50 protein-coding genes and 2 tRNA genes (2 of these 52 running past the window's edge) are annotated in these 56,444 nt (G+C 72.6%); 17 read left to right on the top strand and 35 right to left on the bottom strand.

Going from position 1 to position 56,444, the window contains the following annotated elements:
* Window positions 1-1,955, top strand: the 3' portion of a protein-coding gene (locus ACFOSY_RS03895) for a ribonucleoside-diphosphate reductase subunit alpha (protein WP_394305278.1). 403 nt of this gene lie to the left of the window's left edge; the window shows 1,955 of its 2,358 coding nt (coding positions 404-2,358); its start codon lies off the left edge, out of view; its stop codon occupies window positions 1,953-1,955.
* A gap of 56 nt (window positions 1,956-2,011) precedes the next feature.
* Window positions 2,012-2,968 carry a ribonucleotide-diphosphate reductase subunit beta gene (locus ACFOSY_RS03890; protein WP_231627894.1) on the top strand — a complete coding sequence of 319 codons (957 nt, stop codon included), beginning with the start codon at window positions 2,012-2,014 and terminating at the stop codon, window positions 2,966-2,968.
* Window positions 2,969-2,989: 21 nt separating this feature from the next.
* Here ACFOSY_RS03890 and ACFOSY_RS03885 read toward each other — a convergent pair whose 3' ends face one another.
* Window positions 2,990-3,211 (bottom strand): hypothetical protein, encoded by a 222-nt coding sequence (locus ACFOSY_RS03885; protein WP_394305277.1) that lies wholly within the window; start codon window positions 3,209-3,211, stop codon window positions 2,990-2,992.
* Between the two features lie 93 nt (window positions 3,212-3,304).
* On the opposite strand from ACFOSY_RS03885, the gene ACFOSY_RS03880 reads away from it, so the two are divergent.
* Window positions 3,305-4,267 (top strand): GlxA family transcriptional regulator, encoded by a 963-nt coding sequence (locus ACFOSY_RS03880; RefSeq protein WP_394305276.1) that lies wholly within the window; start codon window positions 3,305-3,307, stop codon window positions 4,265-4,267.
* A 22-nt stretch (window positions 4,268-4,289) separates the two neighbouring features.
* On the opposite strand, the gene ACFOSY_RS03875 is transcribed toward ACFOSY_RS03880, so the two are convergent.
* From ACFOSY_RS03875 to ACFOSY_RS03830, 10 genes are all read right to left on the bottom strand, one after another.
* Entirely contained in the window at window positions 4,290-5,657 is a 1,368-nt protein-coding gene (locus tag ACFOSY_RS03875; RefSeq protein WP_394305275.1) for a bifunctional albaflavenone monooxygenase/terpene synthase, read from the bottom strand.
* Complete coding sequence (gene cyc1 / locus ACFOSY_RS03870) at window positions 5,654-6,739, bottom strand: epi-isozizaene synthase (protein WP_394305274.1); 1,086 nt, start codon at window positions 6,737-6,739, stop codon at window positions 5,654-5,656. The genes ACFOSY_RS03875 and cyc1 overlap by 4 nt, the downstream gene beginning before the upstream one ends.
* A gap of 216 nt (window positions 6,740-6,955) precedes the next feature.
* A complete protein-coding gene (gene def, locus ACFOSY_RS03865) occupies window positions 6,956-7,606 on the bottom strand; it encodes a peptide deformylase (RefSeq protein WP_394305273.1) in 651 nt (216 codons plus the stop codon).
* Between the two features lie 96 nt (window positions 7,607-7,702).
* Window positions 7,703-8,683, bottom strand: a complete 981-nt coding sequence (locus tag ACFOSY_RS03860; RefSeq protein WP_394305272.1) for a tetratricopeptide repeat protein — start codon at window positions 8,681-8,683, stop codon at window positions 7,703-7,705.
* Between the two features lie 156 nt (window positions 8,684-8,839).
* Window positions 8,840-10,087 (bottom strand): HD-GYP domain-containing protein, encoded by a 1,248-nt coding sequence (locus ACFOSY_RS03855; RefSeq protein WP_394305271.1) that lies wholly within the window; start codon window positions 10,085-10,087, stop codon window positions 8,840-8,842.
* A complete protein-coding gene (locus tag ACFOSY_RS03850; RefSeq protein WP_394305270.1) occupies window positions 10,084-11,463 on the bottom strand; it encodes an HD-GYP domain-containing protein in 1,380 nt (459 codons plus the stop codon). The genes ACFOSY_RS03855 and ACFOSY_RS03850 overlap by 4 nt, the downstream gene beginning before the upstream one ends.
* Window positions 11,464-11,601: 138 nt before the next feature.
* Window positions 11,602-11,904 carry a mycothiol system anti-sigma-R factor gene (gene rsrA / locus ACFOSY_RS03845; protein WP_394305269.1) on the bottom strand — a complete coding sequence of 101 codons (303 nt, stop codon included), beginning with the start codon at window positions 11,902-11,904 and terminating at the stop codon, window positions 11,602-11,604.
* The gene (sigR, locus tag ACFOSY_RS03840) at window positions 11,901-12,587 is read right to left on the bottom strand and encodes an RNA polymerase sigma factor SigR (protein WP_394305441.1); all 687 of its coding nucleotides are present in this window, start codon (window positions 12,585-12,587) and stop codon (window positions 11,901-11,903) included. Before sigR ends, rsrA begins: the two co-directional genes overlap by 4 nt.
* 254 nt (window positions 12,588-12,841) lie before the next feature.
* Window positions 12,842-13,471, bottom strand: a complete 630-nt coding sequence (locus ACFOSY_RS03835) for an alpha/beta hydrolase family protein (protein WP_394305268.1) — start codon at window positions 13,469-13,471, stop codon at window positions 12,842-12,844.
* Window position 13,472: 1 nt separating this feature from the next.
* Window positions 13,473-14,288 (bottom strand): SOS response-associated peptidase, encoded by an 816-nt coding sequence (locus tag ACFOSY_RS03830; RefSeq protein WP_394305267.1) that lies wholly within the window; start codon window positions 14,286-14,288, stop codon window positions 13,473-13,475.
* A 60-nt stretch (window positions 14,289-14,348) separates the two neighbouring features.
* On the opposite strand from ACFOSY_RS03830, the gene ACFOSY_RS03825 reads away from it, so the two are divergent.
* The 4 genes from ACFOSY_RS03825 to ACFOSY_RS03810 all read left to right on the top strand — a co-directional run bounded on the left by ACFOSY_RS03825 (window position 14,349) and on the right by ACFOSY_RS03810 (window position 17,959).
* On the top strand, window positions 14,349-15,080 hold the full coding sequence (locus ACFOSY_RS03825; RefSeq protein ID WP_394305440.1) for a M50 family metallopeptidase: 732 nt from the start codon (window positions 14,349-14,351) through the stop codon (window positions 15,078-15,080).
* A 109-nt stretch (window positions 15,081-15,189) separates the two neighbouring features.
* Window positions 15,190-16,506 (top strand): 3-phosphoshikimate 1-carboxyvinyltransferase, encoded by a 1,317-nt coding sequence (gene aroA, locus ACFOSY_RS03820; RefSeq protein WP_394305266.1) that lies wholly within the window; start codon window positions 15,190-15,192, stop codon window positions 16,504-16,506.
* 9 nt (window positions 16,507-16,515) lie between these two features.
* A complete protein-coding gene (gene rsgA / locus ACFOSY_RS03815) occupies window positions 16,516-17,526 on the top strand; it encodes a ribosome small subunit-dependent GTPase A (protein ID WP_394305265.1) in 1,011 nt (336 codons plus the stop codon).
* 109 nt (window positions 17,527-17,635) lie between these two features.
* Window positions 17,636-17,959, top strand: coding sequence for a DMT family transporter (locus ACFOSY_RS03810; RefSeq protein ID WP_394305264.1), 324 nt, complete (start codon window positions 17,636-17,638; stop codon window positions 17,957-17,959).
* 31 nt (window positions 17,960-17,990) lie between these two features.
* On the opposite strand, the gene ACFOSY_RS03805 is transcribed toward ACFOSY_RS03810, so the two are convergent.
* Window positions 17,991-18,602 (bottom strand): TetR/AcrR family transcriptional regulator, encoded by a 612-nt coding sequence (locus ACFOSY_RS03805; RefSeq protein WP_394305263.1) that lies wholly within the window; start codon window positions 18,600-18,602, stop codon window positions 17,991-17,993.
* A 125-nt stretch (window positions 18,603-18,727) separates the two neighbouring features.
* Between ACFOSY_RS03805 and hisN the strand changes: the two genes are divergently transcribed.
* Window positions 18,728-19,531 (top strand): histidinol-phosphatase, encoded by an 804-nt coding sequence (gene hisN / locus ACFOSY_RS03800; RefSeq protein ID WP_006134727.1) that lies wholly within the window; start codon window positions 18,728-18,730, stop codon window positions 19,529-19,531.
* 170 nt (window positions 19,532-19,701) lie between these two features.
* Window positions 19,702-20,103, top strand: coding sequence for a CBS domain-containing protein (locus ACFOSY_RS03795; RefSeq protein ID WP_394305262.1), 402 nt, complete (start codon window positions 19,702-19,704; stop codon window positions 20,101-20,103).
* A 71-nt stretch (window positions 20,104-20,174) separates the two neighbouring features.
* Here the strand turns inward: ACFOSY_RS03795 and ACFOSY_RS03790 are convergent, their stop codons facing one another.
* Window positions 20,175-21,626, bottom strand: a complete 1,452-nt coding sequence (locus ACFOSY_RS03790) for a catalase (protein ID WP_394305261.1) — start codon at window positions 21,624-21,626, stop codon at window positions 20,175-20,177.
* Between the two features lie 142 nt (window positions 21,627-21,768).
* Here ACFOSY_RS03790 and ACFOSY_RS03785 point away from each other — a divergent pair, with 142 nt between their 5' ends.
* Entirely contained in the window at window positions 21,769-22,185 is a 417-nt protein-coding gene (locus tag ACFOSY_RS03785; protein WP_260830635.1) for a Fur family transcriptional regulator, read from the top strand.
* 139 nt (window positions 22,186-22,324) lie between these two features.
* Here ACFOSY_RS03785 and ACFOSY_RS03780 read toward each other — a convergent pair.
* From ACFOSY_RS03780 to ACFOSY_RS03765, 4 genes are all read right to left on the bottom strand, one after another.
* Window positions 22,325-22,398, bottom strand: a tRNA-Met gene (locus ACFOSY_RS03780).
* A 193-nt stretch (window positions 22,399-22,591) separates the two neighbouring features.
* Window positions 22,592-24,409, bottom strand: coding sequence for a tetratricopeptide repeat protein (locus ACFOSY_RS03775; RefSeq protein ID WP_394305260.1), 1,818 nt, complete (start codon window positions 24,407-24,409; stop codon window positions 22,592-22,594).
* Between the two features lie 222 nt (window positions 24,410-24,631).
* Window positions 24,632-24,705, bottom strand: a tRNA-Met gene (locus ACFOSY_RS03770).
* Between the two features lie 56 nt (window positions 24,706-24,761).
* Window positions 24,762-27,743, bottom strand: a complete 2,982-nt coding sequence (locus ACFOSY_RS03765; RefSeq protein WP_394305259.1) for a UPF0182 family membrane protein — start codon at window positions 27,741-27,743, stop codon at window positions 24,762-24,764.
* Window positions 27,744-27,886: 143 nt separating this feature from the next.
* Here ACFOSY_RS03765 and ACFOSY_RS03760 point away from each other — a divergent pair, with 143 nt between their 5' ends.
* Window positions 27,887-28,429, top strand: a complete 543-nt coding sequence (locus ACFOSY_RS03760) for a PPA1309 family protein (RefSeq protein WP_394305258.1) — start codon at window positions 27,887-27,889, stop codon at window positions 28,427-28,429.
* A 9-nt stretch (window positions 28,430-28,438) separates the two neighbouring features.
* Here ACFOSY_RS03760 and ACFOSY_RS03755 read toward each other — a convergent pair whose 3' ends face one another.
* The 4 genes from ACFOSY_RS03755 to ACFOSY_RS03740 form a co-directional block, all read right to left on the bottom strand.
* Window positions 28,439-29,533: a YlbL family protein gene (locus tag ACFOSY_RS03755; RefSeq protein ID WP_394305257.1), complete on the bottom strand. Its 1,095-nt coding sequence runs from the start codon at window positions 29,531-29,533 to the stop codon at window positions 28,439-28,441.
* Window positions 29,534-29,632: 99 nt separating this feature from the next.
* Entirely contained in the window at window positions 29,633-29,797 is a 165-nt protein-coding gene (locus ACFOSY_RS03750; protein ID WP_006134719.1) for a hypothetical protein, read from the bottom strand.
* 132 nt (window positions 29,798-29,929) lie between these two features.
* Window positions 29,930-30,388, bottom strand: a complete 459-nt coding sequence (locus ACFOSY_RS03745; protein WP_394305256.1) for a molybdenum cofactor biosynthesis protein MoaE — start codon at window positions 30,386-30,388, stop codon at window positions 29,930-29,932.
* A gap of 100 nt (window positions 30,389-30,488) precedes the next feature.
* Entirely contained in the window at window positions 30,489-31,601 is a 1,113-nt protein-coding gene (locus ACFOSY_RS03740; RefSeq protein WP_031020471.1) for an SDR family oxidoreductase, read from the bottom strand.
* Window positions 31,602-31,793: 192 nt separating this feature from the next.
* Here ACFOSY_RS03740 and ACFOSY_RS03735 point away from each other — a divergent pair, with 192 nt between their 5' ends.
* Window positions 31,794-33,287: a zinc-dependent metalloprotease gene (locus tag ACFOSY_RS03735; protein ID WP_394305255.1), complete on the top strand. Its 1,494-nt coding sequence runs from the start codon at window positions 31,794-31,796 to the stop codon at window positions 33,285-33,287.
* On the top strand, window positions 33,284-33,811 hold the full coding sequence (locus ACFOSY_RS03730; protein ID WP_394305254.1) for an NUDIX hydrolase: 528 nt from the start codon (window positions 33,284-33,286) through the stop codon (window positions 33,809-33,811). Before ACFOSY_RS03735 ends, ACFOSY_RS03730 begins: the two co-directional genes overlap by 4 nt.
* Before the next feature lie 75 nt (window positions 33,812-33,886).
* Here the strand turns inward: ACFOSY_RS03730 and ACFOSY_RS03725 are convergent, their stop codons facing one another.
* The 4 genes from ACFOSY_RS03725 to ACFOSY_RS03710 form a co-directional block, all read right to left on the bottom strand.
* Entirely contained in the window at window positions 33,887-34,642 is a 756-nt protein-coding gene (locus tag ACFOSY_RS03725; protein ID WP_394305253.1) for an AIM24 family protein, read from the bottom strand.
* A 17-nt stretch (window positions 34,643-34,659) separates the two neighbouring features.
* Entirely contained in the window at window positions 34,660-35,340 is a 681-nt protein-coding gene (locus ACFOSY_RS03720; RefSeq protein ID WP_093766947.1) for an AIM24 family protein, read from the bottom strand.
* A gap of 11 nt (window positions 35,341-35,351) precedes the next feature.
* Window positions 35,352-37,112 carry a TerD family protein gene (locus tag ACFOSY_RS03715; protein ID WP_394305252.1) on the bottom strand — a complete coding sequence of 587 codons (1,761 nt, stop codon included), beginning with the start codon at window positions 37,110-37,112 and terminating at the stop codon, window positions 35,352-35,354.
* Between the two features lie 147 nt (window positions 37,113-37,259).
* Window positions 37,260-37,856 carry a M48 metallopeptidase family protein gene (locus ACFOSY_RS03710; protein ID WP_394305251.1) on the bottom strand — a complete coding sequence of 199 codons (597 nt, stop codon included), beginning with the start codon at window positions 37,854-37,856 and terminating at the stop codon, window positions 37,260-37,262.
* Between the two features lie 241 nt (window positions 37,857-38,097).
* On the opposite strand from ACFOSY_RS03710, the gene ACFOSY_RS03705 reads away from it, so the two are divergent.
* Together ACFOSY_RS03705 and ACFOSY_RS03700 are read left to right on the top strand one after the other, a co-directional pair.
* Window positions 38,098-39,345 carry a ThiF family adenylyltransferase gene (locus tag ACFOSY_RS03705; protein WP_394305250.1) on the top strand — a complete coding sequence of 416 codons (1,248 nt, stop codon included), beginning with the start codon at window positions 38,098-38,100 and terminating at the stop codon, window positions 39,343-39,345.
* The gene (locus ACFOSY_RS03700; RefSeq protein ID WP_394305249.1) at window positions 39,338-40,705 is read left to right on the top strand and encodes an ABC1 kinase family protein; all 1,368 of its coding nucleotides are present in this window, start codon (window positions 39,338-39,340) and stop codon (window positions 40,703-40,705) included. The genes ACFOSY_RS03705 and ACFOSY_RS03700 overlap by 8 nt, the downstream gene beginning before the upstream one ends.
* A 42-nt stretch (window positions 40,706-40,747) precedes the next feature.
* Here the strand turns inward: ACFOSY_RS03700 and ACFOSY_RS03695 are convergent, their stop codons facing one another.
* From ACFOSY_RS03695 to ACFOSY_RS03675, 5 genes are all read right to left on the bottom strand, one after another.
* Entirely contained in the window at window positions 40,748-40,957 is a 210-nt protein-coding gene (locus ACFOSY_RS03695; RefSeq protein ID WP_394305248.1) for a hypothetical protein, read from the bottom strand.
* A 134-nt stretch (window positions 40,958-41,091) separates the two neighbouring features.
* On the bottom strand, window positions 41,092-41,415 hold the full coding sequence (locus ACFOSY_RS03690; protein ID WP_006134967.1) for a hypothetical protein: 324 nt from the start codon (window positions 41,413-41,415) through the stop codon (window positions 41,092-41,094).
* Window positions 41,412-41,780 (bottom strand): WhiB family transcriptional regulator, encoded by a 369-nt coding sequence (locus ACFOSY_RS03685; RefSeq protein ID WP_006134966.1) that lies wholly within the window; start codon window positions 41,778-41,780, stop codon window positions 41,412-41,414. The genes ACFOSY_RS03690 and ACFOSY_RS03685 overlap by 4 nt, the downstream gene beginning before the upstream one ends.
* Before the next feature lie 171 nt (window positions 41,781-41,951).
* A complete protein-coding gene (locus ACFOSY_RS03680; protein ID WP_225657013.1) occupies window positions 41,952-42,266 on the bottom strand; it encodes a hypothetical protein in 315 nt (104 codons plus the stop codon).
* 162 nt (window positions 42,267-42,428) lie between these two features.
* Window positions 42,429-44,639, bottom strand: a complete 2,211-nt coding sequence (locus tag ACFOSY_RS03675; RefSeq protein WP_394305247.1) for an ATP-dependent DNA helicase UvrD2 — start codon at window positions 44,637-44,639, stop codon at window positions 42,429-42,431.
* A 193-nt stretch (window positions 44,640-44,832) separates the two neighbouring features.
* Here ACFOSY_RS03675 and ACFOSY_RS03670 point away from each other — a divergent pair, with 193 nt between their 5' ends.
* A complete protein-coding gene (locus ACFOSY_RS03670; protein ID WP_006134964.1) occupies window positions 44,833-45,075 on the top strand; it encodes a mycoredoxin in 243 nt (80 codons plus the stop codon).
* An 83-nt stretch (window positions 45,076-45,158) separates the two neighbouring features.
* Here the strand turns inward: ACFOSY_RS03670 and nudC are convergent, their stop codons facing one another.
* The 5 genes from nudC to ACFOSY_RS03645 form a co-directional block, all read right to left on the bottom strand.
* Window positions 45,159-46,103: an NAD(+) diphosphatase gene (nudC, locus tag ACFOSY_RS03665; protein ID WP_394305246.1), complete on the bottom strand. Its 945-nt coding sequence runs from the start codon at window positions 46,101-46,103 to the stop codon at window positions 45,159-45,161.
* Window positions 46,104-46,251: 148 nt separating this feature from the next.
* The gene (locus ACFOSY_RS03660) at window positions 46,252-47,664 is read right to left on the bottom strand and encodes a dipeptidase (RefSeq protein WP_394305245.1); all 1,413 of its coding nucleotides are present in this window, start codon (window positions 47,662-47,664) and stop codon (window positions 46,252-46,254) included.
* A gap of 47 nt (window positions 47,665-47,711) precedes the next feature.
* Complete coding sequence (locus tag ACFOSY_RS03655; protein ID WP_394305244.1) at window positions 47,712-51,362, bottom strand: UvrD-helicase domain-containing protein; 3,651 nt, start codon at window positions 51,360-51,362, stop codon at window positions 47,712-47,714.
* 148 nt (window positions 51,363-51,510) lie between these two features.
* Window positions 51,511-54,972 carry an ATP-dependent helicase gene (locus tag ACFOSY_RS03650; protein WP_394305243.1) on the bottom strand — a complete coding sequence of 1,154 codons (3,462 nt, stop codon included), beginning with the start codon at window positions 54,970-54,972 and terminating at the stop codon, window positions 51,511-51,513.
* Between the two features lie 257 nt (window positions 54,973-55,229).
* Window positions 55,230-55,616, bottom strand: coding sequence for an MGMT family protein (locus ACFOSY_RS03645; protein WP_394305242.1), 387 nt, complete (start codon window positions 55,614-55,616; stop codon window positions 55,230-55,232).
* Window positions 55,617-55,804: 188 nt separating this feature from the next.
* Between ACFOSY_RS03645 and ACFOSY_RS03640 the strand changes: the two genes are divergently transcribed.
* Window positions 55,805-56,444, top strand: partial view of a lysylphosphatidylglycerol synthase transmembrane domain-containing protein gene (locus ACFOSY_RS03640; protein WP_394305241.1) — the 5' portion only. The gene runs 2,141 nt beyond the window's last position; 640 of the gene's 2,781 nt are visible here — the first part of the coding sequence; its start codon is at window positions 55,805-55,807; its stop codon lies beyond the right edge, outside the window.

Raw genomic sequence — 56,444 nt, 5'->3', positions numbered from 1 at the left:
TCGACACCGGCGCCGACGACCGCTTCGGCTACTTCGGGCTGCGCACCCTGCACAGCCGCTACCTGCTGCGTCACCCGGTCACCCGCAAGGTCGTCGAGACGCCCCAGCACTTCCTGCTGCGGGTCGCCTGCGGGCTCGCCGAGGACGACAGCGAGCGGGCGCTGGAGGAGGTCGCCGCGCTGTACGGGCTGATGAGCCGGCTGGACTACCTGCCCTCCTCCCCCACGCTGTTCAACTCGGGCACCCGCCACCCGCAGATGTCGTCCTGCTACCTCCTGGACTCCCCCGCGGACGAGCTGGACTCCCTCTACCAGCGCTACCACCAGGTCGCCCGCCTGTCGAAGCACGCCGGCGGCATCGGCCTGTCCTTCTCCCGCGTCCGCGCCCGGGGTTCGCTGATCCGCGGCACCAACGGGCACTCCAACGGCATCGTGCCGTTCCTGAAGACGCTGGACGCCTCGGTCGCCGCCGTGAACCAGGGCGGCCGGCGCAAGGGCGCGGCGGCGGTCTACCTGGAGACCTGGCACGCGGACATCGAGGAGTTCCTCGAACTGCGCGACAACACCGGTGAGGACGCCCGCCGTACGCACAACCTGAACCTGGCGCACTGGGTGCCGGACGAGTTCATGCGCCGCGTCGACGCCGACGGGCAGTGGTCGCTGTTCTCCCCGGTGGACGTGCCCGAGCTGGTCGACCTGTGGGGCGAGGAGTTCGACGCGGCCTACCGCGCCGCCGAGGCGAAGGGCCTGGCCCGCAGGACGATCCCGGCGCGCGAGCTGTACGGCCGGATGATGCGCACCCTCGCGCAGACCGGCAACGGCTGGATGACGTTCAAGGACACCGCCAACCGCACCGCCAACCAGACCGCCGAGCCGGGACACGTCGTCCACTCCTCGAACCTGTGCACGGAGATCCTGGAGGTCACCGACGACGGGGAGACGGCGGTCTGCAACCTCGGCTCGGTCAACCTCGCGGCCTTCGCCGGCGGGGACGGCATGGACTGGGAGCGTCTGGACGCGGCGGTCCGCACCGCCGTGACGTTCCTGGACCGGGTGGTCGACATCAACTTCTACCCGACCGAGGAGGCGTCCCGGTCCAACAGCCGCTGGCGTCCGGTGGGTCTGGGCGTGATGGGGCTCCAGGACGTGCTGTTCCGGATGCGGCTGCCCTTCGACTCCCCCGAGGCGAAGGAGCTGTCCACCCGGATCGCCGAGCGGATCATGCTCGCCGCGTACGAGACGTCGGCCGCCCTCGCCGAGCGGCACGGCCCGCTGCCCGCCTGGGAGAAGACCCGCACCGCGCGGGGCGTGCTGCACCCCGACCACTACGGCGTCGAGCTCGCCTGGCCGGAGCGCTGGGCGGCGCTGCGGACCCGGATCGCCGCCACGGGCCTGCGCAACGCGCTGCTGCTGGCGATCGCGCCCACCGCGACCATCGCGTCCATCGCCGGCGTGTACGAGTGCATCGAGCCGCAGGTGTCCAACCTGTTCAAGCGCGAGACGCTGTCCGGGGAGTTCCTCCAGGTCAACTCCTACCTGGTGGAGGACCTCAAGCGGCTCGGCGTGTGGGACGCGCGCACCCGGGAGGCGCTGCGCGAGGCGGGCGGCTCGGTGCAGGACTTCGCCTGGATCCCCGAGGACGTACGGCGGCTGTACCGCACGGCGTGGGAGATCCCGCAGCGCGGTCTGATCGACATGGCCGCCGCCCGCACCCCGTTCCTGGACCAGGCGCAGTCGCTGAACCTGTTCCTGGAGACGCCGACCATCGGCAAGCTCTCCTCGATGTACGCCTACGCCTGGAAGCAGGGGCTGAAGACCACCTACTACCTGCGCTCCCGCCCGGCGACCCGGATCGCCCGCGCGGCCCGCGCCGCCGTCCCCGTCCAGCAGCCGGCCGACCCCGAGGCCGTCGCCTGCTCCCTCGAGAACCCCGAATCCTGCGAGGCCTGCCAGTGACCACCAGCACGACCAAGAACCTGCTCGACCCCGGCTTCGAGCTGACCCTGCGCCCCATGCGCTACCCGGACTTCTACGAGCGCTACCGGGACGCGATCAAGAACACCTGGCACGTCGAGGAGGTGGACCTGCACTCGGACGTCGCCGACCTGGCGAAGCTGACGCCCGAGGAGCAGCATCTGATCGGCCGGCTGGTGGCGTTCTTCGCCACCGGCGACTCGATCGTGGCGAACAACCTGGTGCTGACGCTGTACAAGCACATCAACTCGCCCGAGGCCAGGCTGTACCTGTCGCGGCAGCTGTTCGAGGAGGCCGTGCACGTCCAGTTCTACCTGACCCTGCTGGACACCTATCTGCCCGACCCGGACGACCGGGCGGCGGCCTTCGCGGCCGTGGAGAACATCCCGTCCATCCGGGAGAAGGCCGAGTTCTGCTTCCGGTGGATGGACTCGGTGGAGAAGATCGACCGGCTGGAGTCGAAGGCCGACCGGCGCCGCTTCCTGCTGAACCTGATCTGCTTCGCCGCCTGCATCGAGGGCCTGTTCTTCTACGGCGCGTTCGCCTACGTGTACTGGTTCCGCAGCCGGGGTCTGCTGCACGGCCTGGCGACCGGCACCAACTGGGTGTTCCGCGACGAGACGATGCACATGTCGTTCGCGTTCGACGTGGTGGACACCGTGCGCAAGGAGGAGCCGGAGCTGTTCGACGAGGAGCTCGGGCGGCAGGTCACCGACATGCTGCGCGAGGCGGTCGAGGCGGAGCTGCAGTTCGCGCGTGACCTGTGCGGCGACGGGCTGCCCGGCATGAACACCGCGTCGATGCGGCAGTACCTGGAGTGCGTCGCCGACCAGCGGCTGGTGCGGCTGGGCTTCGCCCCGGTGTACGGCTCGGAGAACCCGTTCTCCTTCATGGAGCTCCAGGGCGTCCAGGAGCTGACCAACTTCTTCGAGCGGCGTCCGTCCGCGTACCAGGTCGCCGTGGAGGGCACGGTCGACCTGGACGAGGACTTCTGAGGCCCGGGCGCCGGGGCCGTCTCACGCCGCCCGTGCGGAATGGCGTGGGGCGGTCCCGTGCGCCGGGCGGGCCGTGGCCGGCGGGTCGGGCGGTTCCGTGACGGGGACCGCCCGGGCCCGCCGGATCTGCTTCTCGATGCGGCGGTCGCGCAGGATGCCGATCACGGCGGGCGCGACCATGAGGACGAACAGGCCGAGAACGGCCACCAGGGAGATCAGGGCTTCTGTCTGCGTCGTGTTCATGGACACCACTGTCGCGCCGGACACTCCTGACCGGGAGTGGCAGGACTGCCGTAGACCCTCGATTTACTGCCAACGGCGAGGCACACTGGTGGCATGCTCCGGAATGTGGCGGCCGTCCTCCTCGACGGCGTGAATCCCTTCGAACTCGGCGTGGTCTGCGAGGTCTTCGGCATCGACCGCAGCGACGACGGGCTGCCGGTCTACGACTTCGCCGTCGCCTCGGCGGAGGGGGCCTCGGTGCGCGCGAGCACCGGCTTTACGCTCCAGGTGGAGCACGGTCTGGAGCGGCTGGAGACGGCCGACCTGATCACCGTGCCCGCCGGCGCCTCCTACGCCTCCCGCGAGTTCCCGCCCGAGCTGCTGGACGCCCTGCGCCGGGCGGTGGACCGGGGCGCGCGGGTGCTGAGCGTGTGCTCGGGGGTGTTCGTGCTGGCCGCGGCCGGGCTGCTGGAGGGGCGGCGGGCCGCGGTGCACTGGAAGCACGCGGAGGAGCTGAGCCGCCGCCATCCGCATCTGACGGTCGAGCCGGACGTGCTGTACGTCGACGAGGACCCGGTGATCACCTCGGCGGGCACCGCCGCGGGCATCGACGCCTGTCTGCACCTGGTGCGCAAGGAGCAGGGCCCGGAGGTGGCCAACCGGATCGCCCGGCGGATGGTGGTGCCGCCGCACCGGGACGGCGGGCAGGCCCAGTACATCGAGCGTCCGCTGCCCGAGCCCGGGGGCGACTCGGTCGCCGGGGTGCTGGTGTGGATGGAGCGGCATCTCGACGAGGAGGTCACCGTCGAGCAGCTCGCGGCCCGCGCCCTGATGTCCCCGCGCACCTTCGCCCGCCGCTTCCAGCAGGAGACCGGCACCACGCCCTACCGCTGGATCCTGAGCCAGCGGGTGCTGCTGGCGCAGCATCTGCTGGAGCGGACGGACGAGACGGTGGACGCGATCGCCGGCCGTACCGGCTTCGGCAACGCGGCCGCGCTGCGCCACCACTTCGTGCGCGCGGTGGGGACCACCCCGCAGTCCTACCGGCGCGCGTTCAGGGGCCCCGAGGCCGCCTGACCGCGCGCCGGGCGGCAGGGCGTCAGTGGGCCAGCGCCCGCAGCATCAGCCGACGGGGCCGCAGCGTGATGCCGATGCGGGGCCGGGCGTCGGAGTGCGGGGCGTGCTCGAAGCGGTACGCGTGCGCGACCACGGCGGTGATGAGCGTGAGCTCCGCCATGGAGAAGTGGTCGCTGGGGCACTTGCGGTTGCCCACGCTGAACGGGCTCATCGCGTACTTGGGCACGTCCTTGGACCGCTCCGGGAGCCAGCGGTCCGGGTCGAAGTCCTCGTTCCGCTCGTAGGACCGCCGGTCGCGCTGGATCGCGTACGGGCTGTAGATGAGGTCCGCGCCCTTCGGAATGCGGTATCCGCCGAGTTCCGTGTCGGCGACCGCGCGGCGGGTCAATATCCATACGGCCGGATACAGCCGCAGGGTCTCCGTGACGACATTCGCGGTGTACGTCAGCTTCCGTACGTCCTCGAATGCGACCGGGCGGTCACCGACCACGGATTCCACCTCGTCGCGGATCTTGTCGCCGAGTTCCGGGTGCTCCGTGAGAACCAGGAGCAGCGACATGATCGTGGATCCGACCGTTTCGGCGCCGGGGGTCAGGATGGCGATGACCTGGTCGTGGATCTCCTGTTCCCCGATGGGGTCGCCATTGTCGTCCTTCGCCTCCAGCAAAGCCGTCAGCAAATCGTCCGGTTTTTGACCGCCTGCCCGTCGGTCGGCGACGATCTCGTCGACCAGGACATGCAAATCGGCCAGTGCGCGGTTGAATTCCCGATTGGCCGGAAGCGGAACCTTGTAGAGCGGTCCGAGCGGCACCACCATGCGCTGGTACATCCCCGCGAACAGGGTGGTGAGGTCCGCGCAGATGCGATCGGCGCGGGCGTCCATGTAGCTGCCGCGCATCAGGCAGCGGGCGGCGACCCGCACGGCCACGCGGAACGACTCGTACGTGATGTCCAGCACCCCGCCCGCGGCGCGCCAGCGCTCCACCAGCGCGTAGGCCTCCTCGGCCATGACCGGGCCGTAGGCGGGGATCGCGTCCAGCCGGAACGCCGGCTGGATGGTGCGCCGCTGGCGGCGGTGCAGCTTGCCGTTGGCGGTGGCCACGCCCTCCTTGCCGAGGAGGCTCTCCAGCGACTCCCACAGGGGCCCGGCGATGATGTAGTCCGGGCTGAGCGCCACCGCGCCGGTGAGGGCGGGGGTGGTGACGGCGTAGACGGTCTTGGGGCCCAGCTTCAGGCGTACCACGTCGCCGTGGTCGCGCAGCTGGGACAGGAAGGCCAGCGGATCGCGCACCAGGCGCCAGCCGTGGCCGAGGAGCGGGACGGCGCCGCCCGCCACGGGCGGATCGGCGGACGCGGTGGTGTCCTTCGGGCGTACGGACTCGACGGTCATTGCTCACCTTCCGTTGCGTTGTTGACGTACGGGGGAGTGGACCGGTCGTCCCAGCTGTCGACCCGGTACCGGCCGGACTCGTGGTGGAACCAGTAGACGGAACTGAACCAGTTCCGCATGTTGCCGACGCAGGCGCGCACGGCTGTGCTCGTCTCCTTTCCGCCCACCGTTCCGTCGTCGAGCCGGTCGGCGAACCGTAAGGCCTCCTGTTCCGCGTCCAGGAATTCACTGATGCATTCCTCCACGCGGCGCCGCACCTCGGTTATCGCCTCTTCGAGGGTCATGTTCTCGTGGGTGACGAGACTGATGCCGAGATTGTGCACCTCGTTCCCCGCGATTTCCTTGGGCAGCGAGCAGAGGTCGTTGTACCAGGCGGCGAATTCCTGGCTGAGCAGCGCCGGTTTCCGATAGGCCGGGTTCTTCCGTACCGCGTCCGGGAGTTCGTGTCCCGCGCTCGGTTCCAGAAGGTCGGTCCAGATCCAGTGCGCGAACGTCAGGCGGCGCAGTTCGAGGTATTCCTCGACGGTCGGGACGATGCCTTCGGTGCGGTTGCGGAACTCCCGGTCGTACGCCTCGATCACGGTGTGGAAATGGCGCGCGAACCGCGCGTTCCAGGTGTCCGGAAGGAACGCGTAGAGCCGCCGGACGCTGTCGGCGAGGCCCGCGACCACGGGGTCCTGGTGACCGAGGTGGTCACCGGGGCGGTCGAGGGCGCTGTGCAGCAGGTCCTTCAGCCGCCGCCAGGCGGCGGGACGGCCGTGGACGATGTCGCGGTCGTGACGGTCGTCCCAGACGAAGAACCAGGCGCTGTAGTCCGCTATCGCCTGGAGGACCTCGTCGGGGGCGCCTATGTAGTAGCCCGCCATGAGGTCCGTGTAGCACAGGCCGTCGGCATATGACTCCACCTTCTCCGGCGTCATGAGCCGCTTTTCGAGCAGCCATGCCCGGGTCTGACTCTGGAGCTGCGGCCAATACGGGTGGAGTTGCCGGGGAAACGCCGCCTCGATCACCGGGAGAGACAGCGCCGGTGGAACTGCGATGGTGGTCGGTGTCGATGTGGAGCCGTGTGACAAAGCATGCACGAACATTCCCCTCTCAGCCGCCAGTTGAGCGCCCGTCCCCCGAGCCGGGCGTACGCCGTGCGTATCCCCGCACCTCCATTCAGCACCACAAGTGACCGTTCTGGGAACGGATTTGCTCCTTTCACTACCTCTGGATGCGCACAGACGAACGGCGCCCGTCCGGGATGTGCCGGATCGGGCGCCGTGTGCGCGATGTGAAGGAAGCCGTGCAGGCGGTCAGTCGTTGGCGACGACGGGGTACCGCGGCTCGTTCTCGGCCATCTGCTGGAGCGCGGCCTTACGCTCCCGCTTCGACAGACGGTCGATGTACAGGTAGCCGTACAGGTGGTCCGTCTCGTGCTGGAGGCAGCGCGCGAAGTAGCCCGTTCCGCGTACCCGGACCGGGTTGCCCTTCTCGTCCTGACCGGTCACCTCGGCGTAGTCGGGCCGGGCCAGCGACGCGTACGCCGTGGGCACGGACAGGCAGCCCTCGCTGCTGTCGTCCAGCCGGCGCAGCTCGGCGGGCAGTTCGACCAGCTTGGGGTTGCAGACCACGCCGACGTGACGCACGCCCTCGTCGTCCGGGCAGTCGTACACGAAGACCTTGAGGTCGACACCGATCTGGTTGGCGGCCAGGCCCACGCCCTCGGCGGTGCGCTGGCTGGCGAACATGTCGGCGACCAGCTGCTGGAACTCCTCGCCGAAGTCCGTGACGTCCTTGCACTCCTTGTGCAGCACCGGGTTGCCGACCACGGTGATCGGGCGCGAGGTGCCGCGCTCCCGCCACGCCGCCTCGCGCTCCTCGCAGTCCTCCGTGTCGATGACGTAGCCCTCGTCGTCGACGGGGAGCACGCCCGCGTTCTGCTGATCGGTGTCCTGCTGAGCCATGACCGACGTGTGCCTTCCTGAGAAAACCGGAGGTGGTGTGACAAGGGTAAGCCGCAGCGCCCCGTAAGGGGCGCGGGACAGTTTCGATGTGCGGCCCTAACAGACCTCTTCGAGATCCCGCCAGTCCCGAGACTCGGGACTGTCCGCGACCCACCCGTCCAACAACCCCCGAACCAGGGAGGCCGGGGCAGCGATGCCACACTCCCGCTCCGGCACCCACAACTGCCCGTCCGTCCGGTGCCCCAACGGCCCGGGATGCCCCGGCTCACTGTGATCGTGAGGATCGAGATGCTCACCGTCACCCTCGTCGGACGGCATCCGCGACTCCGAGCACATGCGGCACAGCAGCCGCACCGACGACGACCAGTCCTCGGCCGCGAACCCGGCGTCGGAGGCGAGCTGTTCCAGCGCGTCCCGGTCGGCCTCGGACGCGGCCTCGAGCAGCACCACCCAGGTCGGCACCGGCGAAGGCGCCCACAACTCGATCTCGTCGAACACCGGGTAGGTGTGCCCGGCGGCGGTGCTCCGCTCGCCGTGCGGCACCCCGTCGTGCAGGACGACCTCGCCCCAGCGGCGCCCGGAGGACGGCAGGGGGATGGACAGCACCTCGATGCGGGCGGGGTCGAGCCGCCGCCCCCACACCACTTCGGCCTCCCCTTCCGGGGACAGCCGTACGGCCGCGCTGCCCAGGTCCATGCCGAGGGGCTCGCCCGAGTCGGTCGCGGAGCCGGGCACCTTGAGCCCGTACGCCTGCCAGGCGCGGCGGGCCAGCGGCCAGTCCTGGAGGGCGGTCGCGGCGATGCCCACGTTCCACCAGTCCGGCGCCCCGGTGTCGCGGTCGAGCAGGGCGACGGCGCGCAGCCCGGCCGCGCGCGCCTGCTCCCAGTCGTGCCGGAACTTGTGCAGCAGCGCGAGGTTGAACCAGGACTCCGACAGCCAGGGCTCCAGGTCGGCGGCCCGGGTCAGCAGCGCGCCCGCGTCCTCGTACCGGCCGTCGCCGATGAGCGTGAACGCGCGGTCCGTGGCCTGCCGCCAGGAGGCGGAGGGCCGGTGACGTCCCTTGCCGAAGATCCTCACGATTCCCGCCTGCCAGTTCCGTTCGGTGGGCCGGCCGCAGCGATCGGCGCCCCCGGACACCCTCTCCTTCGCATCCAACCACGTACGGCCGCGAGGGCGCTCATTACCCATGGGTTACCCAGCACGGCCGGGAACCAGACCGCCGGGTCCGTCCTCTCACCACGACCGGTCCACCTGCTCACGTGTCCCCTCCGTGTCCCGGGACAGAACCCTGGCCAGGGCCTCGACGACCTCCGGCGCGTACTCCCCGGCGGCCTCGAGCCGCAGTTCCTCCAGCGCGGTCAGCGGCCCCCCGGGCCCTCCTTCCCTGCACTTCTCGTCGTACGCGTTCACCACCCGGACGATCCGGGCGGCCGGCGGCTGCTCCGCGTGCGGGTCGGCCTGGCGTTCGACGATCCCCGCGACCCGGGGGTCCACCCCGGTCTGCCGCACCACCGCGCCGCCCAGGAGCGCGATCCGGCGCTGCTCGGCGGGCGGCAGCCCGGCGGTGGCGCCCTCGGGCACCGGGTCGACGAGGCTGAGCTGCCCGATGTCGTGCATCAGCGCCGCGTACTCCAGCACGGTCAGCTCCGGCTCGGTCAGCCCGAGGTCCCGGCCCACCCCCTGGCTGAGCGCGGCGACCCGGCGCGAGTGCCCGTGCGGGGTGTACCCGGCGATCTCGGTGGCCCGCGCCAGGGACGCGATGGTCTGCCGGTAGGTCGCGCGCACCGCCGTGTACCTGCGGTGGGACAGCTGCGCGAGCAGCAGCGGCACGGAGAACACGGGCAGCGCCCACAGCCCCACGACGGCCGCGCCCAGCGCCATCACCGCACCGGTGGCCACGACGGCGGCGCCGATGCCGGGCACCGCCCGCAGTTCGTCGCGCAGCAGCGGCGGGAAGGGCCAGCCGGTGCGGGAGTGGGCCAGCGCGGCGGCGAGCACGGCGTCGCACAGCGCGGTCAGGGTCAGCAGGACGAGCAGCAGCAGCGCGTGTCCGGGCCCGTCGAGGCCGTCGAACGCGCCCCGGGCGTGCAGCGGGTGGAAGCACACGGCGACGAAGCCGACGGTCAGCACCCGGCGGGTCACCGGGTCCAGGGCGGGCCCGTCACCGCGTCCGACGTGCGGGACGCTGCCCAGCAGCGACGCGGCGAGCACCACGGTGACGACCTGGGCGGCGCCGTGCTGGGCGGGGCGCCCCGCGACCTCGCCGAGCAGCGCGTACGCCAGCGCGCCGGCCGCGGCGAGCGGCGCGGGCTCCCGGATCCCCCGGCCGCCGCGCCGGGTCAGCTCGCCGACCGCGACGAGCGTGCCGAAGGCCAGGGCGGTGGAGCGGTCCTCGACGCCGTGGTACAGCGTGGTGCCCAGCGACCCGGCGGCGAGGGCGGCGGCGCACAGGTGCACGACGGTGTGCAGCCGGGGCCTCACCGGCGCGCCCCGGGACGGCCGGTGACGGGCTCGGCGGGACCGGGGACGGGCGTCCGCGGGGGCTCGTCGGCGGTCACCGCCGGGTGCCAGCCGGTGCGGCCGATCGCGCGGACCAGCGCCTTCACCATCCGCGGGTCGAAGTGCGTCCCCGCGCACCGCTCCAGCTCCTCCAGCGCCACGGGCACCGGGCGCGCCCTGCTGTAGCTGCGGGTGGACGTCATCGCGTCGAAGGCGTCGGCGACCGCGACCACCCGTGCGGACTCCGGGATCTGACCGCCCGCCAGCCCGTAGGGGTAGCCCTTGCCGTCGAGCCGCTCGTGGTGGTGCAGCACGGCCGCGCGGGCCTCGCCGAGGAAGGAGATGCCGCGCACCATCTCGTGCCCGTACTCGGGATGCAGTTCGATGACGCGCCGCTCCTCGGGGGTGAGCGGGCCGTTCTTGGTGAGCAGCCGGGTGGGCACGCCGAGCTTGCCGACGTCGTGCAGGATGCCCGCGAACCGCAGCATCTCGACCCGCTCGTCGTCCATGCCGAGTTCGCGCGCGATCAGCATGGACGCCCGGCCGACGCGCTCGCTGTGCCCGCGCGTGTAGCCGTCCTTGATGTCGACGGCCTGCACCAGCGCGCGGATCGTGGCCTGGTGGGCGGCGCGCTCGCGGTGGTACTGGGCGAACGCCCACCACGAGACGCCCATCGGCAGCAGCACCAGCAGCGCCGCGACCGGGCCGTACGGACTGCGCCAGAGCAGGGCCATCATCAGTCCGGCCAGGCCGTGCACGGTGAGCGGCGCCAGGGAGCCGAGGAACAGCCGCCACCAGGCGGCCACGGGACGGCCGCGCGGCAGCCCGCCGGGCGAGGGCGCGAGGACGCCGCCGTCGAGCAGGGTGAGGACGAGGCAGAACGCGAGCACCGCGGCGCCCGCCGTGGCGAGGGCGCCGGGCATGTCGCAGCGCGCCACCGCGTCCCGGCCCCCGGTCTTCAGGTGGATCAGGCTCGCGGCCCACACGGCGACGACGAGCCGCCCGGTGCGCCACAGCCTGCGCGCCAGACGGGGGCCGTGTTCGACGGGGAGCAGCAGCGCCCCGGGCAGCGCGACGAGGGCGGCGGCGGTGGGCGGGAGCAGGAAGGCCCCGGCGAGCAGCACGGGGTGGAAGGTGCCGCCGGGGTGCGGGCCGGCGGCGAGGCGGGAGCGGGCGAGGCGCTCGCAGCCCGCGTACACGGCGGCGAGCAGGACCACCGGCCACCAGGGGACGCGCGGGTCCGGCAGGGACGCGAGCACCCCCGGCCGGGGAACGCCCGGCAGGGGGAGCAGACAGCACAGTCCGAGCAGGGTGACGCCGACGAGATACACCCGGGCCCGCGCCGGTAACGCCTCCATGAGCCCCTCCCCCGACCGTGCCGCGCGCTGTCCGTCGCCCGCCGGCTTCTGGAGCCTAGGACGGGCGAGGGCGCCGCCGGGGGCGGACCGCCCGCCGATTAGCACAATCGGGTGACGCGGCCCCTGGGGAGGGGGAGGTCAGGACTCCTGCGGGGCGGCCGTGACGTCCTGCTCGGGCACGGCCTCGCCGGAGCGGATCAGCTCGATCCGGCCCATGACCTTCGAGCGCAGGTCGCCCGGCACGTCGTCCTGGCCGCAGCACCGCTTGACGAGCTTCTTCACCGCCTGTTCCAACCCGTACTTCTCCAGGCAGGGCGAGCACTCCTCGAAGTGGTGCTCGAACTTCTGGCAGTCGGCATCCGGCATCTCACGGTCGAGGAACTCGTAGAGATGATCGAGGATTTCGCTGCAATCCGTCTCGTGCGGCTCTCCGCAGCTCATGACCCCGAGCCTTTCGCTTCGTTCGACTCTCCGGCACCGGCCGGGACCAGTCCGCGCTCGCGCGCGTAGTCCTCGAGCATGCCGCGCAGCTGACGACGTCCCCGGTGAAGCCGGGACATCACCGTTCCGATGGGTGTCCCCATGATGTCGGCGATCTCCTTGTAGGCAAAGCCCTCGACATCGGCGAGATAGACCGCGATGCGGAACTCCTCCGGGATCGCCTGCAGGGCTTCCTTCACGTCCGAGTCCGGCAGGTGGTCCAGCGCCTGCGACTCGGCGGAGCGCAGACCCGTGGACATGTGCGACTCGGCGCGCGCGAGCTGCCAGTCCTCGATCTCCTCGGCCGCGGAGCGCTGGGGTTCGCGCTGCTTCTTGCGGTACGAGTTGATGAAGGTGTTGGTGAGGATCCGGTACAGCCACGCCTTGAGGTTGGTGCCCTCGCGGAACTGGTGGAAGGACCCGTACGCCTTGGCGTAGGTCTCCTGCACCAGGTCCTCGGCGTCGGCCGGGTTGCGCGTCATGCGCAGCGCGGCCGAGTACATCTGGTCCAGGAACTCGAGTGCGTCCCGTTCGAAGCGCGCGCTGCGCTCCGCGGTCGACTCCGCGCCCCTGCTGCCCTGGCCCTCGGGCTGCTCCGCCTGGCCGTGTTCGGTCCCTGCGTCGGTACCGGGAACCGGACCCACCTCCTCCAGAGTTGTCGTGAGGCCGAGACCGGCCTCACCCGAATCGGAGGATAGACGACGATCCGGTCCGCCCGCCGCCCGAATCGGGGCGGTCTTGGCCGCGTGCAGCACCGTCCAGTCGAGGTCGGCGCGGGCACTGCGGCTCGGGCAGAACGTGGAACCCATGCGGTGGACTTCCTCTCCTACGGCGGCGGTGCCGTTCGACCGGCACGTACGCACCCCACAACAGCGGGGCCCGCCGTCGCATTCCCGCCTCAGTGAAGGGCGGCCGTCCACCGCACGACGGCGTCCGTCACGACCCGCAGCGCCTCCTCCTGTGTGAGGTCCGCGCGCTTCGGCACGGCGAAACCGTGGTCGGCCTGCGCCACCTCGACGAGTTCGTGGCCGCCCTCGGGGAACTCGGCGGGCCTGCCGAAGGGGTCGTTGCCGCCCTGGACGACGAGCGTGGGGACGCCCGCGTCCAGCAGTTCACGCGCGCGGGACTTCTCGGGCCTGCCCGGCGGGTGGAGCGGGAAGCTCAGCGCGAGCACGGCACGGGCGCCGAGTTCCTTCGCGGTGCGGCAGGCGACGCGGGCGCCGGCGCTGCGTCCGCCGGAGATCACCGGCAGGCCCGGCGCGGTCAGCGCGGGCCAGACGCCGCGCCAGCCGGTGTCCAGGGTCTTCGGCGCCGGGGCGACCTTCTTGCCGGCCACCCGCCAGGGCTGCTCGACGAGGGCGACGGTCACGCCGTGCGCGGGGAGGACGGCGGCGAGCGCGGCGAGGTCGCGGGCCTCGATGCCGCCGCCGGCGCCGTGGCTCGCGGCGAGGACGAGGCGCGGTTTCGCGGCGGGGTGCCAGGTGACGCGGGCGTCGCCCGCGTCGGTGGTGATCGTCTCGGTGGTCACGTCAGAAGAGTGTGCCCTCTTCCGGGGCGGCCAGCTCCTTCAGCAGCTCCGGGCCGTTGTTGCGTACGTTGCTGACGGCGGTGGTGACCGGGTAGGCACGCATCAGGCCGGCCGGCGGCGGGGCGAGCAGCCCGCGCAGGTCCTCCGGGTCGGTGCGGGAGGGGTCGAGCCAGGCGTCCCAGCGGTCCGGGGTGAGCATCAGCGGCATCCGCGGGTGGATCTCGGCGAGGGAGTGCGGGCCCTCCTCCGGGGCGACGGCCAGCGGAGTCGTCTCGGCCTCGGTGGTGATCACGGAGCAGGTCACCCACCAGGCCAGGGGGTGGTCGTCGGGCAGCGTGCGGTCGCGCCAGAACTCGTACAGTCCGGCCATCGCGAAGACCGAGCCGTCGGCCGGCGTCACGAAGTAGGGCTGCTTGCGGGGCCGCTTCTTCTTCCCCTCGACCTCCAGGTCGCGCTCCTGCTTGCCGGTGACCCACTCGTAGTAGCCGTCGGCGGGGAGGATGCAGCGGCGGGCGGCGAAGGCGCGGCGGTACGACGGCTTCTCGTGGACGGTCTCCGCGCGCGCGTTGATCATCCGAGCGCCGCCCTCGGGGGTCTTGGACCAGGAGGGCACCAGTCCCCACTTCAGCGTGCGCAGCTGCCGAACCGGGCGGGGGTCGTCCGCGTCCTTCAGTGGACGGGAGAGGACGGCGTGGACCTCCTTGGTCGGCGCCACGTTGTAGTCGGCCTCCAGGGTCTCCTCGGGCTCCCACTTCTCGATCTCGAAGATCCCGGCGAGGTCCTCGGGCCTGCGACTCGCTGCATACCGTCCGCACATACGTGCAACACTGCCAGACTCCGCACGCGTACAGGGAGCGATCCGAAACACATGACGAGCATGGTCAGCACCGCGTCCGTGTCCCTGATGTCCCTCGGCTCCCTCTGGGACGAGGTCTCGGGCACCCAGCCCGACCCGGACCTGTGGGTGGTCGTCGCGACGCTGGTGGCGGCCGCCGCCGTGGTGGTGCCGCAGGCGCCGTGGCGGATCGCGCGCAACGCCGTCACCATCGCCCACGAGGGCGGGCACGGCCTGGTGGCGCTGCTCACCGGCCGCACGCTGACGGGGATACGCCTGCACTCGGACACCAGCGGCCTGACCGTCAGCCGGGGCAAGCCGACCGGCATCGGCATGATCCTCACGGCCGCCGCCGGCTACACCGCTCCCCCGCTGCTGGGCCTGGGCGGGGCCGCGCTGCTCGGCGCGGGACGCGTCACGCTGCTGCTGTGGCTGGCCACTGCGCTGCTGCTGGCGGTGCTCGTGATGATCCGCAACGCCTACGGGGCGGTGTCGGTGCTGGTCACCGGGGGCACGTTCGTGCTGGTGTCGTGGCTGGCGGGGCCGCAGGTGCAGGCGGCGTTCGCGTACGCCGTGGTGTGGTTCCTGCTGCTGGGCGGGGTGCGCCCGGCGTTCGAGCTCCAGGCCAAGCGGGCGCGCGGGGGCGCCGGGGACTCGGACGCGGACCAGCTGTCCCGGCTGACGCACGTGCCGGCGGGGATGTGGCTGTTCCTGTTCCACGCGGTGTCGGTGTGCTCGCTGCTGGGCGGGGGGCGCTGGCTGCTGGGTCTGTGACCGGGCGGGCGGCGGCGACCGGGCGGTCGGGGCGCGGCCCGCGCCGGGCGGTGTTCCGCCTGGCGGGCACGGAACGGCCGGCCTCCTCGCCTCCTTATAAAGTGGCCCCATGGCCCCGAATCCCACGCACACCGCCCTCTGGCCCGCCCCGCACGCGAGCGGAGCCGTCGACGCGACGGTCCACGTGCCCGGGTCCAAGTCGGTCACCAACCGCGCCCTCGTGCTGGCCGCCCTCGCCTCCGAGCCGGGCTGGCTGCGCCGCCCGCTGCGTTCGCGGGACACGCTGCTGATGGCGGGCGGGCTGCGCGCCCTGGGCGTGGAGATCGAGGAGGGGGTCGGTCCCGACGGGACGGGCGAGGCCTGGCGTGTGGTGCCGGCCGGTCTGCACGGCCGGGCCACGGTGGACGTGGGCAACGCGGGCACGGTGATGCGCTTCCTGCCGCCGGTGGCCACCCTGGCGGACGGCCCGGTGCGCTTCGACGGCGACCCGCGGTCGTACGAGCGTCCCCTGAACGGCGTCATCGACGCGCTGCGCCGGCTGGGCGCCCGGATCGACGACGACGACCGGGGCGCGCTGCCGATGACGGTGCACGGCGGGGGCGCGCTGGAGGGCGGCCCGGTCGAGGTGGACGCGTCCTCCTCGTCGCAGTTCGTCAGCGCGCTGCTGCTGTCGGCGCCGCGCTTCAACCAGGGCGTGGAGGTGCGGCACACCGGCGCGACGCTGCCGTCGATGCCGCACATCCGGATGACGGTCGACATGCTGCGCGCGGTCGGGGCCCAGGTCGACACCCCCGAGTCGGGCGGCCGGCCGAACGTCTGGCGGGTCACCCCGGGCGCGCTGCTCGGCCGGGACCTGACGATCGAGCCGGACCTGTCGAACGCTCAGCCGTTCCTGGCGGCGGCGCTGGTCACCGGCGGCAAGGTGGTGATCCCCGACTGGCCCGCGCGGACCACCCAGCCCGGCGACCGGCTGCGGGAGATCTTCACCGAGATGGGCGGCTCCTGCGAGCTGACCGAGTACGGGCTGGTGTTCACCGGCTCCGGCGCGGTGCACGGCATCGACGTGGACCTCGGCGAGGTGGGCGAGCTGACGCCGGGCATCGCGGCCGTCGCGGCCCTCGCGGACTCCCCGTCGACCCTGCGGGGCGTGGCGCATCTGCGGCTGCACGAGACGGACCGGCTGGCCGCGCTGACCAAGGAGATCAACGAGCTGGGCGGCGACGTCACCGAGACGGCCGACGGTCTGCACATCCGCCCGCGCCGGCTGCACGGCGGGGTGTTCCACACCTACGAGGACCACCGCATGGCCACCGCCGGTGCGATCATCGGCCTGGCGGTCGAGGGCGTGCAGATCGAGAACGTGGCGACCACGGCGAAGACCCTGCCGGACTTCCCCGAGCTGTGGACCGGGATGCTCGGGGCGTAGGGGTTCACGATGCGCCGCTACGGCAAGCACACCGACGAGGACGACATCCGCTCCCGCCCCAACCGCAGGGGCAACCGGCCGCGCACCCACATCAGGCCCAAGCACGAGGACGCCGCCGAGGGCATGGTGCTCACGGTCGACCGGGGCCGGCTGACCTGCCTCGTCGAGGACCGCGTCGTGACCGCGATGAAGGCCCGCGAACTGGGCCGCAAGGCCGCCGTGGTGGGCGACCGGGTGGCCCTCGTCGGCGATCTGTCCGGCAGGAAGGACACCCTCGCCCGGATCGTGCGGATCGCGGAACGCACGTCGGTGCTGCGCCGCACCGCCGACGACGACGATCCCTACGAGCGCGTGGTCGTCGCCAACGCCGACCGGCTGGCCGTGGTCACCGCCCTCGCCGACCCCGAGCCCCGGCCGCGCCTGATCGACCGCTGCCTGGTCGCCGCCTACGACGGCGGCCTGGAGCCGCTGCTGGTGCTCACCAAGTCCGACCTGGCCCCGCCCGACAAGCTGCTGGAGCTGTACGGCGACCTGGACATCCCCTACGTCGTCACCAGCCGGGCGGAGCTGGAGAGCGGCGAGGCGGTGGAGCGGGTGCGCGAGCAGCTCGACGGCCGGATCACGGCGTTCGTGGGCCACTCCGGGGTCGGCAAGACGACGCTCGTCAACGCGCTGGTGCCGGAGGAGCGGCGCCGCACCACCGGTCATGTCAACGCGGTGACCGGGCGGGGGCGGCACACCACGACGTCCGCGCTGGCGCTGCCGCTCGCGGGCGCCGAGGGCTGGGTGGTCGACACCCCGGGCGTGCGGTCGTTCGGGCTGGCCCACGTCGATCCGTCGCGGGTCATCCACGCCTTCCCCGACCTGGAGCCGGGCACGGAGGGGTGTCCGCGCGCGTGCAGTCACGACGAGCCGGACTGCGCGCTGGACGACTGGGTGGCTCAGGGCCACGCGGACCCGGCGCGGCTGTACTCGCTGCGGCGGCTGCTCGCCTCGCGGGAGCGCACCGACGGCGACTGACCCTCGTCGTGTTTGCCCTGCGGTGTCACCGGTAAGTGCATAATCGCACCGAGCCGGACACGAACCAGACGAAGCGGTCACTGTACGCGGGGAAAGCGGGAGGACACACATGGCGTGGCTGCTGGTCATCGTCGCCGGGTTGCTCGAGACCGGTTTCGCCGTGTGTCTGAAGCTGTCGCACGGGTTCACCCGGCTGTGGCCGACGGTCGCCTTCTGCGCGTTCGCACTGGGCAGTTTCGGGCTGCTCACGCTGGCGCTGCGGAAGCTGGACGTGGGACCGGCGTACGCGGTGTGGACGGGCATCGGGGCGGCGGGGACGGCCATCTACGGGATGGTGTTCCTCGACGACCTGGTGTCCACCCTGAAGATCGTCTCGATCACCCTGGTGATCGTCGGGGTGATCGGGCTCCAGCTGTCGGGCTCGGCGCACTGAGCTTTCACGGGGGCTGTGCGACGGTGCCGTCCTACGGCACCGGCTGCCGGTGCAGGGCGCCGCGGACCAGCTCGGCCACACCGTCGTCGGGCGGCGGCGCGACCACGCAGGACAGGGCGAGTCTGATCACCAGCTCGCAGGACCGGGCGAGGTCGGCGGTGTCCGCGCGTGCGTGTCCGGGTCCGGCGAGCACGGCGACGGCCCGGTCACGGACCAGGTGCACGAAGTCGGAGGGCGAGGGCAGCGGCCCGTCGGCGCGGCGCTGCGCGGGCACCGGGGAGCCGGACGGCACGGCCGCGAGGGCGGGGGCGGGCAGGCGCTCGCTCCAGCAGCCGGTGAGCATGGCCCGCACCAGGGCGTTCTCGCGGGCGCTCAGTGTGGTCCACTCGGCGGTGGCGGTGAGGCGGTCGCGGGGATCGGCGTGCGCGGTGAGGGCCCGCTCGACGCCGGCCAGATAGCCGTCGGCCTCCCGGCGGACCAGGGCGCGGGCGAGACCGTCCTTGCTGCCGAACTCGTTGTAGAGCGTCTGGCGGGAGACCCCGGCCGCGGCGGCGACGTCCACCATCCGCACGGCGGACCACGGCCGGCGGGCGAGTGCGGTGTAAGCGGCGTCCAGCAGTGACTCCCGCGCTGCAGGCATCATCGCCTCCCTCGGGGCGAGCGGCCGACCCTGCGGTTCAGATTTGACGGGGTGCCGGGGACTGTCAAGGGGTCGCGGAACCGGCCCCCGGTGGCCTGGAACCGATCTCGGCCGATACCGTTCGGTGCATGCCCGACTACCTCGACGACCTGCGTCTCGCCCATGTCCTCGCGGACGCCGCCGACGCCGCGACCATGGACCGGTTCAAGGCTCTCGACCTGAAGGTGGAGACCAAACCCGACATGACGCCGGTGAGCGAGGCGGACAAGGCCGCCGAGGAGCTCATCCGCGGCCACCTCCGGCGCGCCCGCCCGCGCGACGCCGTGCTGGGCGAGGAGTACGGCGTGGAGGGCACCGGCCCGCGCCGCTGGGTGATCGATCCGATCGACGGCACCAAGAACTACGTGCGCGGCGTGCCCGTGTGGGCCACGCTGATCGCGCTCATGGAGGCGGGCGGCGAGGGAGGCTTCCAGCCGGTCGTCGGCGTGGTGTCCGCGCCCGCCCTGGGCCGCCGCTGGTGGGCGGCGAAGGGCCACGGCGCCTACGCCGGACGCAGCCTGTCGTCGGCCACCACGCTCCAGGTCTCCCGCGTCTCGCGGATCTCCGACGCCTCCTTCGCGTACTCCTCGCTCACCGGCTGGGAGGAGCAGGGGCGGCTCGACGGCTTCCTCGACCTCACCCGCGAGGTGTGGCGCACGCGCGCGTACGGCGACTTCTGGCCGTACATGATGGTCGCCGAGGGCTCGGTGGACGTCTGCGCGGAGCCGGAGCTGTCGCTGTGGGACATGGCGGCCACGGCGATCGTGGTGACGGAGGCCGGCGGCACCTTCACCGGCCTCGACGGCCGCCCGGGCCCGCACAGCGGCAACGCCGCCGCGTCGAACGGCCTGCTCCACGACGAACTGCTGGGGTATCTCAACCAGCGGTACTGAACCGGCCGCGCTCGCGCCGCGCGCCCCCGGACGGCCGCGCGCGCCCTCTTGTTGACCTCCGCTTTGCCTGCCACTCTGGGAGTTCCCCCACTTGTGAACTTGTGAAAGCGCGAACGAACGGGCCCTCGGGCCCGTGACGTGGCGTTTTCCGGTAGGAGGTGGCTCCATCCATGCTCGTCCGTGACGCCATGAGCACCGTGGTCCTCACCATCGGCCCCGCCCACACGCTCCGCCAGGCCGCCGCCCTGATGTCCGCGCGCCGGGTGGGCGCGGCCGTGGTCCTCGACCCCGACGGCACCGGGATCGGCATCCTCACCGAACGGGACGTCCTCAACTCCGTGGGTCTGGGCCAGGACCCGGACGCGGAGCGCGCCCACGCCCACACCACCACCGACGTCGTCTTCGCCGCCCCCTCCTGGACGCTGGAGGAGGCGGCGGCCGCCATGGCCCACGGGGGCTTCCGGCATCTGATCGTCCTCGACCGGGGCGGGCCCGCGGGCATCGTCTCGGTCCGCGACATCATCCGCTGCTGGGCACCCGCCCGGCAGCCGGCCCCGCAGGTGCCCGCCTGACGGCACAGGAACGGGCCGGACCCCCGGGAGGGGATCCGGCCCGTCGATCGGCAAGCGGTCCAGCGCTGGGATCAGCCGCGCAGGGCCTGCACCGCGGCCTCCAGCCGCTTGCCGAAGTCCCCGTCGGCCTGGCGGAAGTTGTTGATCGCGCGCTCGGCGATGTCGTCGCGCGTGACACCCGAGAGGGCGTTCGCCAGGTTGTTCACCAGGCGCTCCTTCTCGTCCTCCGACATCAGCCGGTAGAGGTTGCCCGCCTGGACGAAGTCGTTGTCCTCGGCGTGGACGGGCGTGACCGACTCGCCGGTGACCCCGGTGACCGCGACGGGCTGCCACAGCGGGCGGTCCGTCTGGAAGGGGCCGCCGAAGCTGTTCGGCTCGTAGTTCTTCGCGCCCTTGTGGCGGCCGTCGTACAGATGGCCGTCACGGGAGTTGGTGCGCGCCTCGGTGGCGTGCGGGCGGTTCACCGGCAGGTGGTCGGCGTTGATGCCGACGCGGTAGCGGTGGGCGTCGCCGTACGCGAAGAGGCGGCCCTGGAGCATCTTGTCCGGGGAGGGACCGATGCCCGGCACGAAGTGGGCGGGGCTGAAGATCGACTGCTCGACCTCGGCGAAGATGTTCTCCGGGTTGCGGTTGAGCTCCAGCTTGCCGAACTCGACCAGCGGGTAGTCCGCGTGCGGCCAGACCTTGGTCAGGTCGAACGGGTTGAAGCGGTAGGTGGCCGCCTCGGCCGCCGGCATGATCTGGACGTACACGGTCCAGGACGGGTACTCGCCGCGCTCGATGGCCTCGCGCAGGTCGCGCTGGTGCGAGTCGGGGTCCTTGCCCGCGAGGATCTCGGCCTCCTCGGCGGTCAGGTTCTTGATGCCCTGGTCCGTCTTGAAGTGGTACTTGACCCAGAAGGCCTCGCCGGCCTCGTTGTTCCACTGGTAGGTGTGGGAGCCGAAGCCGTCCATGTGGCGGTAGGACGCCGGGATGCCGCGGTCACCGAACAGCCAGGTCACCTGGTGGGTCGACTCGGGCGACAGGCCCCAGAAGTCGAAGACGTTGTCCGCCTCCTGCGAGCCGGTGTACGGGTCGCGCTTCTGGGTGTGGATGAAGTCGGGGAACTTGATGGCGTCGCGGATGAAGAACACCGGGGTGTTGTTGCCGACGAGGTCGTAGTTGCCCTCCTCGGTGTAGAACTTCACCGCGAAACCGCGCGGGTCGCGCACCGCGTCGGCGGCGCCCAGATTGCCCGCGACCGTGGAGAAACGCAGGAAGACCTCGGTCTCCTTGCCCACCTCGGACAGGAACTTCGCCCGGGTGTACGGCGTGACGTCACCGGTCACCGTGAAGGTGCCGTAGGCGCCGGCGCCGCGGGCGTGCACCACGCGCTCCGGGATGCGCTCGCGGTTGAAGTGGGCCAGCTTCTCGAGCAGGAGCTGGTCCTGGACGAGGACCGGGCCGCCGACGCCCGCGGTCTCGCTGTTCTGGTTGTCGGCGACCGGGGCTCCAGCCTCCGTCGTAAGCGGTCCCTGCGTCACGTGCGCCTCCTGCGTCATCACTGCACCTTGCATCTTGGCCAAAGCCGAGCTCGATCCTACAATAGACATTGTCTAAGTCAAGTTAGACTCCAAAGTCACACCCGTTCGGAGCACGACTCCCCCTGCTGTTAGGCTGGTGCCTATGAGTGACCTTCTGGAACGACTTCGCGGACGCGGTTGGCGGATGACCGCGCAGCGCCGTGTGGTGGCCGAGGTCCTCGACGGCGAACACGTCCACCTGACGGCCGACGAGGTGCACGCCAGAGCTGTCGCCAAGCTGCCCGAGATCTCCCGGGCGACCGTCTACAACACCCTGGGCGAGCTGGTCTCGCTCGGTGAGGTGCTGGAGGTCGCGACGGACAAGCGGGCCAAGCGCTACGACCCGAACGCGCACCGGCCGCACCACCACCTGGTGTGCGCGCAGTGCGGGGCGATCCGCGACGTCCACCCGACCGGCAACCCGCTGGCCGACCTGCCCGACACGGAGCGGTTCGGTTTCACGGTGTCCGACGTCGAGGTGACGTACCGCGGCCTCTGCCCCAACTGCGCGGCGGCCTAGCCGGCACACAGGGCTTCCACGGAGCCCCGGCCACTTCCGAGTGCCCGGGGCTCTTCGCGATGCCTGGACGCGGGCCGCATTCCCCTTGGGGAACGACCGAGGGCCGGAACCCTTTCGAATTCCGGCCCTCGGCCATCAGTAGCGGGGACAGGATTTGAACCTGCGACCTCTGGGTTATGAGCCCAGCGAGCTACCGAGCTGCTCCACCCCGCGGCGATGTCTTCAACCTACGTCAAGGTGCCCGACAGAAGCAAATCCATTGTCCGAAGGCGCGGAACCTGGGCAGAGAGCCCCGGGAACGGACGCCTATAGGGGCGCGGGGAACCGCGCGAACGGGGGTCCGGGGGCGAAGCCCCCGAAAGGGCCGAGGGAACCCCCTCACCTACTCAGCCGCGCCCCGCACGCCCTACGCCGACAACTCCTCACGCAGAGCGTCACGCAACCGCACCGCCCGCTCCGTGACCGCCGGAGGCCCCAGCTCGGCCGCCCGGTCGGCCCACCGCTGCCCCTCCGCCAGCTCCCCCCGCCGGGCGTGAACGAGCGCGAGCCGCAGGGCCGCGCGCCCATGGCCGGCGTCGGCCGCGCGGGTCCACCACACCGCCGCCTCCGGCTCGCTGCCCTCCCGTGCCAGCAGCAGCCCCAGGTTGAAGGCGCCGTTGCGCGAGCCCGCCTCCGCGGCCTCCCGGTACCACCGGGCCGCCTCGACGACGTCACCCCGCGCCGCGGCCAGCATGCCGACCCGCACCTGGGCGCGCCGGTGCCCCTGGGTGGCCGCCCGCTCGTACCACTCCTCGCACTCGCTGCGCCGGTGCACCGGCTCCCCCAGCTCGTGCGCGGGCTCCGGCGGCCGGCGGGCGTCCAGCACGGTCGCCAGCCGGTACGCGGCCTCCGCGCTGCCGCCGCCCGCCGCGCACCGCAGGAACCGCTCGGCCTCGCCCTCCTCGCCGTCGCGCAGCCGCGCCATACCGACCTGGAGCGCCGCCTCGGTGTGCCCGGCGGCCGCCGCGCGCTCGTACCAGCGCAGCGCGGCCCGCTCCTCGCCGCGTCCGGCGTGCAGGATGCCGAGGTTGAACGCGGCGTCCACGCTGCCCGCCTCCGCGGCCTTGGAGAACCAGGGCTCCGCGCCGGTCTCGTCCCCCGCCCGCAGCAGCAGGATCGCCAGCGCGTTCGCCGCCTCGCGGTGCCCGGCGTAGGCGGCGCGGCGGTACCACTGCTCGGCCTGCGTGACGCGCCCCTGGTCGGCGCAGAGCAGACCGAGGTTGTACGCGCCGTTGACGTCGCCGGCGTCCATCGCGGCCCGGTACCACCGCTCGGCGGTCTGCGTCTCGCCCCGCTCGGCGTGCAGGGCGCCCAGCGCGTTGGCGGCGTTGCCGTCGCCGTCCTGGGCGGCCCGCAGCCACCACACGGCGGCGTTCTCGGTGTCCCCGGCGTCGCGCAGCAGGAAGCCGAGCGCGCACGCGGCACGCGGCTCGCCGTCCTTGGCGGAGGTCAGGTACCAGCGCCCGGCCTCCTTCAGCTCGCCGCGCTTCTCCAGGATCGTGCCCAGGTGCAGGGCGGCCCGGCGGTGTCCGCGCGCGGCGGCCTGCCGGTACCACTGCTCGGCCTCCTCGACCAGCGCCGCGCCCTCGTCGCCGGACGCCCGCGTGGCCTTGTGGTCCAGGGCGCGGGCGAGCCGGTAGGCGCCCTCGCGGTGGCCGCGCTCGGCGGCGGCCCGCATCCAGCGCTCGCTGCCCTCCGCGTCCCCCCGGTGCTCCAGGAGGTCGGCGAGGGCGTACGCGCCGAGGGTGTGGCCCTGCTCGGCGGACTGGCGCAGCCAGTACTCGGCGGCGGGTTCGTCGCCGCGCTCGCGGTGGTGGCGGCCGAGCGCGTGGGCCGCGGCCGTGGAACCGGCGACGGCCGCGATCCGCCACCATCCGGCGGCCTCGTCGGGGTAGCCCCGCTGGTGCAGCAGGACGCCCAGGTTGTTGGCGGCGGCGCGGTCGCCCGCGGCGGTGGCGGCACGCAGATGGGGTTCGGCACCGTCGAGGTCACCGCGGCGCAGCAGCATGGCGCCGAGGACGCTCATCGCCTCGACGTCGCCGGCCTCGGCGGCGAGGCGCCGGCTCAGCTCCTCCGCGGCCTGGTCGGCCGCCTCCCCCGCGTCGTGGGGATGCTCCTCCCGAGGGGAGGACTGCACAAAACGCCCTGACTCGAACAGAGTTGCCTTGTCCCCCATAACATCCATCGTCGCACCACCTGCAACCTGGGTACACCTGGTATACCGCAGTCAGTGAGGTCACTACAGCGTTTTGTCGACATGCCCACAGAGAGACAAGTCAAACACAGATCGCCCAACTCCCGTCGGCGGCGGGGCCGTCGGAAGGGCGGGTACATGCGTTCGCCCACCACAAAGGCCCGGATTCCGTTGGGAATCCGGGCCTTTGGTGTCGCTGACACGCGACGTCAGTAGCGGGGACAGGATTTGAACCTGCGACCTCTGGGTTATGAGCCCAGCGAGCTACCGAGCTGCTCCACCCCGCGCCGTTGTGTTGCAACCGTAGCACGGCGCGGGGTGGGCCTGTGACCAGGGCGTCTGGTCAGCCGTTCGAGCGTGGGGTCGAGCCGGGGCTCGTACTCGGGTTCGTACTCGGACTCGCGCTCGGGTTGCTCCGTGCGCCGCCGGCCCCGCCGGACTGCGCCGCCTCCGCCTTGCGCAGCGCCTCCTCGAGGTCCTTCTGCGCCCGGCCGTAGGCCTCCCAGTCGTTGTTCTTCAGGGCTTCCTGGCCCGCCTCGAAGGCCGCCTGCGCATCGTTGAGCGCCTCCTGGACCGTCGCCGGCTGCTCCGTGCTCGGCGGGGGCGTGGTGCCCTCGTCCTCGTCGGTGCCGCCGTCGTCCGGCGGTTCGACCGGAGTGCCCTCGCCGCCGAAGACCTTGTCGAGCGCCTTCTCCAGCGTGTCCTCGAACGCCGTCTGCCCGCCGTAGGTCACCAGCACCTTGCGCAGCAGCGGGTACTTCAGTCCGCCACCGCGTACGTAGACCGGCTCCACGTAGAGCAGTCCGCCGTCCAGCGGGACGGTCAGCAGGTTGCCGTACTCGACCTCGGAGTCGCCGCCTCGCAGCAGCCTGATCGTCTCGGCGATGTCCTGCTGGGAGTTGAACTGGCTCTGCACCTGTTTGGGTCCGGAGACCGTGGTGCTGGTCGGCAGTTTCAGGACTCTGATCTTGCCGTAGTCCTCCGTGCCCGGATCGGCGTTGACCGCCATGAACGCGCTCAGGTTGTCACGGCCGTTCGGCGTGAACGTCGTGGTGAGCGAGAAGACCTGCTCGTTCTGGTCGGGCATCTTCATGCTCAGGTAGTACGGCGGGACCGCGTCGCCCGTCTTGTTCGTCGGGTCGTCCGGCACCTGCCAGACCTCGCTGCCGGAGAGGAACGTGTTGGCGTCCTTCACGTGGTAGCGGGTGAGCAGCTCGCGCTGGACCTTGAACAGGTCCTGCGGGTACCGCAGATGGGCCATCAGGTCGCCGGAGATCTCGCTCCGCGGCTGCACGGTGTCCGGGAACGCCTTCATCCACGTCTTCAGGACGGGGTCCTGGGTGTCCCACTGGTAGAGCTTGACCTCGCCGCTGTACGCGTCGACGGTCGCCTTCACCGAGTTGCGGATGTAGTTGACCTGGTTCTGCTGGGCGACCACCGCGCGCTGGTCGTTGGTGGCGGTCAGCGAGTCGGCCGTGGTGTCGCCGAGCGTCGTCCGGGACGCGTACGGGTAGCCGTTGGTGGTCGTGTAGGCGTCGACGATCCACTGGATGCGGCCGTCGATGACCGCCGGGTAGGCGTCGCCGTCGATGGTCAGCCAGGGCGCGATCGCCTCGACGCGCTCCTTGGGCGTGCGGTTGTACAGGATCCGCGAACCCTCGCCGATGGCGCCGGAGTAGAGGATCTGCGGCTCGCCGAACGCGACCGCGTAGGCGGCCCGGTTCACCGGGTTCTCGAGGTTGACGCCGCTGTCGCCCTGGTAGCTGTACGTCTTCTCGCCGCTGTCGTCGGAGTAGTCGATCTCCTTCTGGGGACCGCCGACGATCGAGTACGTGGTCGTGCGCTCGCCGTAGTAGACGCGCTGCTCGTACGAGCCGAGGTCGCCCTTGGAGGGCAGGTCGGACTCGGTGAACGCCGGGCCTCCGCCGGAGGCGGCGCTGGTGCCCTCGGCGGCGACGACGCCGTAGCCGTGGGTGTAGCGGAAGTGGTCGTTGATCCAGTTCCGCTTCGGGATGCCCGCGTAGTTCAGCTCGCGCAGGCCGATGACGGTGTCCTGCTCCTTGCCGTCCTTGGCGTACCGGTCGACGTCCAGGTTGGTCGGGAACGCGTAGTAGTTCTTGATCTGCTGGATCTGCTGGAACGTCGGCGAGACGACGTTCGGGTCCATGATGCGGATGCTGGCCGCGCCCGCCACGTCGTCCCGCAGCTTCGCCTGGTCCTTGGTCTCGGCGACGCCCGGGTACTCGGTGACCTGGGAGTCGTCGATGCCGTAGGCCTCACGCGTGGCCTTGAGGTTCTTCTCGACGTACGGCGCCTCCTTGGCCTGCTCGTTCGGCTGGACCTGGAACTTCTGCACGATAGCCGGGTACAGGCCGCCGATGAGGATCGCCGACAGCACCATCAGGCCGAAGCCGATGACCGGCAGCTGCCAGGTGCGCCGCCACAGGGTGGCGAAGAACAGCAGCGCGCAGATCACGGCGATGCAGAACAGGATCGTCTTCGCGGGCAGGTAGGCGTTCGCGTCGACGTAGCGCAGACCGGTCCAGCTGTCGGTGGCCCTGAAGTCGCTGGACTTCACGGCCAGTCCGTACCGGTCGAGCCAGTACGCGACCGCCTTCAGCGCGACGAAGATGCCGAGCAGCACCGACAGGTGCCCGGTGGCGGCGGCCGTGGCGCGCGCGCCCGGGCTGGTGACGCGCAGCCCGCCGTACAGGTAGTGGGTGAGCGCGGCGGCGATCAGCCCCAGGACGGCGGCGGCGAAGCCGAAGCCCAGCAGGAACCGGTACCAGGGCAGGTCGAAGGCGTAGAAGGAGACGTCGAGGTGGAACTGCGGGTCCTTCTGCCCGAAGGACACGCCGTTGACCCACATCAGCCACGTCCGCCACTGGCTGGAGGCCGAGGCGCCCGCGATCAGGCCGACCAGCGCGGTGATGCCGAGCAGCAGCCACTTCTTGTAGGGCGCGATCCCCATCCGGTACCGGTCGAGGTTCTGCTGCTCCATCGACATGGCGCTCAGCGGCGGCCGCAGGCGGTGCGCCAGCCAGATGTTGAAGCCGACCGAGACGGCCATGAGCAGACCGAAGACGAAGAACAGCCCGATCTTGGTCGACAGCGTCGTCGTGAACACGGACGAGTAGTTGACCGACCGGTACCACAGCCAGTCGGTCCAGAAGCCCGCGAACATGGTGAACACCATGCCGAGGACGGCAAGGACGCCCAGTGTCATGAGCAGGGTCCGGACCCGCCGCGACGGCCGGCCGACTCTGATCCGTGGCCCCGTCGGGCCTCCGCCGCGGTCCGGCATCTGGAAAGCCAAGGTAGGCACCTCGAAGTTCGCTGTCGATTCGTCGAGCCCGCGTCTTCACGGACCGTCGTGGTCCCCCGTGATCGCGGGCCCACACCCTATGCAACTTACTCACGCTTTACTCGGTTCCCGTTTCCGGCCAGGAACGAGAGAGGATTGTGACCATGTCCAACACACCCATGGCCGCGAACCCCCTCACCCGGGCCGTGCTCGAGATCGACGAGTACGTGTCCGGGCTGGGCTGGGACCAGCCCGCCCGCCTGTTCGCCCTCGTAGACACCGCCCGGCTCCGGGCGGAGCAGCCCTCCCTCGCGGACCGCCTCGGCCTGGACGGCGGGGAGGAGTCCGCCGCCCTCACCCCGATCGAGCAGGAGGAGATTCCCGCCGGCAAGCCGCTCGACGAGTTCCTCGGCACCATCGCCTGGCCCGACGCCGTCACCGGCTGCGCGCTCACCGTGGAGCGGCTGATGCTGCCGCCGTCCGCGGAGGCGCAGGTCCCGAAGGACCTGGACGAGGCCGCGCTCACCAGGTGGGTGGCGGAGCACCCGGAGCGTCAGGAGGTCCGGATGACCGTCGCGGTGCTGCGCGACGGGTCCCGCGACTCGGCGCTGCGGCTGCGGGAGAAGGACTCCCCGACCGAGGTGCTCACCGGCTCGGACCTGGTGCCGGGTCTGGCGCAGGCGCTGACGGCGACGTTCGAGGAGTAGCCGGCCCGGTCAGGACGAGGTGCACGCCGGAAGGTCGGCGGTGTCGCCCGCGCGGATGTCCTTCAGGGCGTCCAGGGCGTCGTCGATCGTGCCGACCTTCACCAGGGTGAGGCCGTCGGGGGTGTCCTTGGCGGCGGCGGCGCAGTTGTCGGCGGGCGTGAGGAAGTACTCGGCGCCCTTGTCGCGCGCGCCGACCGTCTTCATCTCGATGCCGCCGATCGGCCCGACCTTGCCGTCGTCGTCGATGGTGCCGGTGCCCGCGACGAACTCACCGCCGGTGAGGCTGCCCGGGGTGAGCTTGTCGTAGATGCCGAGCGCGAACATCAGTCCGGCGCTGGGGCCGCCCACGTCGGCGAGCTTGATGTCGACGTCGAACGGGAAGGTGTGGTCGGTCCCGGCCGAGATGCCGACGACGGCGCGCTTCTCGCCGGCGTCGTCGGAGGTCCGGGTGGTGATGGTGACCTTCTCGGTCTTCGTCGCCGTGCGCTTCTGCTTCTCGGCGGCGGCCTGCTCCTTGGCGGGCACGATGGTGAAGACGACGTCCTCGCCCGGCTTGTGCTCGGTCACCAGGTCGGCGACGTCGGAGGGCTCCTTCACCGGCTTGCCGTCGACCGCCTTGATCACGTCGCCGGCATGCAGCCTGCCCTCGGCGGGCGCGTCCTTGACGACCGTGGAGACGATCACCCAGGACTTCACCGGGATGTCCAGCTCCTTCAGGGCCGCCACCTTGGCGCTCTCCTGGGACTGGCTGAACTCCTCGGCGTTCTCCTGGGTCGACTCCTCCTCCGTCTTGCCGTTCGGGTAGAGGGTGTCGTGCGGGACGACCTTGGTGTCGTGCGCGAGCCAGCCGTACACGGCCTCGACGAGGTTCATCCGGTAGTCGGCGCTGGTGACCCGCACGGTGGTCATGTTGAGGTGACCGTCCGTCGGGTAGGTCTTGTGCCCGGCGATCTGGAGCACCGGTTCGCCGCCGTGCTCGCCCAGTGTGTTCACCGTCGGCCCCGGCGACATCTCCGCGTAGGGCACGGGGATGAAGACTCCCGCGCACAGGAGCGCGATCAGCATCAGGGTGGAGGCGAGCATCGTCGCCGTACGGCGTGGCATGCCTCGACAGTACGGGACGGACCTGTCAGCGCACCGTCAGGGCCGCCCGGTCGGGCGGCCCCGGCCCCGCCGCACGCCCCGAACTGCGGTTTCCCCAGCTCAGCTGCCCGCGCGCTCCCGCTCCATCGCCTCACGGAAACGGGCGTACCCGATGAGTTCGGGACCGTCGCCGCGCACCTTGCGGGTCCGGTTGGCCCAACTGCCCCACAGCCCCGCTCCGATCGCGGCCACCAGCGGAATCAGCAACCAGGCAAGCGCCGCCATGCCGACCTCCCAACCCCATGAGCGTCCGCAACACTGACTGATCAGCAGATTAACCATCCGCAGTGACAACGCTCACCTCAGGGGTGCGGTTACGCAACCGCACGGAAGGAGGTGCTGACGGAACCGGCGGTCCTAGACGCCGACCCATTCCTCGGTGCCGTCGGAGAAGCGCTGGTGCTTCCAGATGGGCACCTCGTGCTTGATGTCGTCGATCAGCTTGCGGCAGGCCTCGAACGCCTCGCCCCGGTGCGCGCACGACACGCCGACGACCACGGCGAGGTCCCCGACCTTCAGATTTCCCACCCGGTGGGCCGCGGCCAGCGCCCGCACGGGGAAGTCCGCGACGACCTTCTCCGCGATCCGCCGCATCTCGTCCTCGGCGCTCGGATGGCAGGAGTAGCCCAGCTCGTCCACGTCGGCGCCGCCGTCGTGGTTGCGCACGGTCCCCACGAAGAGCGCCGTCCCGCCGGCCGCGTCGTCGCCCACCGCGCGCAGGATCTCGTCCACGGACAGCGGGGTGTCGCGGATCGCGATCAGCTTGACCGGGTCCTGGGCGGGCTGCTCACCGGGGTGGTCCGTCATGGGTGCCATGGCCCCATCGTGCCCCACCGCGCCGGCCGCGCGGAACAGCAGAATCCCCCACTACGCGCGCGTGGGGCTTCGGAGACTCCTCCAAGGGTGGCGCTCCGCGTCAGATGCGGCGGCGCGCCTTCCGCGCCCGGCGCACCACCGCCGCCGCGCCGAGCAGCGCGACCGTCGCGCCCGCCGCGCCCGCGGCCGTCGCGTCCTTGCGGCCCAGCCGGCGGCCCGCCACCGTGTGCCGTCCGGACACCTCCTCGAGCAGCTGCGCGAGCACCTCCTCGTTGGTGTACGAGGGACGCCACCCGGCGTCGTGCAGCCTGCTGCCGCTGACCACCCAGGGGTACATCGTGTACGCCAGGTCCCCGGCCGGGGACGGGGTGAGCCCGATGCGGTGCAGCCGGGCCGCCGCGCCGAGCGCCACCGCCGACGGCAGCTCCATCCGCCGGATGCCGCTGAGCTCCTCGACCTCCTCCTGCTCCAGCCAGCCGTCGCAGCCCACGGCCAGCTCGCCGTCGACCTTCTCCAGCACGGCGTACTCCAGGGCGCTGCACAGGTCCTCGACGTGGCAGAACTGCCAGGCGGGCCGGGAACCGGCCACCACCAGCAGCCGGGGCGACTCGAAGTACCTGGTCAGCGCGGTGTCGGTGCCGCCGACCAGCACGGCGGGGCGCACCACGGTCACGTTGAGCCCGGGGTGCGCGCGGGGCGCCCGGCGGGCCAGCCGCTCGATCTCCAGGAGGTCGCCGACGCCCGTGGCCTCGGCGGTGGCGCGCAGCTCCGCGTCCTCGGACAGCGGCAGCTCGTTGTCGGGCAGCGCCCCGTAGACCATCGTCGAGGTGCACAGCACCACCCGGTGCACGCCGGCGGCCGCGGCCGCGGTGAGCACGGTCTGCGTGCCGCGGACGTTGTAGGCCGTCCGGGCGGCCGCATCGGTCTCCAGATCCAGGTCGAGGGCCAGGTGGACGACCACGTCGGCGCCGCGCAGCCGGTCCGCGATCGCGGGGTCGCGGACGTCCAAGATGTGCCACTCGGCCTCGGCGCACTCGCCGCGCCGCTCGTCGACGGCGACGACCTGCTTGACCTCCTCCGACGCGGCGAGCCGCGCGGTGAGCAGGGCTCCGACGCCGGAGGCGGCACCGGTGACCGCCACGACGGGCCCGCGGGGCGGAGGACTGGTTGACTTGTTTCGCGCTGCGCGAACCTGCGGATCTGGGGAACTCACCGGGCGTCTCCAGCGGTTGTCTTCAGTACGGGCGCGAGCGACGCGTACGTACCAGGTGGCATCCATCCTGCCGCAGGCCTCCTGTCGGCGAAGCACCGAGGCCCGAACCGCTTCAGGTGTCTACGCTGGGTGGTGTTGTCGGGCAGCCGTGCCGCCGGAAAGAACCGGTGGCCCTACAAGCCGAGGAAACCCGTGAGTGACACCCCATTCGGATTCGGCCTTCCGCCGGAGGAGCCGGACGACGGCGACGAAGGCAAGAAGAAGGACCCGCAGGGCGGCGGTGGTCAGGGCCCGGCCAACCCGTTCGGCTTCGGCACGCCCGGGGCGGGCGGCTTTGGCGGCTCCGGCGCGGACAATCCGTTCGCCGCGATGTTCGGGTCGATGAACCCGGGCGATCTGGGCGCCGCGTTCCAGCAGCTCGGCCAGATGCTCTCCTACGAGGGCGGGCCGGTGAACTGGGACATGGCCAAGCAGATCGCCCGCCAGACGGTCGCCCAGGGAACCGCGCAGGGCTCCAAGGACGCCAGTGTCGGCCCCGCCGAGCGCCGGGCCGTGGAGGACGCCGTCCGGCTGGCGGACCTCTGGCTGGACGACGCCACCTCCCTGCCGTCCGGTGCGAACTCGGCGCTGGCCTGGAGCCGCGCGGAGTGGGTCGAGGCGACCCTGCCCGCGTGGCGCGAGCTGGTCGACCCGGTGGCCGAGCGCGTCGGGAACGCGATGGGCGACGTCCTGCCGGAGGAGATGCAGGCCATGGCCGGCCCGCTGATCGGCATGATGCGCTCCATGGGCGGCGCCATGTTCGGCACGCAGATCGGCCAGGCCGTCGGCGTGCTCGCCGGCGAGGTCGTCGGCTCGTCCGACATCGGCCTGCCGCTGGGGCCGGCCGGCAAGGCCGCGCTGCTGCCGCTGAACGTCGAGAACTTCGGCAAGGACCTCGGCGTCCCGCAGGAGGAGGTGCGGCTGTACCTCGCCCTGCGCGAGGCCGCCCACCAGCGGCTCTTCGCGCACGTCCCGTGGCTGCGGTCGCATCTGTTCGGCGCGGTCGACGGCTACGCCCGCGGCATCAAGGTCGACACCGGCAAGCTGGAGGACGTGGTCGGCCAGTTCGACCCGCAGAACCCGGAGCAGTTGCAGGAGGCGCTCCAGCAGGGCATGTTCCAGCCGGAGGACACGCCCGAGCAGAAGGCGGCCCTGGCCCGTCTGGAGACGGCGCTGGCGCTCGTCGAGGGCTGGGTGGACGCGGTCGTGCACGCGGCGGCCAAGCCGCGGCTGTCGTCGGCCGACGCGCTGCGGGAGACGCTGCGCCGCCGCCGCGCCTCGGGCGGTCCGGCCGAGCAGACGTTCGCCACGCTGATCGGCCTGGAGCTGCGTCCGCGCCGGCTGCGCGACGCCTCGCGCCTGTGGGCCTCGCTCACCGACGCGCGCGGGGTGGACGGCCGGGACGCCCTGTGGGCGCACCCGGACATGCTGCCGACGGCGACCGACCTGGACGACCCGGACGGCTTCGTGCACCGGGAGCAGATCGACTTCTCCGAGCTGGACAAGATGCTCGGTGAGGCCGCCGACAAGCCCGACCTGCGCAAGAAGGACGCCGGAAACGCCGCGGACGCCGACGCGGCGGACGAGGGCGACCAGGGCGGCAAGGACGGCACGGGCGACGAGAGCAAGGGCGACGGCGCCGAGTGAGCCTGCACGACGACGCGGTGCTGGTCCTCAAGGCGTACGAGGACCAGCCCGAGCTGAGGGACGCATACCTGGAGCATCTGGCCGCGCATCCGGACGGCCTGTGGAAGGCGTGCGGGGCAGGCCATCTCACGGCGAGCGCGCTGGTGATCGACCCCGAGCGCGGCCGGGTGCTGCTGACCCTGCACCGGAAGCTGCGGATGTGGCTCCAGATGGGCGGCCACTGCGAGCCGGGCGACGCCTCGCTGGCCACGGCCGCGCTGCGCGAGGCGACCGAGGAGTCCGGCGTCGCGGGTCTGACGCTGCTCCCGGGCGGCCCGGTCCGCCTGGACCGGCACCCCATCCCGCCGCCCTGCCACTGCCACTTCGACGTGCAGTACGCGGCCCTGGCCGCCCCGGACGCCGTGCACGCGGTCAGCGACGAGTCCCTGGACGTGCGCTGGTTCCCGTACGCCGAGGTGCCGGACGTGGCGGACACCTCCGTCGTACGGCTGCTCGAGGCCACGCGCGCGAGGCTCGGGGCCTGAGCACACCTTCGACGACGTACGAAAAGGGGCCGCGCCTTCCCGGAAGGCGCGGCCCCTTTTCGCGGCAGGCGGCGGTCAGCTCCAGACGTTGCCCTGGTTCTGGCCGCGGGCGCCCTGCTGGCCCATGCCGTACTGCGCGGCGAGGCCGGAGCCGATCTGGGCGTTCTGCGGCGGCAGCAGTTCACTCGGCTGGACCAACGCGAAGCCGCTGCCCATGAAGCTCAGCTCCCAGCCCTCGCCGGTGTTGCCGCGGCGCCGCCACACCCCGCTGGAGTGCGTCTGGGCCTGCATCTGCACCCGCAGCGAGGTGGACCAGGCGACGATCGCATCGGCGTCGCAGTTGACGTACTTGTCCGGCGTCACCTGGAGCAGCAGTGGCATGCCCGAGGTCATCAGCGCGACCTTGCCCCGGCCGGTGATGTTGAGCTGGTACTTCCCCGAGCCGGAGATGCCGTAGAGGCTGTCGACGGCGATGACCTCGTGGTGCAGCGAGGAGTCCATCGCGAGGACGTAGCTGCTGTCGACCGTCAGGCCGTCCTGCTCCACGTCCATGATGTGGATGCGCTGGGCGAGGTTGGCGAAGTAGACGGTGCCCTGCCCGTGGCAGCGCATCAGGTCGAGGCCCTCGCCGGTGTGCGCCCGCGCGCGTGACGCGCTGTTGCTCTGGTACTCGGCGTCGAACTCGACGAGCCCCTGGTAGGCGACCATGGCGCCCTTGCGGGCGAGGATGTCGTCGTGGCCCTCGAGGGCGACCCGGAGCATCTGCGGGTTCTGCAGACCCCAGCGCTCCTGGGTCTGCTGCTCGTTGTGCGCGAAAAGCGGACTCTGCATGGTGTGCTCGCTCCCCCTCAGCCCCGGACCCGGAGACGGTCGGTGCTGTCCTCACTGGGCTGGACGACGACGATGCCCTGACCGGAGAAGGCCATCTGATAGGCCTCGCCGCTGCCGCGGCCGATCAGCGACTGGGCGCGGAAGCTGCGCTTGCCCTTCACCTTGAGGTTCGGGGACCAGGCGACCAGCGCGTCCGGGTCGACGTACGTCTCGTCCTCGCCGCCTCCGCAGTCGACGACGATGGGCTTGCCGCGCGAGGTCAGCGCGACCCACCCCTGTCCGGAGATCTTGGTGTTCCACAGGCCCTGCCCGGCGAACTTCGCCAGGCCCTTGACCCGCTCCACGCCCCAGGTGAGGTGCGCGTCGAAGGCGAGCAGATTGGTGGCGTTGACGGAGATGCCCTCGCCGTTGAGGTTGATCACGACGACGTTGGCCCCGTAGTCGGCGAGGTAGAGCAGGCCGTCGCCGGAGCACTTCATCAGGGGCGCGCCCTCACCGGTGAGCCAGTCCTTGGCGATCTGGCGGACGGCGGGCGGGTTGGGCTCGTACTGGACGAAGCCCTCGTAGGCGACCATCGAGCCGACGCGCGCGAGGAGGTCGTGCCCGGTCTGCATGGCGACCTTCAGCATGTGGTTGCCGTGGTTCTCCATGCGGGCGGTGACGGGTGCGGGGGCGTAGCCCGCGAGTGGCTGGTTCATGACGGGCTCCCTCAGATCTCGTACGGCTGGACGACGATGAAGTTGCCGGGCGCTCCCCGGAACTGCAGGTTGACGCTCTCCCCGGTGGCTCCGGGGTAGGCGTTGCGGCGCATCCGCACCTGGCTGGAGACGACGACCTGGGCGGCGGCCGACCACGCGACGACGGCGTTGGCGTCGGCGAACGTGGTGGGCGTGACCGGCAGCACCACGGGGATGCCGTGCGTCTTGACGACGATCGTGCCGGTGCCCTGGAACTGCATCGTGAACAGCGCGCCGCCGGGGATGCCGTGCCCCTCGATGCGGCGGACCTCGTACTGGAGGGTCTCGTCGAAGGCGAGGACGTTCTCCGCGGAGACGCAGACGGCGTCGCCCTGGAGCTCGATCGGGTGCAGCATCGTGGAGTTCTCGGCGAAGAACACCTGGCCCTGGCCGGTGCAGCGCATCAGCTGCATCTCCTGGCCGGTGGCGTTGCCGACGAGACGGCCGCTGAAGCCGGCGCCCTTGTAGCTGAAGTCGACCTTGCCCTGGTAGAGCACCATGCTGCCCTGGCGGGCCAGTACGGGCGTGCCGCCGATGCCCAGGTCGGCGCGGACCAGCTTCTTGTTCTGCTGGGTCCAGCGCTGTCCGGTGGGCGTCTCCTTGAACTGCTGGAGCGCGCCGAGGACTCCGGCCGCCTGCGGTGCGCCCTGCGGCATCCCCTGGGGTGCGCCGTAGGGGGCCTGCTGGTGGGGCATCTGACCAGGTGGCATCTGCCCGGGCGGCATCTGACCGGGCGGGGGCTGCTGTCCGTAGCCGGGCGGCGGGGCGGGCGCCTGGGGCGCGGCGGGGGGCTGGCCGTAACCGGGGGGAGGCGCGGGGGCGTGGGGTGCGGCCGGCTGGCCGTAACCCGGCGGAGGCGCGGGGGCCTGCGGCGGGGCGGGCGGCTGACCGTAACCCGGGGGCGGCGGGGGCGTCTGGCCGCCGTAGGGGGCGGGCGCCGGGGCCGGGGGCGGCACCGGCGAGCCGCCGGGCGGCGTCTGCATCGGCGCCACGATGGTCGGCGCGGAGTGCACCGGCGGCGTGGCGGGCGCGGGGGCCGGCGGGGGCGTGAACCCTGGCGCGGGCTGCGGCGCGGGCGCGGGGGCCGGAGCGGGCGCCGGTGCGCCGCCTCCGGAGGCGCCGAACGCGGGCGGGGCGAAACTGGGCGCGGCCTGCGGGGCCTGCGGCTGCGGGGGCTGCTGCGGCTCGGCCGCGGCGGGCTCCTCGTCGGCGACCTCGCCGCCGAAGTTGCGCAGCAGCGCCTCCAGCCCGCCGTCGAAGCCCTGACCGACGGCGGCGAACCGCCACACGTCCTTGAAGTAGAAGTCGCCGAGCATGACGGCCCGCTCGGTGGAGAACTCCGAGCCGTTGAACGGGTACCGCGCCACTTCCTCGCCGCCGGCGACGATGCGGATGTACCCGGGACCTATCTGCGACATCTGTCCCGCGCCGTCGATGGTCGCCGTGAAGGACAGCTTCTTGATCTGCTGCGGGATGCGGTCCAGCGTCACGCGGAACGACTCCGTGTCGCCCGCCTGGGCGCCCAGCAGCTGAATGGACTCCTCGGGCGACTTCGGCTGGTTGTAGAAGACGAAGTACCGGTCGTCGGACAGCCGCTCGTCGGCGTCGAGCCCGAAGCAGCTGATGTCGAAGCCGAGCCCGGGGCCGGAGATCTGTACCCCTACGTACAGGTCCGTGCCCGCGGTGAGATCACTGATCCTGGCCTTGTGGCCGCGTTGGAATTCCCTGGCCATACGTACGACCGTCCCCCATCCCGTTGTGAGTGCGTCGCGCCAGGCTAACGGCAATCACGGACACGGGAGGAAGTCGGTACAGACCCGGTACACAACGCGCAGGAGCCCTCGCTCCGCGTTCACCTCGGGCGGCGGTGAGCCGTGCCGCTACTCGTCCCGGGCGCCGGGGACATGGGGCAGCCGGTCGGCCGCGACCACGCCCTCGAGGTAGCCGCGGGCCCGTTCGGTCCGCGGGTACGCCTCGAGAAGCCGCCAGAAGCGGGGCCCGTGACCGGGCACCAGAAGGTGGGCCAGCTCGTGACAGAGCACGTAGTCGACGACGTACTCCGGCATACCCTGCAGCCGGTGGGACAGCCGGATGCTCCCGTCGGACGGGGTGCAGGAACCCCAGCGCGTGTTCTGGTTGGTCACCCAGCGCACCGAGTGGGGGCGGGCCCGGCCCTCGAAGTACTGCTCCGACAGCCGCCGCGCGCGCTCGGCCAGCTCGGCGTCCCCGAGGGTCCGTCTGCTCTCCTGCGCGGCGAGCTTGTCGAGCATGACGCGCACCCAGCGCTGCTCCTCCGCCTCGGACATCCGGGCGGGGATGAGCACGACGGTGCGATCGCCCTCGCGGTACGCGGAGACCGTCCGCCGTCGGCGGGCACTCCTTCGGACCTCGATCGCGCTCGCCCGTGAGCCGTCCGTCGGCTGGCTCTTCGCGCTGCGCTGAGTCGTTCCGGCGCGGTGCAGTGGGTCGGCGGGCACGCCCCGACCGTACCCGCTGGACCGGGGGAAGTCCCGGCTCCGGGACGCTTCTCCGACGATCCGGTCACCGAGCGCCGGATTTGTACGACGAATTCGGGCACCTGTGGACAACTTGTGACGGCGCCTCGGCGGCCCGGGGCATGCTGGCAGCGCCGGCCGGGACCCTCGTCGGACCCGGCCCGGTGCCGGGCAGGCATCAGGCCTGTTCGCAGGCACGTATCAGGACAGACGGGGGTCAGTCATGCATCCGATGCTCAAGCCCGCCCTCAGGCGCGGCTGGCGCGACCGCAACACCGTGCAGTTCGGGATGACACCGGCACAGGCGCTGACCCTGGGTCCGGTGGACACGGCCACGGGCAGCCTGCTGGAGCTGTTCGACGGCACGCGGGGACTGGAGCTGCTGCGCGAGGAGAGCCGGCGCATGGAGCTGCCCGACGGTCATGTCGACCGGCTGGTGCGGCGGCTGTCACGGGCGGGGCTGCTGGACGACTCCCGGGGCGGCGGTCCGGCCGCCGACGCCTTGCGCGGGAGCCCCGAGGTGCTGGACCGGCTCCGTCCGGACTGGGCCTCGCTCGGCCTGACCACCGCCGGGCCGGGCGACCCGCTGCGGGCGCTGGCGGCGCGGCGGAGCATGCGGGTGCAGGTCAGAGGCGCGGGCCGGGTGGGGGCGGCGGTGGCGGCGCTGCTCTCGGGGGCGGGCGTCGGCGAGGTCGAGGTGCGGGACGTCGGCCGGGTGGAGCCGTGGGACGTGGCACCGGGCGGGCTGCCCGCGGAGGCGGCCGGCGAGCGCAGGGAGGACGCGGCCCGCCGCCTCGTACGCCGGTGCGCGCCGGACCGCCCGCCGCGCCGCGCCGCCCGCTCGCCCCTGGCCGAGGACGCCACCGGCCGCTCCCTGGTGGTGCTCGCTCCGCGGGACGACGTCGCCGTGCACACGCCGGACCCGGTGTCCGCCGAGCCGCTCCTGGCGTCGGGCACGCCTCATCTCCATGCCGGGGTGGTGGAGGGCACGGGTGTGGTCGGTCCGCTGGTCCTGCCCGGGGAGACGGCGTGCGCGGGCTGTCTCCAGGAGGACCGGATCGACCGGGACCCGGCCTGGCCGCGGCTGGTGGCACAGTGGCGTTCGGGCCAGCAGCGCAGGGTGGGCGCCTGCGACCTCGCGCTGGCCTCGACCGTGGCCGGGCTGGCCGCCGCGCACGCGCTGGCCTTCCTCGACGGACGGATTCCGTCCAGCGCGGGTGCCCGCTGGGAGGTGACCCTCCCGCAGCTGCACTGGCAGCCGCGCCCTGTCGTGCCGCATCGCCGCTGCCCGTGCGGTGCCGCGGGCGCCGGCCCGGACGGGGCTGACAAAGGCCCGGACAAAGGTAAGGGAGAACACACCTCCGCCGACGGGGGGTCGCACGAGACAATGGCCGGGCACGGGCCGTCGAAGGGGTCACGCCGTCAGGCGGACGCGGAGCGGCCGGCAAGGACCTGGAGGGCGCATGTCTGATCTTCCCCGCAAGGCGGTCACCCGCACCGCCAAGCTGGCCGCGCTCCCGCTCGGCTTCGCCGGGCGGGCCACCTGGGGACTCGGCAAGCGGATCGTGGGCGAGTCCGCGGAGCTGGTCGGCCGGGAGCTTCAGCAGCGCACCGCCGACCAGCTGTTCAAGGTGCTGGGCGAGCTCAAGGGCGGCGCCATGAAGTTCGGCCAGGCCCTGTCGGTCTTCGAGTCGGCCTTGCCGGAGGAGGTCGCCGGACCGTACCGGGCCGCCCTGACCAAGCTTCAGGAGGCCGCCCCGCCGATGCCGACCCGCACGGTGCACGGGGTGCTGAAGGAGCGGCTGGGCGAGGACTGGCAGGAGCTGTTCCGGACGTTCGACGACAAGCCGGCCGCGGCGGCCTCCATCGGCCAGGTGCACCGGGCGGTGTGGCACGACGGCCGTGAGGTCGCGGTCAAGGTGCAGTACCCCGGCGCCGGCGAGGCCCTGCTGTCCGACCTCAACCAGCTCAGCCGCTTCGCGCGGCTGCTGGGCCCGCTGGTCCCCGGCATGGACGTCAAGCCGCTCATCACGGAGCTCAAGGACCGGGTCTCCGAGGAACTGGACTACGGCCTGGAGGCGCAGGCGCAGCGTGCGCACGCCGAGGAGTTCGCCGGCGACCCGGACGTGGTCGTGCCGGACGTGGTGCACCAGAGCGATCAGGTGCTGGTCACCGAGTGGATGGACGGCACGCCGCTGTCGGAGGTCATCGCGGACGGCACCGAGGCGCAGCGCGACCGTGCCGGGCAGCTCCTGGCCCGTTTCCTGTTCTCCGGCCCCGCCCGCACCGGCCTGCTGCACGCGGACCCGCACCCGGGCAACTTCCGTCTGCTGCCCGGAGGTCCCGGCGGTGAGGACGACTGGCGCCTGGGCGTCCTGGACTTCGGCACGGTCGACCGGCTCCCCGGCGGACTGCCCGCCCCCATCGGCGAGGCGCTGCGGATGACACTGGACGGCGAGGCGGAGGCCGTCTACGAGATGCTCTGCGCGGAGGGCTTCGTCAAGGAGTCGGTGGAGCTGGACCCCGACGCGGTGCTCGACTATCTCTCGCCGATCATCGAGCCGGCGCGGGTCGAGGCGTTCACCTTCACCCGCGGCTGGATGCGCGGCCAGGCCGCCCGGATAGCGGATGTCCGGTCCCCCGCCCACCAGTTGGCCAAGCAGCTCAACCTGCCGCCGGCGTATCTGCTGATCCACCGGGTCACGCTGAGCACCATCGGGGTGCTGTGCCAGCTCGGCGCGACGGTGCGGCTGCGGGAGGAACTGGAGGACTGGCTCCCCGGGTTCGTCGCCGGGGAGCCGGGCGAGGAGGAGGAAGCGGCGCAGGCCTGACCGCCCGCGGGGCGGCCCGGTGCGCGTGAGGCGCGGCGGAGTTCACCACCACTGCGAGTCGAGACGCCCCTCGATCGCGCGCAGGTTCTCGCGGGAGCAGCGCTCGCAGTAGTGCAGGCGGACGCCGTTCTCCACGGAGAGGGTCCAGGTCGGCGGCGGGCCGGCGGCGCGGACACCGCAGCGGGCGCAGGCCGGCGGCTCGGGCTCCGTGGCGGAGCCCTCGTCGCCGTCGCCTTCGTGAGGACTGGTCACGCGGCGACGATAACTCCGCGCGGAGACCGCCGCGGTGTCAACGCACCGCGGGAGCCGCACCGTTCACACGGTCCGGCCCCCGCGGGGAGATCGGGGCCTCCGGCTGGGGAGGCCGTCGCTTCAGGCGGCGTGCCCTACTGCATGACCGCCATGGCGAGCGCCCGGCGGGCGCGCCGCGAGGCGCGCTCGGCCCGGCGCTGCATGCGGCGCGCGGTCAGCAGGCCGGTGGCCTGCCTCTCCCGCTGCGCCTCCAGCAGTCGGTCGTGCATATGCGCACGAGCCAGGGCTTCTGGGATGAGTTGCATCTCTCGGGTCCTGTTCTGGCGCGAGTCGTTCGCACCGCTGGTGGTGAAGTCTTCGGTCGCGGAGCCTGCGGGCTCGTGGGTGGACGGCGTCATCGGGGCCTGCTTCTGGGGGTCGTGCGTGAGGGGACGGTCGATCGTTCCGCGGGTGTTCATGCCGAAACCGGGTTCTTGCGCGGGCGGCCACGCGGCCGCTTCCGGGCGACGACCACACCCTGGACGAACAGCTCGCCACCCCAGACGCCCCAGGGCTCGCGCCGCTCCTTGGCGCCGGCGAGGCAGGCCTCGACCAGCGGGCAGGTACGGCAGAGGGACTTGGCGTACTCGACGTCCGCGGGCGACTCGGCGAAGAAGACCTCCGGGTCGTAGGAGCGGCACGGGACGGGTACGCCGAGGTTCTCGATGGCGTCGTCGAGCGCGGTGAGCGCGGTGAGCGGAGTCAAGGTCGGGTCCTCCGTGGAGCCGGGCTTGGGGATCGTGTCGGAAGGCGGTACGGACGGGGCGTGCGCTTCGAGTTGCACGGCTGGTCTTCCTCGTCTGGTCGTTTCCGGCCGGTCGGCCGGGTGTGCGGCTGGTACCGGGTTCTTTTCTTGTCCCGAGGCGCCTTGTCCTGTCTCCCCGTTCGGGGCAAACAGAAGGGCCGCGGATCCCGGATGGGGTTCCGCGGCCCTGAAGGCGCCGGCCTGATCGCATCAGGCTGGATCACTCCAGGGTTCTGGCCCACGGAAGGCCCACATCTGGTGGTGCTGCGTCGTCTGCTTCCGGAATCCGGCACCGGCCGCCGCAAAGGCATAGGCCTGCGCCTGTGCCGCTACTGCTTCCAGTGCCTTGGTCGGTCGCTCATCGCGCTCACGGACGGCAATGCCCGCGGGAGCGAGGGAGGACGCCGGACGCACGGCACGAATGCCGGACAGACCGGTGCCCTGGTTCGAGGCGCCGAGAATGCACAGGGAGACGGCCGAGCGATCGGTCAGTTTGACGCTGGTGCTGGTGTTGATGCTGATCACTGGGCTCGCCTCCTCTCGGCGTCTAGGGGACCGGGCGAACCGGTCCGCGGATATGCAAGTACAACACGGAATCAGGGCCTCCGAGAAGGCCGCTGTCCCCGTGGCTAAGAACCTATGGGGATTCCCGGGGCATGCGCAAACTATTTTTCCGACGAGTTCGCGTCAGTCCTGATCTTGTCCCTGGGCGGGGTCCCGGCCCGCGCAGAGGGCCAGTACATCGGACCCGTAGCGGCGCAGCTTGCGCATGCCCACACCGGGGATGCGGGCCAGTTCGTGCTCGTCGTCGGGGACCGCCTCGGCGATCGCGATCAGCGTCTTGTCGGTGAAGACGCAGAAGGCCGGCTGCCCGCTGCGCCGCGCCTGCTCACCGCGCCAGTCCCGCAGCCTCTCATACAGACCCTCGTCCATGTCGGAGGGGCAGTCCTCGCAGCGCATCAGTTTCATCTCGCCGCCGTCGGTCAGCGTGCGGCCGCAGACGCGGCAGCGGGCGGGGGTGCGCTGCCTGCGGCGCGGCGGCTGCTCGGGGACCGCGGTGGCCGCCGCCGTCCAGGAGCCGCGCTCGACCCCTCCCGCGCCGGCCGCGCCCGCGCGGCCCGCGCCGGCCTGCGAGCCGGGGCGCAGTCCCGTGAGGAAGCGGCTGGGGCGCCGGTTGGGGCGGCCGCCCGGGGAGCGGGAGAGCGCCCAGGAGAGGTGGAGGTGCTCGCGGGCGCGGGTGACCCCGACGTAGAGGAGACGGCGCTCCTCCTCGATCTGTTCGTCCGTCTTCGCGTAGGTGATCGGCATCATGCCTTCGGCGACGCCGACCAGGAAGACGACGTCCCACTCAAGGCCCTTGGCCGCGTGCAGCGAGGCGAGCGTGACGCCCTGGACGGTGGGGGCGTGCTGGGCGCCGGCCCGCTCGTCCAGTTCGACGACGAGGTCGGCGAGGGTGGCGCCGGCCCGGGCTGCGGCGAAGTCCTGGGCGAGGTGCACCAGGGCGGCGAGGGACTCCCAGCTCTCCCGGACCGCGCCCGACCCGGCGGGCGGCTGGGGCGTCCAGCCCTTGCCGGAGAGCACGGCGCGCACCTGGGAGGGCAGGTCGGGGGCGTCGTCGAGGAGGGAGTCGTTGCCCCCGAAGCGGGCCGCGGCGCGCAGGGCGTTGATCGCGTTGCGCACCTCGGGGCGGTCGAAGAACCGCTCGGCCCCGCGCAGCTGGTAGGGCACGCCGGCGTCGGCGAGGGCCTGCTCGTAGGTCTCGGACTGGGAGTTGGTGCGGAACAGGACGGCGATCTCGCTCGCCGGGACGCCCGAGGCGATCAGCTCGCGGATGCGGCGGGCGGCGCCCTCGGCCTCGGCGGGCTCGTCGGTGTACTCGGTGAAGACCGGCTCGGGTCCGGCGGGGCGCTGGGAGACCAGTTCGAGGCGGTGGTCGGCGGCGCGGCCCTTCGCCTGGGCGAGCAGCCCGTTGGCCAGGCGGACCACCTGGGGCGTCGAGCGGTAGTCGCGGACGAGCTTGACGACGGTGGCGCCCGGGTGGCGGACGCGGAAGTCGAGCAGGTGGTCCGGGGTCGCGCCGGTGAAGGAGTAGATGGTCTGGCTGGCGTCGCCGACCACGCACAGATTCTCCCGGTCGCCGAGCCACAGCTCCAGCAGGCGCTGCTGGAGGGGGCTGACATCCTGGTACTCGTCGACGACGAAGTGCTGGTACTGCGCCCTCACCTGCTCGGCGATGTCGTGCCGGTCCTGGAGGACGGCGACCGTGAGCAGCAGGACGTCCTCGAAGTCGATGACGGACCGCTCGCGCTTGAGTTCCTCGTAGGCGGCGTAGAGCTGGGCGATCTCCGCGGGGTCGCGGGGCGCCTCCCGGCCGGACTTGGCGGCCGCGGCCGTGTAGTCGGCGGGGACGGTCTGGGTGACCTTGGACCACTCGATCTCGGCGGTGACGTCCCGCAGCTCTCCCCGGTCGAGGCGGATCCGGCAGGCGGCGGCCGCGTCGGCGACCAGCTGGATCTTGCGGTCCACCAGCCGGGGCAGGGATCCGCCGACCGCCTTGGGCCAGAAGTACTGGAGCTGGCGCAGGGCCGCGGAGTGGAACGTCCGCGCCTGGACGCCCACCGCGCCGAGCTGGCGCAGCCGGCCGCGCATCTCCCCGGCGGCGCGGTTGGTGAAGGTGACGGCGAGGACGCTGGAGGGCTGGAGGATGCCGGCGCGCACCCCGTAGGCGATGCGGTGGGTGATGGCCCTGGTCTTGCCGGTACCGGCGCCCGCCAGCACGCACACCGGTCCGTGCAGCGCCGTGGCGACGGCGCGCTGCTCGGGGTCGAGACCTTCGAGCACCGCGTCGGCCGAGTCCGGTACCCGCGGGAAGAGGGTGGAGTGCGTTGCTGCTGTCACACCGCCATGCTGCCAGGTCGCCCGGGACAGGTGAGCCGGTTGTCCACAGGGAAGGGGTCGCGGTCGTACGAATGCGACAAGCGTCACGGGATGGGCCACGGGGGCCGGGGCGGCGGCGGGAATGCCTGCGCTTTCAAGTACGTTCCCCGGGAGACCGAGGAGTTCCCCGAGCCGCCGAAGGAGCGCGAGAGGCATGCAGGGCACTGTGACGATGTACAGCACCACGTGGTGCGGCTACTGCCGCCGGCTGAAGAGCCAGCTGGACCGTGAGGGCATCGCGTACACCGAGATCAACATCGAGCAGGACCCCGAGTCGGCGGCCTTCGTGGAGAAGGCGAACGGCGGCAACCAGACGGTGCCCACCGTGCTGTTCCCGGACGGCTCGACGCTCACCAACCCCTCGCTCGCGCAGGTGAAGCAGAAGATCGGCGTCTGAAGCCCGCCGCGTACACATCGAAGCGGGGCGGCCGTCCCTCAGGGGACCGGCCGCCCCGCTTCGTCGTGTGCGGGTCCCTCGGCTCAGAAGGCGCTGCGGAGGGGCAGGTCCTCGCCGTACCAGCGTTCGATCAGCCGGGCGGCGATCGAGATGCCGTAGGGCGGGAGCACCTCGCCGGAGTCGAAGGCGGCGCGCAGTTCGTCGCGGGAGAACCAGCGGGCCTCGTGGATCTCGTCGCCGTCCACGGTGATGTCGAAGGACGTGGCGCGGGCGACGAAGCCGAGCATGAGGCTGGAGGGGAACGGCCAGGGCTGGCTGGCGACGTACTCGACCTCGCCGACGGCGATGCCGACCTCCTCGTGCACCTCGCGGCGCACCGACTGCTCGATCGCCTCCCCCGGCTCGACGAACCCGGCGAGCGTGGAGAAGCGTCCCTCGGGCCAGTGGACCTGACGGCCGAGCAGGATGCGGTCCTTGTCGTCGATCACCGCCATGATCACCGCGGGGTCGGTGCGCGGGTAGTGCTCGGCGCCGCAGGCGGGGCAGCGGCGGATGTGCCCGGCCGCGGCGATGACGGTGCGCTCGCCGCAGCGGGAGCAGAAGCGGTGCAGCCGCTGCCAGTTCTCCAGGGCGACGGCGTGCACCATCAGGCCCGCCTCGCGGGGCGACAGCAGCAGTCCGGCCTCGCGCAGGCCCGCGGGGCGGGCGGAGTCGTCCATCCGGCCGGGCAGGGAGTCCTTCTGCAGCGCGAAGTAGCTGACGCCGTCCTCGTCGATGCCGAGGAAGTAGCGGTGGGCCTCGGTGAGCGGGGCCTCGAAGGACGGGGTCATGACGAGTTCGGTGCGCCCGTCCGGTGCCTCGTCGATGAGGACCTGGCCGCCGGAGACCACGAAGCAGCGGGTCGAGGGGTGGCTCCACGCCGCCGCGAGCCATGCCTCGTCGAGCCGGTGGTGGGCGGCGCGGTCGATGCCGCTCGGGGCGGTGAGCGAGATGGGCCGGTCGGCGGTGTGGTCGGTCCTGGTGGTCACGGGTGCTTCCAACTCCCCCGGTGGAACGGATCGGGTCGCGGGTGGTCTGGCGGACGAGGGCGGGAGGGACCGGGTCCTGCGGGCGCGGCGGTGGCGCGGCTCTTCCAGTGTGCCGCGCGCGGGCGCCCGCTTCGGACGGCGTGGGTGGTCAGGGGGCGTGCCGCCAGTGCTCGGCGAGGTCGCCCCAGAGGTGGGCGCTGGTCTCGGCGCCCTTGAGCAGCAGGTCCAGCTCGACCTTCTCGTCGGGGGCGTGCCAGCCGTCGGACGGGACGGAGATCCCGAGGAAGAGCACCGGTGCGCCGAGGACGTCCTGGAGGTCGGCGGCCGGGCCGGATCCGCCCTCGCGCGTGAACAGCACGGGTTTGTCGAAGGCGCGGCCCATCGCACGGACCACCGACTGGAGGGCGGGGTGGTCGAGCGGGGTGAGGCAGGGGCGGGTGGCCGGGCTGAAGGTGATCTCGTGCCGGACGCCCTCGGGCAGCCGGCCGGGCACCCAGGCGGCGACCGCGTCCCGGATGTGCGCGGGGTCCTGTCCGGCGACCAGCCGGAAGGAGAGCTTCACCATCGCGGACGACGGGATGATCGTCTTGCTGCCGGGGCCCTGGTAGCCGCCGCCGATGCCGTTGACCTCGGCGGTGGGGCGCGCCCAGATGCGTTCCAGGGTGCTGTAGCCCGCCTCGCCTCCGGTGCCGTGCGACTTGGCGGTGCGCAGCCACCGCTCCTCGTCGAAGGGCAGCCGGGCGAAGAGCTCACGCTCACGGTCGGTGAGCTCGACCACGCCGTCGTAGAAGCCGGGGACCGCCACGCGGCCCTGCTCGTCGTGCAGGGCGGCGACCAGCCGGGCGGCGGCGGTGGCCGGGTTGGGCACCGCGCCGCCGAAGGAGCCGGAGTGGATGTCCTGGTCGGGGCCGTACAGGCGGATCTCGCACTCGGCGAGGCCGCGCATGCCGGTGCAGACGGTCGGGGTGTCCTCGGACCACATGCCGGTGTCGGAGACGATCACGGCGTCGGCGGCGAGCCGGTCCGCGTGCTGTTCGACGAGCGCCCGGAAGTGCGGGGAGCCGGACTCCTCCTCGCCCTCGATCAGCAGCTTGAGGTGGACGGCGGGACTGGTGCGGCCGGTGGCGGCGAGGTGGGCGCGCAGGCCCAGGGTGTGGAAGAAGACCTGGCCCTTGTCGTCGGCGGCCCCGCGCGCGTAGAGGCGGCCGTCCCGGACGACCGGCTCGAACGGGTCGCTGTTCCAGCCGTCCTCGCGCGCGGCGGGCTGCACGTCGTGGTGGCCGTACACGAGGACGGTCGGCGCGTCGGGGTCGTCGCTGGGCCACTCGGCGTAGACCGCCGGGGCGCCCGGGGTGTCCCAGACCTCGGTGGCGGGGAAGCCGGTGTCCTTCAGGGCGGCGACGAGCCAGTCGGCGCTTCGGCGCACGTCGGGGGCGTGATCGGGCTGGGCCGAGACGGACGGGATGCGGAGCCACGCGGACAGGTCGTCGAGGAACGCCGTGCGGTGGTCTGCGATGTAGGTCCGGACGGCGTCGACGGCATTGTCAACGTGCTGGCTCATGGCTACGAGCCTATCCGCCCGCGGGGGTGTCCTCGGAGTGCGGTATCTCACCGTGCGGCGTGCGGTATGTCACCGTCCGGGGCATGCGGTGTGACACCGTCCGGGGCGTGCGGTGTCTCACCGTCCGGATCGTCGAGCAGCAGCCGCTCCAGCTCGGCGCGGCCGGGAAGCCGCTCGGGCCGGACCACCTCGCCGGTGCGGACGTACAGGAACGCGGCGGTGACGGACTCCGGGGGGACGCCCTGCTGCTCGGCCCAGGCGAGCCGGTAGACGGCCAGCTGGAGCGGGTCGGCGGTGCGGCCCCGGCCGGTCTTCCAGTCGACGATCTCGTACGTGACCGTGTCGCCGTCCTCGGCGTTCTCGGCGTTCTCGGCGTTCTCGGCGTTCTCGTGCCGGTACACGGCGTCGATGCGGCCCCGGACGACACGGCCGGCGATCGACAGCTGGAACGGCGCCTCCACACGGAAGGGCGTGCGGTGGGCGTACTCGGTGCGCTCGAACGCCTCCTTGAGCGCCTCCAGATCCTGCTCGTCGGCGACCTCGGCGTCGCCGCCGGGCAGCTCGTCGGGGTCGAGCAGGGGCAGGGTCAGCTCCTCGAAGCGCGCCTCGACCCACGCGTGGAAGCGGGTGCCGCGGCGGGCGGCGGGCTGGGGCGGGCGCGGCATGGGGCGGGCCAGCTCCCGCGCGAAGCCGTCGGGGTCGGCGGCGAGCCGCAGCAGCTGGGACGCGGTGAGGGAGGCGGGCAGCGGGACCTCGGTGACGGTGTCGCGGGCGCGCAGCAGCTCCCCGGTGAGGGCGTCCAGGTCGCGGTCCCATGACGCGACGGTGCGGGCCTCCTCGGGGGTGAGGCGCGCCTCGGCCGGCGCGGGGTGGTCCGGCCGGGGGCGTGCGGGCTCGTCCGGGGCGGACGCCTGGTGCGGGACGACGGGGCGCTCGGTGGGCAGCGCGTCCCAGTCGGCGAGGCCGAGGTCCGCCGGGTCGGCGTCCGGCGCGGCGGGCCCGTCGGGGTGGGGCTCGCCCGGGTGCGGGTCGTCGCGGTACGAGTCGCGGTACGAGTCGTCGGGGTGCGGGTCGTCGGCGTACGGGTCGTCGGGGAAGTCCTCCGGGTACGGCTCGTCGTCGTCCGGCGGGGACGGCCAGTCCGGGTCGTCGTGGGCGTCCGGGTCGTGGACGGCCGCCGCGCCGTACGGGTCGGCGGCGAGGCGGTCGAGGTGGGCGAGGACGGTCGCGGCGGCGGCGCGGCGCCGGGCGAGGGCCGCGTCGTCCAGGGGCAGCGGCCACGCCTGGACGTCGCCGGCCTGCCGCAGCGCCGGGTTCTCCTCGTCCTCGGCGGGTTCGTCCGCCCACGCCTCGATCTCGCCGTACCCGGCGGCGCAGTGGTCGTGGAGGGCGAGCAGGAACTCGGAGGGGCCGCGCGGCTTCTTCTGGCTGGGACCCCACCAGTGGCCGGAGCCGAGCAGCAGGGACCGGGGGCGGGTGAAGGTGACGTAGCCGAGGCGCAGCTCCTCGGTGTGCTGGTGGTCCTTCATGGCCTCGTGGAAGGCCTTCAGACCCCGGGAGTCCCAGGACGCCACGTCGGGGAGGGTGTCGGCGTCGCCGCGCAGCGCGTGCGGCAGCACCTTGCCCTGGGCCGTCCACTTCTCGCGGCCCCGGTCGCTCGGGAAGGCGCCGGTGACCAGGCCGGGGACGGCGACGACGTCCCACTCCAGGCCCTTGGACTTGTGGGCGGTGAGCACCTTGACGGTGTTCTCGCCTCCCGGCAGCGCGTTGTCCAGCCCCTTCTCGTACTGGGCGGCGGTCCGCAGGAAGCCGAGGAAGGCGAGCAGGGTGGCCTCGTTGTCGCCGGCGGCGAAGGACGCGGCGACGTCGAGGAAGTTGGACAGGGTCTCCCGGCGCCGGGCCGCCAGCGCGTGCGGGGACGCGGACAGCTCGACCTCGAGGCCGGTGACGGCGAGCACCCGGTGCAGTACGTCCATCAGCGGGTCGGCGAGGGAGCGGCGCAGGTCGCGCAGCTCGGCGGCGAGGCGGGCGAAGCGGACGCGCGCGTCGGGCGAGAAGGGCAGCCCGTCGTCGTCCCCGCCGCCCTCCAGGGGGCTCTCCAGGAACGTGTCGAGGGCGTCGGCGAGCGAGATCACCTCGGCGGGGTCGACGCCTTCGACGGCCTCGGCGAGCCGCCGGTCGGGGTCGTCGTCGCCGTCCACGCGCGCGTGCGACACGAGCCGGCGCGCGCGGCGGCCGAGCAGGGCGAGGTCGCGGGGGCCGATCCGCCAGCGCGGGCCGGTCAGCAGCCGGACGAGGGAGGCGTTGGCGCCGGGGTCCTGGAGGACCTCGCAGACGGCGACCAGGTCGGCGATCTCCGGCAGGTGCAGCAGCCCGGACAGGCCGACGACCTCGACGGGCACGTCACGGGCGACCAGGGCGGCCTGGATCTCCGCGAAGTCCGTGGCTGTGCGGCACAGGACGGCGATCTCGCCGGGGGCCTTGCCGGTGTGCACCAGGTGCGCGAGCGAGTCGGCGAGCCAGTCGATCTCCTCGGCGTGGGTGCGCAGCAGGGCGCAGCGGACGATGCCGTCGCGCTCGGCGCCGGGGGCGGGGCGGAGGGCCTCCACACCCGCGTGCAGGGCGCGCAGCGGTTCGGCGAGGCCGTTGGCGAGGTCGAGCAGCCGGCCGCCGCTGCGGCGGTTCTCGCTGAGCGACTGACGGGTGGCGGGACGGCCGTCGGCGTGCGGGAAGTGCTCGGGGAAGTCGTCGAGGTTGGCGACGGAGGCGCCGCGCCAGCCGTAGATCGCCTGACAGGGGTCGCCGACGGCGGTCACCGGGTGGCCCGTGCCGCCGCCGAAGAGGCCCGCGAGGAGGACGCGCTGGGCGACCGAGGTGTCCTGGTACTCGTCGAGGAGCACCACCCGGAACTCGTCGCGCAGCAGGCGGCCGACCTCGGGCAGGGTGGCGAGCCGGGCGGACAGCGCGATCTGGTCGCCGAAGTCGAGGAGGTCGCGTTCGCGCTTGGCGGCCCGGTAGCGCAGCACCAGTTCGGCGAGCTCGCGGCGGGCGGCGGCGGCCTCGGGGACCTTGCGCAGGTCGGCGTTGCTGAGCTTGGCGTTCTCCAGGGAGCGCAGCAGTCCTGCGTCGTGGGCGCGCAGGTCCTCGGGCCGCACCAGGTGCTCGGAGAGCTCGGCGTCGAGGGTGAGGAGGTCGCCCACCAGGTCGGGGAAGGAGCGGGTGAGGGCCGGGTAGAGGCCGGGCGCCTCGCGCAGCACGCGCGCGGCGAGCTGGTAGCGGGTGGCGTCGGCGAGCAGCCGGGACGTCGGTTCGAGGCCGATGCGCAGCCCGTGGTCGGTGAGCAACCGGCCGGCGAAGGCGTGGTACGTGGAGATCACCGGCTCGCCCGGGGGGTCGTCCGGGTCGAGGGGGTCGGGGTCGGTGACGCCGGCCTTGACCAGGGCCGTGCGGACGCGTTCGGCTAGCTCGCCGGCGGCCTTGTTGGTGAAGGTGAGGCCGAGGACCTGCTCGGGGGCGACCTGGCCGGTGCCGACCAGCCAGACCACGCGGGCCGCCATCACCGTCGTCTTGCCGGAGCCCGCTCCGGCCACGATCACCTGCGGGGCTGGCGGCGCGGTGATGCAGGCCGTCTGCTCCGGGGTGAACGGAATCCCGAGCAGCTCCTTGAGCTGGTCGGGATCGGTGATACGGGCGGGCACACCGAGAATCTAGCGGCGGCCGCTGACAACGCGGGCCCACCGAGCCCGTCGGCGAGGAGGAAGCGCAGGTCGGCGGCGGGGGTGGTGCGATATGTCACGCGCGCTTGCGACACGTCACGCGCGCCGTGGACGCGCTTCACCCGACGACTCACTCGACGACGTGGCGGCCCTCGGGGCGGGCGCTGCACGAGGCGCGGAACGCGCAGTGGGCGCAGTGCTGGCCCGCGGTCGGGGTGAACCGCTCGTCGAGGACCTTGCCGGCGGCGGTGGCCAGCAGGTCGCCGACCCACTCCCCCTCCAGCGGCTCCTGCGCCTGCACCTTGGGCAGGGTCTCGCCGCCGTCCCGCTTGGCGGCGCCCTGCCGCAGCTGGACGAGCTCGGCGCCGCCCGGCTCGGGGCGCACGCCGTCGAAGGCCTCGTCGACGGCGCCCTCGCGGACGGCGAGCTGGTACACGGCGAGCTGGGGGTGGCGTTCCACCTCCTTGGAGCTGGGCGCCTGCTTGCCGGTCTTGAAGTCGACGACGTAGGCGCGGCCCTCGCCGTCGGCCTCGACGCGGTCCATCTGGCCCCGGATGCGGACCTGGTAGTCGCCGGACTCCAGGGTGACGTCGAAGTCGTGCTCGCTGGCCACCGGGGTGCGTCCGGTGCGGTCCATGACGTGCCACTTCAGGAACCGTTCGAGCGCCACGCGCGCGTTCTCCTTCTCCTGGGCCGACTTCCAGGGCGCGTCGAAGGCGAGGGCGTTCCACACGGAGTCGAGGCGTTCCATGAGGACGTCGAGGTCGGCGGGCGTTGTCCCCGAGGCGACCTCGTCGGCGAGGACGTGGACGACGTTGCCGAAGCCCTGGGCCGCGGTGGCGGGCGCGTCGGCCTTCACCTCGCGGCCCAGGAACCACTGGAGGGCGCAGGTGCTGGCGAGCTGGTCGAGGGCGCTGCCGGAGAGCACCACGGGCTGGTCACGGTCGCGCAGCGGCACCTTGCTGTGCGTCGGCTCGTACATGCCCCACCAGCGGTAGGGGTGCGCGGACGGCACCAGGGGGCGGCCGTCCTCGTCGGCGAGCGCGGCCAGCCGGGCCAGCCGCCGGGCGGCGGCCTCGCGCAGGGCGTCGGACACGCGGGGGTCGACGGTGGTGGCCCGCAGTTCGGCGACGAGCGCGGCGACGGACAGCGGGCGGCGCGGGCGTCCGGTGACGTCCCGGGGGTCGACGCCGAGCTCGGTGAGGAAGCGGGAGGGCTGGTCGCCGTCGTCGGACGGCGCCTTCACGGCCGTCACGACGAGGCGGTCACGCGCGCGCGTGGCGGCGACGTAGAACAGGCGGCGCTCCTCGGAGAGCAGCGCGCCGGGGGTGAGGGGCTCGGCGAGTCCGTCGCGGCCGATGCGGTCGGCCTCCAGCAGGGAGCCGCGGCGGCGCAGGTCCGGCCACAGGCCCTCCTGGACGCCGGCCACGACGACGAGGCCCCACTCCAGGCCCTTGGAGCGGTGCGCCGTCATCAGGCGTACGGCGTCGGGGCGTGCGGCACGCCGGGTGAGGGTGTCGGCGGCGATGTCCTCGGCCTCGATCTCCTCGAGGAAGTTCAGGGCGCCCCGGCCTCCGGTGCGCTCCTCGGCGCGGGCGGCGGTGGCGAACAGCGCGCACACGGCGTCGAGGTCACGGTCGGCGTTACGGCCGGCCGCGCCGCCCCGGCGGGCGGCGCGTTCCAGACGCTGCGGCCACGGGGTGCCGTCCCACAGCTCCCAGAGGGCCTCCTCGGCCGTGCCGCCGCCGGCCAGGCGCTCGCGGGCCCGGCGCAGCAGGGCGCCGAGCCGTTGCGCACCGCGCGCGTAGCCGGGGTCGTGCACGGCGAGCCGCTCGGGCTCGGCCAGCGCGCGGGCGAGCAGCTCGTCGGAGGGCGGCGGCAGGGGGTTCCCGGCCGCCCGCTCCTCCTCACGCAACGCGCGCCCGAGCCGCCGCAGATCGGCGGCGTCCATACCGGCGAGGGGGGAGGTGAGCAGGGTGAGAGCGGTCTCGGTGTCGAGCCAGCAGGGTTCGTCGCCGCCGGCCGGGTGCCCGCCCTGGCCGGAGTCCGGCCCGCCTTCGGTGCCTACGTCGCCGGGACCGGGGCCCGCCTCGCCGGAACCGGCCTCTGTCTCGCCCGCGCCGGCATCCACCACGCCCCCGGCGCCGCCCTGCGTACCCCGCGTACCGCGCGGCTCCACCGCGCCGGCCCGGCCGGCCTCCTCCGCCCTCGCCACCGCCCGCAGCGCGGTCAGGAGGGGGCCGACGGCCGGTTCGTGGCGCAGGGGCAGGTCGTCGCCGTCGACGTCGACGGGGACGCCCGCGGAGGTGAGGGCGCGGCGGACCGTCGGCAGGGTGCGGGCGCCCGCGCGGACCAGGACCGCCATGTCGTTCCAGGGGACGCCGTCCTCCAGGTGGGCGCGGCGCAGGATGTCGGCGATGTTGTCCAGCTCGGTGCCGGCCGTCGGGTACGTGTACACCTCGACCCGGCCTCCCTCGCGCACGGGCGCCGGCTCGCGGTGCAGGCGGACCTTCTCGGCGGGCAGCCGGGGCAGCGGCATGCGCCGGGTGATCAGCCGGGTGGCCTCCAGGAGCGCGGCGCCGGAGCGCCGGGAGGTGCGCAGCACCTGGACGGGCGCGGGGCGGCCGTCCGCGCGCGGGAAGGCGTGCGGGAACTCCAGGATGCCGCCGACGTCGGCGCCCCGGAACGCGTAGATCGACTGGTCGGGGTCGCCGAACGCGACGAGGGTGCGGCCGCCGGACGCCAGGGCGTGCAGCAGCCGTACCTGGGCGGGGTCGGTGTCCTGGTACTCGTCGACGTAGACGGCGTCGTAGCGGCCGGCGAGCTGCCCGGCGGTCTCGGGCCGCCGGGCGAGGAGCACCGCGCGGTGGACGAGTTCGGCGTAGTCGACGACGCCCTGGAGGTCGAGGACGTCGAGGTACTCGGCGAGGAAGGCGGAGGCGGCGCGCCAGTCGGGGCGGCCGATACGGCGGGCGAAGGCGTCCAGGGCGCCGGGGTCGAGCCCGAGTTCGCGGCTGCGGGCGAGCACGGCGCGGACCTCGTCGGCGAAGCCGCGGGTGGTCAGGCAGGCGCGCAGCTCGTCGGGCCAGCGCACGTGCGACAGCCCGAGCCGTTCCAGGTCCACCTGGCCGGCGAGCAGCTCGCGCACGGTGACGTCCTGCTCGGGTCCGGACAGCAGCCGCAGCGGTTCCACGAACAGGTCGCTGTCCTGGTGGGCGCGGACCAGGGCGTAACAGAAGGAGTGGAAGGTCGTCGCCTGCGGGGCGCGGGCGGCGCCGATGCGCAGCGCCATACGGTCGCGCAGCTCGACGGCGGCCTTGCGGCTGAAGGTGAGCACCAGGATGCGCTCGGGGTCGCCGCCGCGGGCGATGCGTGCGGCCACGGACTCGACGAGCGTCGTTGTCTTGCCGGTGCCCGGACCTGCGAGGACGAGCAGCGGTCCGAAGCCGTGCTCAACCACGGAGCGCTGGGCGGCGTCCAGTGAAGGGGGATCCACACGGGCCGGCGGGGTACGCACCAGTCGATAGGCGCCACGGCTCCCCCGCCGCACCGGGGGGTGCGACAGGCCGCTGGTGGAGGAAGAGGAGCTCACGTGGTTCGCCGGTCCTGGTGGGTGTGCTGTGGGGCGCTGCGCCGCGTGTGCGGGGCGGTGGTCGAGGGGTGAGGGGGCCACGCGCAGCCGACGCTACGCCCGGGACCGGATCGGAAGCAGGGTTTCCGCTTCTTCCCTCCCGTCACTCCTGGCACCCGCGTCCCTCGACTCACGAACGTACGTCATGCCGCGGATGTGCCTCATGTCCCCCTGAAGGATCACACGTCACACGGCGGCGGCGGGGATGGCGGAAGCTGTCAGGTGTGACCCCCGGTGTCCGCGCCGCCGTCCCACCGCGCGCGTCTCATGTCGAGGCGTGGCACATGGCCCTGAGCCGCCCGGCCCGCCTCCCGCAGCGGTGTGCCCTCCGCGCGGTAGTGACCGAGGGCCCGCAGCTCGTGGCCGGGCAGCAGCACGCCGTCCGCGCGGACCACGCGCCACCAGGGGACGGCCCCGCCGTAGAGCGCCATCACGCGCCCCACCTGCCGGGGCCCGCCCTCCCCCAGCCACTCGGCCACGTCCCCGTACGTCATGACGCGCCCGGGCGGGATCAGCTCGGCCACCTCCAGGACCCGCTCGGCGTACGCGGGCAGGGTGTCCGGGGGCTCCGGACCGCCGTCGGACGGAAGACTCTCCTGGCTCATCCGGACCATCCTGCCCCACCCCACCGACAACGCGGCGCGTCCGCGGACACGCGCGGGCGACTCGCCCCGGAGCAGCGCTTCGGGCAGACTGTGCCGCCCCGCTTGTGGACCCTGATGCCCCCTTGTGGCGGTACGGCATGCCACCATCGTGCGGGCGGTGACCGGTGATACGAGATCGAGAAGAGACGATGAAGCAGCAGGGTGCGCACCCCGAGGACACGGAGGGCACCCCTGACGCCTCGTCGCGCCCGGACACCGCTCAAGAGCCGGACACGACGGACGAGCCAGACACGACGGAAGAGCCGGACACGAAGGAAGAACCGGGCGGCGCGGCAGGGCCCGGCGGCGCGCACCGGGACGTCGCGCACATCGACGAGGTGGAGGGCGACGAACCGCTGCTCCCCGCGCGCGTGCACCGCCCGTCGGACCTCATGCGGCTGGTGGGCGGCGTGCTCGCGGTCGTGGTGCTGCTGGCGATCGCCGCGTTCGCGCACGGCACCACCTCGGGGCTCGAACAGGACATCAACAAGGGCACCGGACAGGCGCCCGACCTGCTCATCAAGATCGCGGGCCTGGCGTCCAGCATCGCCATCCTGCTGGTTCCGGTGGCCTTCGCGATCGAGCGTCTGATCAAACGGGACGGGCTGCGGATCGCCGACGGTGTGCTGGCCGCCGTGCTCGCGCACGGGGTGACCCTCGCCACGGACCTGTGGGTCGCGCGGGCCGCCCCCGACTCGATCCAGGACGCCCTGACCCAGCCCTCCCCCGGTGACATCCACGCCCTCACCGACCCGGTGCACGGCTATCTCGCCCCCGTCATCGCGTACA

The organism is Streptomyces lusitanus (assembly GCF_042647945.1).
In the GTDB taxonomy this organism is placed as follows: Bacteria; Actinomycetota; Actinomycetes; order Streptomycetales; family Streptomycetaceae; genus Streptomyces; species Streptomyces pseudogriseolus.
The sequence above is the reverse complement of the archived record's forward strand: the minus strand, read 5'-3'. Positions and strand labels throughout refer to the sequence as shown.

Bases quoted from the DNA above. Each gene is read 5' to 3' on its own strand.
- ACFOSY_RS03890 (WP_231627894.1), top strand. From the start codon at position 2,012: ATGCGCTACCCGGACTTCTACGAGCGCTACCGGGACGCGATCAAGAAC.
- ACFOSY_RS03885 (WP_394305277.1), bottom strand. From the start codon at position 3,211: ATGAACACGACGCAGACAGAAGCCCTGATCTCCCTGGTGGCCGTTCTC.
- ACFOSY_RS03880 (WP_394305276.1), top strand. From the start codon at position 3,305: ATGCTCCGGAATGTGGCGGCCGTCCTCCTCGACGGCGTGAATCCCTTC.
- ACFOSY_RS03875 (WP_394305275.1), bottom strand. From the start codon at position 5,657: ATGACCGTCGAGTCCGTACGCCCGAAGGACACCACCGCGTCCGCCGAT.
- def (WP_394305273.1), bottom strand. From the start codon at position 7,606: ATGGCTCAGCAGGACACCGATCAGCAGAACGCGGGCGTGCTCCCCGTC.
- ACFOSY_RS03850 (WP_394305270.1), bottom strand. From the start codon at position 11,463: ATGGAGGCGTTACCGGCGCGGGCCCGGGTGTATCTCGTCGGCGTCACC.
- rsrA (WP_394305269.1), bottom strand. From the start codon at position 11,904: ATGAGCTGCGGAGAGCCGCACGAGACGGATTGCAGCGAAATCCTCGAT.
- ACFOSY_RS03830 (WP_394305267.1), bottom strand. From the start codon at position 14,288: ATGTGCGGACGGTATGCAGCGAGTCGCAGGCCCGAGGACCTCGCCGGG.
- ACFOSY_RS03825 (WP_394305440.1), top strand. From the start codon at position 14,349: ATGGTCAGCACCGCGTCCGTGTCCCTGATGTCCCTCGGCTCCCTCTGG.
- aroA (WP_394305266.1), top strand. From the start codon at position 15,190: ATGGCCCCGAATCCCACGCACACCGCCCTCTGGCCCGCCCCGCACGCG.
- rsgA (WP_394305265.1), top strand. From the start codon at position 16,516: ATGCGCCGCTACGGCAAGCACACCGACGAGGACGACATCCGCTCCCGC.
- ACFOSY_RS03810 (WP_394305264.1), top strand. From the start codon at position 17,636: ATGGCGTGGCTGCTGGTCATCGTCGCCGGGTTGCTCGAGACCGGTTTC.
- ACFOSY_RS03805 (WP_394305263.1), bottom strand. From the start codon at position 18,602: ATGATGCCTGCAGCGCGGGAGTCACTGCTGGACGCCGCTTACACCGCA.
- hisN (WP_006134727.1), top strand. From the start codon at position 18,728: ATGCCCGACTACCTCGACGACCTGCGTCTCGCCCATGTCCTCGCGGAC.
- ACFOSY_RS03795 (WP_394305262.1), top strand. From the start codon at position 19,702: ATGCTCGTCCGTGACGCCATGAGCACCGTGGTCCTCACCATCGGCCCC.
- ACFOSY_RS03785 (WP_260830635.1), top strand. From the start codon at position 21,769: ATGAGTGACCTTCTGGAACGACTTCGCGGACGCGGTTGGCGGATGACC.
- ACFOSY_RS03775 (WP_394305260.1), bottom strand. From the start codon at position 24,409: ATGGATGTTATGGGGGACAAGGCAACTCTGTTCGAGTCAGGGCGTTTT.
- ACFOSY_RS03760 (WP_394305258.1), top strand. From the start codon at position 27,887: ATGTCCAACACACCCATGGCCGCGAACCCCCTCACCCGGGCCGTGCTC.
- ACFOSY_RS03755 (WP_394305257.1), bottom strand. From the start codon at position 29,533: ATGCCACGCCGTACGGCGACGATGCTCGCCTCCACCCTGATGCTGATC.
- ACFOSY_RS03750 (WP_006134719.1), bottom strand. From the start codon at position 29,797: ATGGCGGCGCTTGCCTGGTTGCTGATTCCGCTGGTGGCCGCGATCGGA.
- ACFOSY_RS03745 (WP_394305256.1), bottom strand. From the start codon at position 30,388: ATGGCACCCATGACGGACCACCCCGGTGAGCAGCCCGCCCAGGACCCG.
- ACFOSY_RS03725 (WP_394305253.1), bottom strand. From the start codon at position 34,642: ATGCAGAGTCCGCTTTTCGCGCACAACGAGCAGCAGACCCAGGAGCGC.
- ACFOSY_RS03720 (WP_093766947.1), bottom strand. From the start codon at position 35,340: ATGAACCAGCCACTCGCGGGCTACGCCCCCGCACCCGTCACCGCCCGC.
- ACFOSY_RS03715 (WP_394305252.1), bottom strand. From the start codon at position 37,112: ATGGCCAGGGAATTCCAACGCGGCCACAAGGCCAGGATCAGTGATCTC.
- ACFOSY_RS03705 (WP_394305250.1), top strand. From the start codon at position 38,098: ATGCATCCGATGCTCAAGCCCGCCCTCAGGCGCGGCTGGCGCGACCGC.
- ACFOSY_RS03700 (WP_394305249.1), top strand. From the start codon at position 39,338: ATGTCTGATCTTCCCCGCAAGGCGGTCACCCGCACCGCCAAGCTGGCC.
- ACFOSY_RS03690 (WP_006134967.1), bottom strand. From the start codon at position 41,415: ATGAACACCCGCGGAACGATCGACCGTCCCCTCACGCACGACCCCCAG.
- ACFOSY_RS03670 (WP_006134964.1), top strand. From the start codon at position 44,833: ATGCAGGGCACTGTGACGATGTACAGCACCACGTGGTGCGGCTACTGC.
- ACFOSY_RS03660 (WP_394305245.1), bottom strand. From the start codon at position 47,664: ATGAGCCAGCACGTTGACAATGCCGTCGACGCCGTCCGGACCTACATC.
- ACFOSY_RS03645 (WP_394305242.1), bottom strand. From the start codon at position 55,616: ATGAGCCAGGAGAGTCTTCCGTCCGACGGCGGTCCGGAGCCCCCGGAC.